Raw genomic sequence first — 57,671 nt, forward strand, 5'->3', positions numbered from 1 at the left:
CAGCAGATATTAAATATAGTGGAAAAGCTGTGGCTTGCGATCGCCAACAAGAACCCCAAGGTCTGCTGGCAATTACTGATGATGCTGTACAAGTCTCCCGCTTTATGCCTGTAGAAAATAATCGTGTAGCGATCGGGCTAGATAGTGGTGTAATTGAACTAAGGAATGTACCCAACGGAGAAACAACAGAACAACTACAAGACCAACAAGACCCCAAAGCCAAAGGCGATCGAGTCTTTGATTTAGCATTTACTAAAAATTCCCTATATTTATTCAGTGGTTACGGCAGTGGTAAATTAAGATTATGGTCAAGAACATCTGTTAACAATCAATTTCAGCTACAACCTCAAGTTATAAACTTACAAACTCTGCTCAATTTATCAGGCTTTCAAATTCGTGCTTTAGCCTTGAGTCCCGATGATCAAACTCTAGTCATAGCAGGTAATTTTAAGCGCTTTTTATTATGGTCGTGGAATCCTAATCAAATTAATAATAAACAGCAGAATTTATTGGTGCAATCCTTAGCAAAAATAGATACTAGAACGGGCATTACAGACTATGTTTGGGGAGTAGATTTTGCACCCAACTCACCCAAAATTTTAGCTACATCTGATTCTGCTGGCTATATTACTATTTGGAATTTAGCTCAATGCCAGAATGTAAAAAATGTTAGTCTTCAGAATACAATTTCTGAAGTTGATTGTCAGCCGATAGATAGTTGGCAAGTAACGTCGAAAACGCCAGTACGAACACTGAAATTTAGTGAAGATGGTCGTTTACTAGTCAGTGGTGGAGATGATGGACGGGTTACTGTTTGGTATTTAACCACAGAATATAAGCTCGATAAAACAAAAGCCGCCGAAGGACAAACAATTTACCAAAGCCCAAAGGGAATAAGAAGCGTTGACTTGAAAGGTAGCATGATTCTCAGTGGCGATGAAAATAGTCAAGTCAAACTAAATCGCGTCAAGTAAGGAATTTGAGGGTATGCAAGCTAGTCCATTACAAATTATTGTCAAGCCGTCTGGGCTGCAATTAGGTAGATCAGGCGAGACTATTGAACTTTATATTGTAATTTTTAATCGAGGCAACCAGAGCGCTGTTATTAATTTAACTTTTCTTTATGGTGACGAATTTAAAAATCTCACAGGCTGGTCTAGTCCTCCTCAAGCAAGTTTAGCCATAGACCCCCAACAAGCTAGTGATGAAATCAAATTTGATTTACCAATTCCTGTAGATGCTTTACCAGGAACCTATGACTATACTTTAGTCGTAGATGCTCCTGTGCATTATCCAGAAGATACTCCTATTAACGTTCCCTTACAACTAAAAGTTCTGCTCCAAGAACAAACAGTAGTTAGGGTAAATGACCCAACTTTCTCAATCAAACCCAGCAGTAATGCTAATAAACCTCTGCTGTTCAATGCGAATGAATCTTCTTTACCTGTACAAGTAATAGTAGAAAATCGTACAAATCGTGTAGACCGTTTTCGCCTTACTTGCCCAGATTTAGACGAAGATTGGTTTACTATCACTTATCCGACAACTGGGGTAGAGGGCTTAGGGTTATCAGAAGTAACTGCACTGGGACTCAATCCTAATTCTCAAGGACAAATTTTACTAACATTTCACCCCCCAGGAGATACTTTAGCGGGGATTTATTCCCCGACTATTCGCTTATATTCAGAAAATTCTCCTGACTTGGTGCTGTTAGATTTGGTTTATATCCAAATTCCTACAATTTATCGTTTAGATGCTAATATACAGACTCTTTTAGCACAAGTAAGTCGTAGCCCCGCTAAGTATGAATTATCATTAGCTAATCAAGGGAATGTAGTCCGTCAATTAACATTTAACTTGGTCAGTCGGGATGAAGAACAACTATTTACTTATCAATTTCAACCTAATGAAATTAGATTATTACCTACTAAAAATTCTATCACGAATTTGTTGGTGAAACCTAAACCTTGGTGGCGCAGACCTTGGTTGGGTGGAGGATTAGTAATTAACTTCCAAGTCAACATCCAAGATGAAGAAAATTTTCCTATATCAAATACACTTCCTCAACTTAGTTTTGTCTGGAAACCCCGTCCTTTGTGGCAACTGTTACTATTAATTTTAATTGGTCTAGGTTTATTGGGCGGTATAGGATTAATTGTTTGGAAATTGTTACATCCAGACCCGGCAAAATTAGAAGATTTCGCTCCTAATAGCTCCCAACTTGTAGAAGGAGAGGAGGTAACTTTAGAGTGGAAGGTGGAAAACTATCCACAGTTAAAAAGATTAGAGTTAAATATTAAAGGTCAGCAACCAATCGAACCTAAGATATATGATTTTAGTAACGGGATTCCAGACGAATTAGGTAAGAGCGATGCGAATACAACACCTCCTTGTGTGGTGCAACAAAGAAAGGAACTGATTTGTAATAATGTGAAAACAGGGATAAAAGCTCAAGGAAAATATAATTTTGAATTAAAAGGATTTTATCGTCAAGGTACGCCGTTATTTTCCCGACTTGCGCAAACGGAAGCCCAGCCATTTCAAGTTGAAATCACTGAGAAACCAATAGCCCAAGTTCTAGATTTTAAGACAGATAAAACGCAATATAGAAAAGGCGACCCGATTAATTTAAGTTGGAAAGTTGGTAACTCTTTACTATTAAGGGAAGTGCGAATAACTGGTAATTCTGAAGACGGCACATTACTAAGTCAACCGTTTATTTATAAGTTTAATCAAGGTGCGATCGCTGATCCTAAACTGCAAAACCAATGCAAAGAAATAGAAAATCAACAGCTACAGTGTAATAATATCTCAATACCTGCTTTAAAAGCAGGCAAATATACTTTTATAATCACAGCTTTGTCTAATAACGGCAGTAACAAAAATAGTGCAAAGAAGACAGAATCAGCAATTGAAATATTACCCAAACCTTTTAGAATTATCTCTTTCACAATTAACGGTAGCGACCAACCCAATCAAGAGTTAAAAGAAGGAACAACAGCCACTTTATCTTGGCGAGTAGAGGGAGAAGATATAGAAGTCAAGCTTGATCCAATTATTGGTAATGTGCAGCCAGTTGGTTCAGAACAACTATTAGTTAATCAGGCTTTCCCATCACAAATTAAATTACAAGTTACTGATAAATCAGGTAAGCAGCCGCCACAAGAAAAAGCATTTGCGATCGCAGTTATCACACCACCACCTCCTACTCCTACTCCTACTATCCCTGTTGTACCTGAAGCAACACCTGCTATACCTAGATTCTAGAATTAATTTTAGTAGGCGTTAGTAAGGCGCGTTACACTGATGCTAACACGCCCTACCTAGATTTCATTAATCAAATATATGTCTTATATCAATTCTTAGTGTGTTTCAGATAATGTACAATCGCCTCTGCTGTTGTCAAATTAGTGGCTACTAACACCTGATTGATATTACACATTCTTAATAAAGTTTCCTCATTAGTTGGACTAGGTGCAGGTGTGAGGAAATCTCTCAAGAAAATAACTGCTGACACATCTCCAGAATTGAGCAGAGAATTAATCTTTTGATAACCTCCAGATGTTGGTGAGGGAATTTCTTCACTTACAGTCAGGCCAGCTTGTTGCTTTAAAACTTCGCTAACAGATGGCCAGCTAATGGTTAGACTGTGAGAGAAAAATTCTTGATTCTGAGCAACCAATTCAGCTATTTCTGACTTTTTACTTTCGTGAGCAATGAGGACTATATTTTTTTGAATTGTCATCTGACTTGGTTCGCTCTCAGTATCTGTTTCTAAATTATCAACAGCAAAGACTTCTTCAGTTTCCACAACTTCTTCAGGTGTTTGCTCAACTAACTCATCTGCATCGCTGATTTCTGGTGTAGAAATAGCGGCTTCTGGCTCTACAGTTTCTACGCTAGAAGGAACATCTGCTGTTGTCGATTCTTCAATCACTCCTGGGGTAGAAATAGTTATTTCTAGTTCTACAGTTTCTAAGTCAGAGGTAAAATCTGTTATTGGTTGTTCATCTATTTCCGTTGTAGATATAGCGTCTGTTGTTGCTAAATCCTCTTCGGTAGAAGTCAGGTCTGCTGTTGCAACTTCCTCTGTTATTTCTGGTTCTACAGTTTCTAAGTCAGAAGTAAAATCTGTTATTGGTTGTTCATCTATTTCCGTTGTAGATATAGCGTCTGTTGTTGCTAAATCCTCTTCGGTAGAAGTCAGGTCTGCTGTTGCAACTTCCTCTGTTATTTCTGGTTCTACAGTTTCTAAGTCAGAAGTAAAATCTGTTATTGGTTGTTCATCTATTTCCGTTGTAGATATAGCGTCTGTTGTTGCTAAATCCTCTTCGGTAGAAGTTAGGTCTGCTGTTGCAACTTCCTCTTTTATTTCTGGTTCTACAGTTTCTATATTAGGAGTGACATCTACGTCAGAAGTAACATTTACTGTTGGTTCTTCGTTTACTTCCGTTGTAGATATAACCTCTGCTGTTTCTAAATCTTCTCCGGTAGAAGTCAAGTCTGGTGTTGTAGCTTCTTCTGTTATTTCTGGTTCTACAGTTTCTATATTATGAGTGACATCTGCTGTCACTGCTTCTTCAGTTATTTCATCTGTAGAAATAGGTTCTTCTGTTAGCTGAATAGCAGAATCTTCTAATTGAGTGGAAGCGTTTTCAACTTCTGATGTTTCTACATTACCATCATTAGACACATCTACATCTTCACTATCAGTTAGTGATACAGGAATACCCACATCACGAGGCTGTACAGTTGTGTATTCCTGTAAAATTGGTGTATCTAAATCAATTTCTTCAGAACTAATAGTTAATGATGGTTGAATAACTATATCGCGTGGTTGTACGGTTGTGTATTCTTGTAAAATTGGTGTAGCTGAATCCACATTTTGACTATCATCGCTTGTAGATAAATCATCGACTGATGACGATGTTTGGACTAGATCACGAGGCTGTACAAAGGTTAAGTCTTCGGCGATCGCAGTGTTGAAATCTAGATTTTCATCACTCTCAACTGTCTCTGGTTGTTCTTCAGTAAAAATATCCTGTGGTTGGACAAAAGTTCTTTCTTCGACAATGGGATTTGCGGGTGCTGTAATTATCTCTTGATTTTCTGAGGAAACAGCATTAACGCTTGCAGGAACTTCAAACACTGCAACTTCTTCTTGAGTTTGACTAATAACTTCTGGTGTAGATTCAGCAATTACCTCTGGTGCTTTATTCGTAACACCAGCAACACCAAAACTTTCCGATATTGGTCTAGAAAACAGTGCAGGATCTATCACCCTAAATACTGTTTCTGGCATTTGCTCCGCCGCAGGTTTAATTTCTTCCATCGTGAGAATGTAATCTCCGATTTGGATAGAATCACCATGTTTTAAAAGATATGGCTGATTTTTTTCAAGCAATTTGTTATTAATTACCGAACCATTTCTACTACCAGTATCACAGTAATAGTAATTTCCTGATTGAACAAAAAACTTACCATGAATCCGGCTAACATCTGGGCTTTCTAAAGGTAAATCGCAATCAGGGGAACGTCCTATTATGCACTCTCCCTTGGGTGTAGTTGCTACTACTAAATCGAGTTCATTTACCTCATTTTGTGTTGGTAAAAAGTTGATTTTGACTTTCATATTAATTTTTCGTTAATTTTATTAATTTCTGTTACCCATCGCTGGCGGTAACTGTGTTCTAAATTTAAAATATCATCTTGTGACCAATGAAAATGATAAGCAATAAAAGCTACCTCCTCATACAAAGTATCTGAGGGGTAGCTTATGGCTTTTCCGCCAGTTCTAGCTCTACAGAAAACTGAGTGTTACAGTGAGGACACTGAGTAGGAATATGTATATTACCTTGCTGATTAATTCGATTGTAAAATTCTCTTAAGTATGCAATGTCATGTAATAGCAATCCTTCGAGGACATCAAGACTAACAGTGTTAAAACTCCCTAAACGTGTAATGACACGAGATAACATGACTAAATCACCATAAGCAGGAGTTTCTTGTACTTTGCGTTCTTTTTGTACCAAAATTTCATCTTTGGCGGTGGCTAAACGCATTTTGCCATGACGATGTACGCGGTTTTGGCTATCAATCAAACCTCGCGGAAGAGTAAAGTCAAATTCTGTATATAGATGATCCTGTTTACGAGACATAGATAGCGTCAGCTACAAAATTCATAAATATGAGCAATGCAAGGTTAGTAATAAGAACTTAATTTCTGACTACTAACTCTTCAGAGGAAGCGCCTTTTTCCTCTGGTAAAGAGGTTTCACCTTCTAAGCCATTGATATGACGATAAAAGTCTTGGAGATAGTTTAAATCTTGGGCGAAAAAGTTTTCTACAATAGCCGGACTTACTTCAGATAAAGCACCCAAGCGAGTAATCACACGCGACAAGATAATGATTGTGGCATAAGCTGGATTAGCTTTCACACGAGGATCACGCAAAGGCGCAATCTCATCTATAGCCGTTGATAAGCGCATAACACCCTGGCGGTGAAGATTACTTTCTGAGTCAAGATAACCTTTGGGAAGTGTAAATTCAAACTCTGTGGGGAACATATTTGGGAAGTGGGGAGTAGGAGGAGATGAGGAAGTGGGGGAAGTGGGGGGAGACAAAGAAGACAAGGAAGCACAGGAGAAACAACTGTCAACTGTCAACTGTCAACTGTCAACTGACTATTTGACTCTCTTAAATTCCTCAAAAGCAACTTCAATTTCTTCGATTTCTATGTCGCCACTGCGAGCATTGACATCGGCAATTTTATAACTAGCCGGCCAAGCACCAGCTAATTCAAATCTTGCTTGTTCTACGCCTGCTTGGTCATATACACTCAAAGAGGCATTTTTGCGTTGTTCAGCCCATTTGCCTTCTTGAACGGCTTCAAACCATTTCCAGATAGTTAAAGAGTTGGTCATACCTCTCTTGAGAGTAAGATTACCACTCTTAATATTTCCGGGAATTTTGGTTCTGACGACTTGACCTTTGTCTGATTTACCCCATTTATTGGCAGTGACTTCAGTAATTTCAATAGCATCTTGAGTTCTTTTAAAGCCTTGACACTCTAAAAAGAAACCATCTACCTTATCTTGTTGACCGTCTAGTGTCAAACCTAAGTAGAACCGATGGGCTGTAAGAATTTCTGGAACTTGACCTGCTGTTTTCGGCACAGTTTTAGCCAGGAGTTAGGATTGGGGGTTGAGAGGAGATGAGGGAGGAGAGGGGGAAGATGAGGGAAAAACCCACCTCTTTCCCCTCCTCTCAGGAGAAAAGGAGAAAAACTATGAACCGTTGACTAATGACTAATGACTAATGACTAAATCATTTGACACGCTTAACGCCTTCGTGAACCAATTCGATGGTTTCATTGGCCATATCTCCACCAGATGCAGTTAAGGTAGGGCCAGTATATTTACATGGGTAACAGTTGATAATATTCCACCGTGCCTGCTCATTCCCTTGTTGGTCATAAGCAACTACTGAACCTGTCTTCCGGTTTTGCGACCACTGTCTGGGGTCGCCCATGTCTTCGTTACATTTTTGATACCAATCATATAAATCTTTATCGACAGTAGCAATCAACTTCAGTGTAATATTAGTAAATTTTACCACTGTAGGCGTTGCTTGACGTTGTATCTTGCCACCTTTTGACGATCCATGAATATCTTGTGCTGGAGTGCTTTCAACTCCAAGACCACCTACTTCTTTAATAAATTTATCAGTGATTCCGTCAGCTTCAAAGTAAAATTTACACGCCGTTAAAAATTCACCTGCCATACTGGTTTAAACTCCTTTGCAATAAATGATATAAAGTACGTTCAAGATTGATTCTGCTATTGTTCATCTTCGATGCCATTCCATTGGCTAACGCGGAAGATAACAAACTCCGCAGGTCTGACGGGACAAACTCCCACCTCAATATATAGACGGCCTAAGATTCTAGTTTCTGGTGGGTTAAGTTCTTCATCACACTTCACATAAAATGCTTGCTGTGGACTAGAGCCAAATAATGCACCTTCCCGCCAAATTCTTTCTAGGAAGTTGCTGACGGTGCGTCGGACACGCGCCCATAAATCTTCGTCGTTGGGTTCAAATACTACCCATTGAGTACCTAACTCAATTGATTTTTCGATATAACTAATCAAACGGCGAACACTGATATAACGCCACTCAGTTTTATCTGGTTCAACAAGAGTTCTAGCGCCCCAAATGCGGATACCACGATTGGGGAAAGTGCGAATACAGTTAATTCCCAAGGGGTTTAAGAGTTCTTGTTCGCGGAAGTTGGTTTCATAACCTAAACCGATTACGCCTCTGGGTACTTCGTTAGCGGGAGCTTTGTAAACACCTCTGGTTTCATCGGTACGCGCCCAAACGCCCATCATGTGACCACAGGGAGGTATGAGAATGGGATTACCGCGATCGCGTGGATTAGCAACTTTAATCCAAGGATAATACAAGGCGGCAAACATGGAACGACGGTTAAATCTATTCAACCATTCCACTACATGCTGAGGTTTGGTAGCTTCTGGAGGCGGATCAATTAACACCATGCGGTTGGGTGGATTGGGAATATCACCACTGGCTGAACCTTCGCACATGCTGATCATCAATTCCATGATGCCGTGGACTTGATCCAAGTTCAAAACATCTGCTTGATATGCCCGCATTAAATCAGGACAAGCCAGCATGGTGATTTCATCAATTTCAAAAATCCCCCTTACCCCTGTGCGATCATCACGTACCCCTTCCAAATCGCTGTACAATCTATCGACTGAAGCTGGGACAATGGGGGGTGCGAGTTCGTATTGACCATTCGTCGGACGGCGGGATAGGGGCTGTCCACTTTGAGAAATGTCTTCTGCAAGGACATACATGGAGTTTCGCAAAGCTGCGACTGCATAGGTGGCAATTTGAGCGGGAGCTTCACGGTTCATGGTTAAGTTCTCGTACTGCTCCAACACCTCGTCACCACGACGAATCTGCACAGTAAAATACTCACCAGTATTCGGAGGAGCTTCGCCTTCTGTCCCTTCTGGTAAAGCACGCGGCCCACCATCGATAATCAATACATTGACTGCGCCGCCTGCTGCTTGTTCAGGACGTAAGGACAAGCGCAGAGCTGGACGATTGCCTCTACCATTAATTCTTAAGGTGGCTGGTTCTGGGGTGGGTGGCTTGGGTGCGCCTGGTAACTGAGTACCAATGCTAGTTACCCAACAACGACCACCACCATTCATAAAGTAGCCATAGACAGCAAAGGGTAAGTAGGCGTTAAAGTCGGTGAACCCATCGGAATTAGGACGAGCAAAATAGTTGAGATATTGCGTCCAATTGGTAACTAACATGGGCTTGAATAACTCAGCCCCATCACGAATATCTTCAGTAAAACCGACAAATCCTGCGATCGCCGTACTCACCCCTTCAATCGGGCGACTCCCACGGTCAATTTCTTCGATATAGACACCGGGAGCAAAGTAATCAAGTCTGGCCATAAAGCAACCTAAATTTATTCAGGAGTTAATAAGATTTCTTTGAACGTATAACTTGGGCTATCAACCAAGACATTGACATTCACAGGTAAATAGCCAGGACAATTGACTGTTAAAACATAATTGCCTATACGCAAATCTTCAAAAAAGAAAAGTCCCTCTTGATTGCTGACTACAGATTTTTCAGTCCTTAAGACAGCAACTTTGGCATCGACTAAAGGCTGATTAGCTACCGCACTTTTCACAATTCCCGCGATCGCTACTCGTTTGGTAGCCACCGAACCATTACCGTTCGTGCCATTAGGATGATATTGGTTTTGTAAATTGAAAATTCTTTCTGAAACTAGAGGAACAGGAACTGGCTGTGGCTCGAAGGGTATTGTTACCGTCAAATACAAGCCAGCACGCAAAGGCACATTCAGAGCGCTCCATAAAGAGCCAATCTCAATTGTAGGATCAAGCGCAACAGTCATAGACAAATTGCCATAACCCCGCAATTCTGGAACCAAAAAATCTTCTTGCAGAGCGCGATGACGCAACAGCACATTCAAAGCTTCACTTAACAAGTGATGCTCACCTAACGCCGTTCTATCCCAAGCTGTTAATAATATAGATACATCAAACCAACTAGGCGACCAATTGACCGTTGTAGCTTGCAGACTATTGCTTAACTTGCGATCCACTTGCCTACCGGAATGTTGTATTTGTTTACTCTCGCGTAAGTCGTAAACATACAAATTGAGAGTCGGGCCTGCACCCTCTTCTCTGCGATGACTCGGATGATTAAAGTCGATTTGCTCGGTACTGCTAAGTGAGGTTCCTCCAGCTAGAATTTCTGCTAATGTTTGAACAACAAAGATAAGCATGAAAGTGTTTGGCTGGTAGCTAATCCAGATGCCTCTAGGATATCTGCATCAGCTATTTAAAGGTAATTAGACTTTTGTCGATAGTTTGGTCATTAGTCATTAGTCATTAGTCCATAGTCAACAGTCCATAGTCCATAGTCCATAGTCATTAGTTATTCCCCCCTGCTCCTCTGCTCCCCCATCTTCCCCCACTCCCTCATCTCCCACCCTGTGGGAAGCAAGCTACATCTCCCCCCTCTACTTCTGGGTTGAGTTCGGTACATTAGGCGCATTTTGAGAATTTTGATTTGTTTGTATATAAAATATGAACATTCCGGCAAAGAAGGCGAGGACAACTGCTAACCCAATCCAGAGATTTCGTCCAAAAATGGGGGAATTTTTTTGTTCGGCTGCCTTGTTTGTCCTTGGTTGAAAGATTGTGTTATCCGATGTGTTCCTGGTATTCTGAGGGTCAGTAGGTCGTGGTTGATACAGAGTATTGTCTGAATCTCCAAATGCTTGATTTTGGTTAGGCTTTGGCTCAGATGAACGGCGTTGTTGAAAAATCGTGCCATCTGGTTGATTTGGTTCAGTTGGCTGTAAAGGACGGGGAACTGTTTCGTTATTTCCAGAACTAGGGGTAGGACGGAGTTGAAAAATCGTGCCATCTGGTTGATTTGGTTCAGTTGGCTGTAAAGGACGGGGAACTGTTTCGTTATTTCCTGCACTAGGTGATGGACGTGGTTGAAAAATTGTCCCGTCGGGTTGATTTGGTTCAGTTGGCTGTAAAGGACGGGGAACTGTTTGGTTATTTCCCTCACTGGGTGATGGACGTAGTTGAAAGATTGTTCCTTCGGGTTGTTCTGGTTCGGTTGGCTGTAAAGGACGGGGAACTGTTTGGTTATTTCCTGCACCGGGTGATGGACGTGGTTGAAAGATTGTCCCGTCGGGTTGTTCTGGTTCGGTTGGCTGCAAAGGTCGAGGAACTGTTTCGTGATTTAACCCTTGATTATAGACAGGTTGATTAGTTTCCTGTTGATACAAGGGTCGGGGAACTGTCTCGTTATTTAACCCCTGATTGTATGCAGGTTGGTTAGTTTCCTGTTGGTGCAAAGGTCGAGGAACTGTCTCGTTATTTAACCCTTGATTATATGCAGCTTGGTTTGGTTGCTGTGTTTGCAAAGGACGAGCAACCGTTTCTGAATCGAAAGCTGGTTGAGGTTTAGCTGGAGTTGGTTCTGGTTGTGTAATGGGGTTAGGTGTTGCGGCGCGGCTGGCTGCTTGCAAAGCCTGATTTAGTTCTGCTACAGATGCAAAGCGATTATTAGGGTTTTTTTGTAGGCATTTCAGGACTACAGCTTCAATTTCAGGGGATAATTGCTCACATCCGGGTTGTGATCGCAATGGTGTCGGTGGTTCATAAGCATGAGCTAAAACCCAGGATGCTTCACTAATATTACTACCCTTAGTGCTGAAACCAAAGGGATCTGCTGCACTGAACATTTCATACAAAATAATCCCTAAACTATAAATATCTGCCCTGGTGTCTAGATTCTGCTTGTTTTGAATTTGCTCAGGTGCAGCATAGCGAAATGTACCAATAAAAGTGCTAGTGATATTTGTCTGTTCACTAGAGTCACTACGGATTTTAGCGACACCAAAATCTAAAATCTTTACCCACTCTCCTAAATCTGTAGGCACAAGAAAAATATTGTCTGGTTTAAGGTCACGATGAACTACTTGAATATGTTCACTGCTGCCATCTTTTTGTAGAATGACTCCTTGATGCGCCAACTGTAAACCCTGACAAACTTGAGAAATAATTTTTACTGTTCTTTCTACAGATAGTCTATGTTCTCGCAGCAGTAATTGTCGCAATGTTTGACCACGCAAATACTCCATCACATAGAAGGGATATCCTTCGGGAGTGACACCACAATCACTAATTCTGACAATGTGGTCACTTTGCAAAGCCGCACAAATCGACACTTCTCGCTCAAAGCGCTTTCTCATCTCTTGGGATGCTACTAACGTATCTTTGAGTAATTTTAAGACTACCTGTTGACCAACACGGGTATCCGTTGCTAATAAGACTTCTCCCATACCACCGACTGCTAAAGGTTTGTCTATGCGGTATCGCTGGTTATCACCTACATAGCGCCCATTCCAATAATTTGAAGAAGGTTGGGAGTTCATCTGATAGCAGCCATCCTCTGTTTAATTTCAGATTTCAATTTTGTAGCAAAAAGAATAATAATTATGACAAATCTTGCATAGTCAATACTTAAGTATGATAGTGATTAATATAATTAAGTTGAACTAGATTTAATTCTCATTTCATATCATTACTCAAGTTAAACCAAATTTCTCGTTTTGATAAGAAGTTTTAATAAACACTTAAAATTTCCCTACAGAAAATTATTTAAAGGTTGACACAGAGCAAACTATCAAATTTCCTTTAATTATATTGTTTTGTCTCCTCATTCATCCTAGTGTGTCTTAGCTAAGGATTTTCTTATGAGGCGGCAAAATATATATCTTTATCTGCTCAGGAGTAATTCCTGGTGAGTCTGAGTATAGATTAATCAAAAAATTACAGATTTTATTACGAGCAAGAATGTTAAATTTTTAGCAAAAAGCTTTCAGGAAATCCGGTGTAACCTATGATTAACCTGTGCAGGTGCGTGGGAGATGATGATGAGTAACGCGCTCTCTATAGTTGCTGTAACGGCAGTGCTAAAAGACTTGCTAGAGAATGGTTTAGTTAGTGACTCTATTACTGCTAGTGTGGGTGATGTGCTGGTTACGGCTTTACCACCAGATTTAATTAAAGTGGGAACTGATGAGCGATCGCAACTTAATTTCTTTCTCTATCATGTAACACAAAACCGCAACGTTGACTGGGTATCGCCAGAATTTCGCTCTAAGCACTCACGAGTCAATAAAAGTCAACGCTCGGCTAATCCACCCTTAGCTTTAGACTTACATTATCTGTTAACAGCTTATGGGGCTAAAGATTTTCAAGCAGAACTGTTGTTAGGTTATGCCATGCAATTACTGCACACAACAACAGTTATTACCTCAGATTTGATTGAAAATGCCTTAAAAAACGCCTCTACCAGCAATACTACCAGTTTGATTTCACAGGCTTTAGCTGGTGTCTCTATATCTAAATTAGCTGAACAAATTGGACAGATTAAGCTTTCACCCGAATTTTTGAGCATGGAAGACAATTCCAAAATATGGTCTGCCTTGCAAACCCACTATCGACCTTCGGCTAGTTACTTAGCTTCGATGATATTAATTGATAGTCAGGAAATAAATTATTCAGAATGTGGTAACACAGGACTCTGGAATGAACCAAGTATTGAGCAAGTTACAGCACTGACACAAACACAGCCATTAATCTTTGCAGGTAATACTATCATGATTCGTGGTAAGCGTTTACGTGGTGAGATTACCCGTATTCGGCTGAATAACACTGAAAAACTATTAGTACCAGAAAATATTAAAGAAACACAAATTAGTTTCAAGTTACCAGATGATTTGTATATTGGTGTACAAACTATACAAGTTGTGCATTTAACTATAGCTAATGCCGGACACATAGAAAATATGACATCGAATGTGGCGGCTGTGATTATACATCCCAAAATTTCTGTACTATTGCGTCAGGTAGTAGATAGTGCCGCAGAATTACACTCAGTTGAACTCACCGTTAAGTTTCATCCTCAACTGAGGAAAACACAACGAGTAGTTTTACTTTTGAATGAAATATCTAGTCCTCATACTTTAGCCCAATCTATCGTTGTCTCATCACCTGATGATGATACCGACGTGATGAATATTGCTGTAAAGAATATCCAACCAGGAACCTATCTTGTCAGAGTGCAGGTAGACGGTGTTGCCAGTCCATTAGAAATGAATCAAACAGGGGAATACCATTCGCCACAGGTAACAATTCCATGAATGCAACAACAGTTAATTACAATTGGCATGAGGCCAATGAGCGCTACTTATTAGCAGCTTTAGGTATGGTACGTGATGCGATTGAAACATACGCACACAAAACCCAGTCATCCACGTCTTCAGCACAACAGCAGAAACAACAAACTATAGAAACGGCAACGGCTGATATGACAGCACCACCCTTATTAGAGCGGGTATGTCAGCTATTTGGTTTATCCGAATTTGAAAGGGATATACTGCTAATGTGTGCCTGTATGGAATTTTATGGTGATTTTGCAGCTTTATGTGGGCTAGCTCAGGGAGACACACAAAAAACTTATCCTACTTTAAGTTTAGCCCTTGCTGCCTTACCTAACCCCCATTGGGATGCGATCGCCCCTGATGCTAAATTACGATATTGGCGATTGATTGAGTTGGGTGAGGGTAGAGCGTTAACACTTAGCCCCCTACGGATTGATGAAAGAATTTTACATTATTTAGTGGGTAGACAATATATAGATGAGAGATTGGCGGGGATTGTTGAACCCATACCAGAAGCCAGAGAATTAGTCCCATCTCAACAGCAATTAGCCCAGCAAATAGCAGCCGTGTGGATGCAGTCATCTCAGACTGAGAAGTTACCAATTTTACAACTATGTGGTATTGAACCCATAAGTAAACGAGCGATCGCCTCTACAGTCTGTAAAATATTAGGTGTGAACCTGCACATTATGCCCGTTCAGGTTGTGCCATCCGCACCCGCAGAGATGGAAACTCTGTTGCGTTTGTGGGAGCGAGAGTCAATTTTAAGTAACAGCGCCCTACTCATAGACTGCGACAAAATTGACATAACAGACTTAACTCGTACCCATACCATTGGACGCTTCCTGGAACGCATTAATGGTTTAGTATTTGTCACAAGTCGAGAAAGAATTGCTATACAGCAACGCCCCATAGTCAGCTTTAATATTCACAAACCCACCATCGAAGAACAAAGCCTACTCTGGCAAAGCAATTTAGCCCAGATCCAGCCGCAATTAAATGGGCAAGTGAGAAAATTAGCCACCCAATTCAACCTTAGTCCCAATACTATCCGCGCCGCCTGTGCAGAAGCTTTAGGACAACTAACTGGGGAAAAAGAACAAGATATCGGGCAAATTCTCTGGGATGCTTGCCGCAAACAAGCCCGTCCTCACCTAGACGAACTCGCCCAACGTATCCCCCCCACCGCCACTTGGGAAGATTTAGTATTACCCCCAGCCCAAGCGGAAATGTTGAGAGAAATTGCCGCCCATGTGCGTCAACGTGCCACTGTGTATCAAAATTGGGGATTTGCTGCTAAAAATACTCGTGGGCTAGGTATTAGTGCCTTATTTGCTGGCAGTAGCGGTACAGGGAAAACCCTAGCGGCGGAAGTCTTAGCCCAGGAATTGCACCTCGACCTCTACAGGATTGATTTATCATCGGTAGTAAGTAAATATATTGGCGAAACTGAGAAAAATCTGCGTCGGGTATTTGATGCTGCCGAAGAAGGCGGAGTTATCCTATTATTCGACGAAGCAGACGCTTTATTTGGTAAACGTAGCGAAGTTAAAGATAGCCATGACCGTTACGCCAATATTGAAGTTAGCTACCTGCTGCAACGGATGGAAAGCTATCCAGGCTTGGCAATTATGACAACCAACCTCAAGAGTTCCATCGATACAGCTTTCCAGCGCCGTATTCGTTTTGCAGTCCAGTTTCCCTTTCCTGATGCAGCACAACGTGCCGAAATTTGGCGGCGAGTTTACCCAACTAACACCCCTACCAATGGCTTGGATGCGAAGAAGTTATCACAATTAAGTGTAGCTGGGGGTAACATTCGCAACATCGCCTTAAATGCCGCCTTCCTCGCCGCCGATGCTGATGAACCTGTGCAGATGAAACATTTATTACGGGCAGCACGGACAGAATACGCCAAGTTAGAGAAATCGCTGACAGAAGCAGAAATTGGCGGTTGGGTTTGAGAGTAAAGGAATGGCAAACAATAGCTAATGACTTTACACTTAAGTCGATAGCGAGTATTGATATATCTATAGTTTCGGGAAGCGCGATTACTTTAACGTTTAAACAAGTTTAAAATTATGTCAGGAGGTAGATTTTCTGAATGATTTCCCAGATAATTTAGCCATTGCAGAAATTCATAAAGCTATTGGTAATATTGTCATTAGATTTCCACTACTTCATTGTGAAGAATGTGCAAATACACTTAAAAAGTGGCTCAAACAACGCGGGATTCAAGGTAAACTTTGGCGACTATCAACTAAGTATGACAATGAAGACTTTATTCTCAGCGAGCGTTTAGAACAACAGGGTTGCGTTGAAACTATCACTGAAAATGGTGTTCATTATGGAGTTGAAGTTTTTGGTAAAATTTTCGATAACCTTTCCGAACAAGGGCTATCACCAGATGACTGGATTAATGATTTTACTTCCTTATCTAATGAGTTTAAGGTAGAAGTAATTGAGGAGTTTTAAACTTTTTTAACGGAGTTAAGGTGAATGAGTGCATTATTTAATTTACTAGAGAAAATTAAAACCAAACCAAGCTTATATTTGGGTACAGCCTCCGTGAGTAATTTACGGATGTTCATTCTCGGCTATCGCTTTTCTCGTGATGAATTAGGTATCGTGAATACTGAAACAGAAAGTGATTTCTATAAAAACTTCCAACCTTGGCTACAGAATCGCTTATCTATTCGCACTGTTAACGCTTGGGATAAAATTATTCTACTCACTTGTATTGATGAAAAATCTGCATTTGATTACTTTTTTCAACTACTAGATGAATTTATCCAACGAGATAAAAGCCAAGATATTGACCCGATTCTATCTGACGCATCCTCTAAAAATTCTCCAAAGGTTGCCTAAAAAATATGATAATTAACCAAGCGATCGCCTATTCTACAAATTAAGCATTTCCCCACAAGTGATCGCATTTAACTGTATTTTATCGAAAAGCGATCGCCAAAAGACTTTTTGTAGCAAACGTCAAAAACTAGACTAAAGTCGAACCAACCTTACCTATAGCTGGGTGAGATAATATTGTCATAATTAACTTGTTAATTTGTGGGGTTAGCGATGAAACAACGGCAGCAAATTCTCAAAAAGGCTGATTCATCCGCTACTGTATCAGAAGAGGCTCAGTTTCAATCGCACCCATCGACGCACAAAACGCAACAGCAGACAAATACGCCGCTTTCGCAAACAGAAGCAGAAAATCAAGAGTTTCAACAGCAGCAAATTGAGGCGACAAAATTAGCAATTCAAGCCAAACACGGCACTATTACCCCAGAAGGACAGACACAACTTACCTTACTACAAGCCAAGATGAATGATGTGCTGCATAGGCGAGTTGAACAAGGTGCTGGGTTTGGTCACAATTTGGAGAATATCGCGCTGCATCATCCTGATAGAATACCATCTGTGCAGGCAAAGTTAGCGATCGCTAAACCAGGAGATAAATTTGAGCAGCAAGCAGATCAAGTGGCTGGTATTGTAGTTAACCAAATTAATCAAAAAACTATCCAAAAACAAGGCACATCACAGGCTACAACTAGCCAGAACAAAGAAAGCAATGTTGAAGAAGCAAATAACAGCGCAGCAAATTCCAAACAAATATTTTTGAGTAATTATGCAGTGGCGAAAGAATTAGTTCATGGCATAGATGAGACTTTACCAAAAGAAAAAATTCTTGAACAACTCCTGCATAATTTCAAGAATATATCATTTAAATATACAATGACTTATAAGCAAGGTGTAACTCTGCTAAAAGGAACCAGAGAAGGAGATTGTCGGACATTAGCAGAAGCTTTTCAAACAGTAGCGCAAGAATATTTTGGCATTCAAAATGTCACAGTTGCACAAATCAAGAAGCCTTTCTTAAGCGAAGCTCCTGACACTTTATACCAAGGCAGAAAACGTAATTGCGATAACGGTAAACGGTGGTTTTTCCAAAATCATTATTGGGCTACTTGGAACAACACAGTATATGATGTTTTATTCCTCAGTAATAAACGTCCAGAAGTAGACATGGCAAGACAAGAAAGTCCACTCAAATCAATGTTTATGCCAGAGGGAGAATATTTTGAAACCGAAAAGGGTAAGGTTGTTTATCCTCGCAATCATGAATATTTAACTATTGAATTAGGTATGTTTGAAAAGTTGAAAAACTTTATCAATAACCTTGGTAGATGGTTAGCCAGAGATATGAGTTCAATTATCAATCAAATCAAGAAATTGTTAAGCAGAGGCGGAAATAATAATAGTGATTTTGAATCTTTAATCAGAGAAGTACAAAATAACAAAACGAATGAAATAAATGCAAATAATCCAAAATAATAATCTCTTAACTTTGTGCCTCTGTGGTAAAAATAATTTATTAAACCACAAAGTCACGGAAAACACAGAGATAAATGCCCACTCTACCAAATATTACCATTGTCCAGAATTATCTTCTTGTTGTAAGCCTAGTAACTGTCGCCGCTTCCAAGCATAGTTGAGTATATTAATTCCTAGTTCTTGCGCTGTACGAATAGTTAACCTGGGTAAATTAAATTCCCTGTCTATTCCCCAAGCAGAGGCTAAATCACCAACTACTAAAATTATTCCTCCACCTAAGAACAATTGAAGTAACTGTTGATTGATAATAGGTAAAGCTGCAAATAGAAAAGGTTTTGTTCTTAAAGGATGACTTCTTTGTAACTCTGTTAATGGTCGTAAAGGAGTTTCTAATTGCTGTGCTAAAGCATGGGTACTTTCAATTAAAGCATTAGCATCTAACGGCGCATCAACCAATAATATTCCACCTGAATCCAAATAATTTTTCAGTGAGTCAAACTCAAAACTATTTAAAGATAGTGACTGTTTACCTGTCAGATAAAGTAAATCGTATTCTTGAATATTTTCTGATAGCGCCACCTCACTGGGTTCATCAGCACCGCGTAAGTGTGAATATAAAGGTTCTACTGATTGTAATAGGTACGCAAGGTTGAAGAAATTACGCGCATATTCACCATCATCGCTACGAGAAACCTGCGCGATTTTCACTAAGGCTTGAGGACGTGCTTGTGCGTGGCGGCGATAACGTAAATCAATATTGTTATAACCAGGATAAAAAGCATCGGCTGGTTTACTAATTGTAGTTTGTCCTGGCTCTAACCAAATGCGGCAAATTTCAATTTCTGATGGTTCTGGCGGAGAAATTTTTTGGTCAATACGATAGGTTTCTTGGACAATATCTCTTTGCTGTCTATTGCGCAGTTCGTCAGGATCTACATAGCTCACTACTAAGTAAATCATGACTGGTTCAGAACTAGCTACTTCTAAATTAATATCAACGTCACGATATGCTTGGGGAGAAACAACTATTAAATTTCCCATGACATCAATAGCAATTCCTGGCTGAATTTGTACCCAACGTCCATCTCTGTATTCTGCGCCTGTTTGACGGGGTGCAGGAATTGGGCGAACGCCTAAACCACAGACGATTCCCGGTTGGTGTAAACTTTGAAAGTATGCGTTTTGCCGTTGACGGTGATATTCATGGGCTTTACTCCAACGTTCAGCATTGATGAGTAACCCATCTGAAGGATTTAGGCGTTCAAAAGGTTGAATTTGTGGCGGTGGAAATGGGTGAGTCATATTAATTGAAAATTCAAAATTCAAAATTCAAAATTAAAGACTAAGTATGATGAGCGAGGTTACTCTACTCTCAGTTATTAAAGTTTTCTATGATTAATTCATAGGTACAAAAAGCGGGTTTTTCTTGGTCAATGATACGGCGGATTAATTGCTCATTGAGGTTGATGTGAGCATGATGAGGACGTAAGCAGACTCTAAAGTTATATGCTTGACCACCTGCTAAAACTGCACTACCTAATTGTGCTGTTCCTAAAACGAAACTGGGGCCAAAAGGCTCGGTGATACTAATATGTTTTTCCGTTTCGTTAGTTATATCCTCATCTAAAGGTAAGCCTGTATAAAGGTGCAAATATAGCCGTAACCCTTTACGAGTTCCTCGCCAACGATAAAGTTCAACTGCACGGCGAATTAAACGCCGTTGTTGATCTAAATTCCAAACTGAATCTATTTGCCACCCCACCCAGTGAGCTAAAAATGGTAATAGTGCCTTTGGTGCTGTCAAGGGGTCAAGGTTTGCCCACATGACATTAAAACTATCAATAGCTGGTTGATAAGCCTGCTCAAATATCTTCATGAAGCGACTAATAAAGTCTACTTCCCGATATAAAACGGGCAGAAATTCCATGTAAGCACTGTGAGGACGGACATATAAATTAAAATATTCACTGTGCTGAATTTGTTCTCTGTCTGTACCTGAATCAATTGCGATCGCCACTAAGCTACGAAAGTCGAGATCCAATTTATCCTTTTGTCCAGGAATAATCGCCTGTTGATCCTCAAAAAAGGTGGCGGGAACGGTGAAATAGAGAACAGCATCCATCTGTCCTCGCGCCGGGATTTCATTTCCTTCTGTACCAATTTGACACCACTCAACAGGAAAGTTACCTTCAACTTTGAGACTCACTCTAATAGGACGTTGTTCTAAATTCTGCACTTGCACAATCATCTCGCTAGGTTCCCCTGGATGCAGAACCAAACTTTGGGCTGTTGCATCCATCCTTTCCGGCTTAGTGAAAGCTAACCCCGCACCTGGTACAGCCTCCGGTATTTGCATCGGGGTTAAGTTAATACGAACCGCAGGGCTAGAACGACTTTGTACCATAGAATTTAGGGAGTGGGGAGCAGGGAAGAAAAACTAATGACTATGGACTAATGACTAATGACTAATGACTAATAACAACTGTTTAACGATTGCTGATTTGAATATCGTGTCCCGATCGCAAACTAGTATCAGCCCAGGAACAGATTAAACCTTGACTACCGGGATCTATGATTTGTTCTGGGGAAGATTGCCGTCTCCATGTATCTCCTTGCTTGCGGATGGCAAATAGTAAAACTGACTCTAAATGCCTGACACCAGGGGTTTGTTGCAGTAAAACCATAATCTCTGAAATGTAAACGGGTCGTCCAAATGGCCAACCTTTACCCTCCATCCCGCCAGTGAGAGGATTGAGATATTTATACAGAGCTTTTCTCAGGTTACGTAAAATTTCTGCTCTGGCTAACGGGTTATTATAAGCAGGTTCTAAAACTACCTCAGCTTGCACAGAAACGCCTACATATTCCGGTTCTTGTAGTTGTACTTGTACTCCTAGCAATCTCCTTTCGTCTAAATATTTCAGGACTTGTTCTTGCAATGCTGGACTGATGGCAAATTGTTGTGGTGGGATACCTTCACCTAGTTCAATACCATCTGTATTGGCGTAAGGGACAACTAGTAAACCAACTGTACCAGCTTGTCTATTAGCACCGGCTGGTAAACAACGGACTCTAGCGATCGCACCTGCGCCTGCTTGTTGGGCTAAAACTTCAAAATCTTCGGCTGTAACAGCGCGATCGCGGGTACGCAACATGCGCGGCGCTCTAATTACTGCTTGTTCTAAAGATTCCCCATCTGCACCGTTAATTGCTGGCGGATAATTAATTACACTGGCTACATAGGGATATGCAGATTTCAAAAACTGGATTGAGCCACTCTGTACATTCCCTTCCCTACCGCCACCAGTACGATAAGCCAACATTCTAATTTCTGCACCCCTTGGAGGTACAGCCCCGTACTGATGTTCTTGGGCGTTTTCTATGTCACTGGCTTGGACAACCGTTTCATCTGTATTGGTCGGTTCTTGGATGCGCGATCGCACTTTTGTTTGGCGTTTGAGTTGTCCAGGTTCCCGAATCAACGGCCCAAACTGCACCGTCCCGGTGATGGAATCGATGGTGTAATGCAGGTCTTGGGCGCTAGAATCGGCAAAATCTCTCACTTCGTGCCATGTCTGCGGTAAACCACCAGGGGGAGTGACAACTATATACTCATTTTCCCGCCGTTCTAACACTGGTGGCATGAGTAACTGATAACTCTGTCCTGGTTTACCATTACTAATTCCCAAGCGTTCATCTTGAATCAGGGTGCTGTGGGTAGCCCTCACAGTTCCACCAATTGACCGCACTGCTAACCCAGTAATTTGTGGTGGACGGTTGTAACCCTCTTCATTTGAGTTTGGTGTAATCAAGCGACAACGTAACCAGCGACCCCTGTAAACGGTAAAGGTAGTTACAGGCCAAGTCTGCGGTAAATGCAGGCGTACATCAGCACCTTGGGCGGGGTTAGTACCTTGTTGTTCAATTTCATAGAAGCTGAAACCTTTGGTATAGTCGTCGGCTTCTTTTAATAAGACTGGTTGCCAATTTTCTCCATCCCAAGCTTCCCAAGTGCGGGGCGGTTGATTGGGGTTAATGCCTGTGGGGGTGGCGGCTGCGCCTTGGAAGGTAATTTCTAAAACATTACCATCAAGAAGGTCATTAGAATTAATAACTAAATAAAAACAATTGCCTACTTGGGGTTGTTCACTAAATATAGATTGTTCATTCCCTGCCCACAAGCCATTAGGTTGACGAGTCCAGACATTGGCTAACCTTTCGCGTAGAGATTGGGGGATGTCTTCGGTGGCTTGGGCAGTTAAAAAGTGCTGAATCTGCGGTTTACCAATAATGAGAGGCGAATCTGTACTAAATGTAATAGCTGGGGTGGTTTCAGTGCGTACTGTTGAGGCTTCCAGACCTGCGGGAATGGTGTAGGCTTCGGGTAGGTCAGAACTTAAATAAAAAGTTAATTCTGTATGTGCTGGGGCTGGTGGTTGGAGACGAATACCGAGTAATTCTAAAAAGGCTACATAATTTTTTCGGGGTACTTGGTTAAACCTAAGTAACATTTGGTCAGTTAACCAAGCAAATAACTCAATCAGCGTGATTCCTGGGTCGCTAAGGTTATGGTCTGTCCATTCGGGACAGTAGCGAGGGATACGCATGATACTTTCTTCTACTAGATCATCGAAGGTGCGATCGTCTAAGTTAGAAGATGGTAATTGTGGCAAAAAGTCGAATTTCACAGTTCCTCTCCAGCTGCCAGCAAATAGAATGGGTACACAAAGTTGTAAATATCGGCAAAATCCTTCAGCCGATAATTGATGATGATGTTGACTCTGCCACGTATAGGGTCTGGTTCGGTCAGAACTTCGTCTACAATAATTCGTGGTTCCCACACCTCCAAAGCTTCCAATACGTAAAGACGTATCCGCAGTAGAGTATCAGTATTCAAAGGTGCAAACGCCAACTCCGACAAGCGCGAACCAAAGTTAGGTCGATAAACGCGCTCACCAACTCCCGTTCGGAGAATAATCCAGATAGACTCTCTAACCTTTTGATCTTCACTACTGGTTTTGATTCCCCCTTGCAAACTCAACTGCAAAGGGAAAGCCCAACCATTTCCTAGATAATCTTTTCGCTGACCATAAACCATATCAATTCAAAATTCAAAATTCAAAATTCAAAATTAAGACAGTCATATGTAACAGGAGTTTGTTGGTGTCTATCTGTCTCACTCTTTTTTAAATTGGTGTTATGTGGCTATGACATCTATTAAAAAGATACCGACACCCCAAGCCTACGCCTATTCGCCAAAAGTCGAACAATAATTCGTAATTTTTCTGTCAACCATCAACCACCAATCAAGACGGTAACATCGCCTTTGACAATTTTATTAGTAGGGCCTAATGCTTCGAGGATGGTGTCGCCCATGCGGGAGGCGGGTAAACCATTGATTAAAACTGTTTTACTACCATCAATTACTACACCAGGGCCGTGGGGAGGAATAGGTAAAGGAGTAGCGCATTGATGAATGTCCGCCATTCCTGGAGGAGAGGAGGCGGCGGCGGCAGATATCATGCTACTCATGGTGGCGGAGGCAGTGGCTTTGGTGGCTTGTTCAGCAGCTAGGGCGGCGGGTGCGCCGGGAGTACCTGCTGCGGCTTTGGTCGCAGCTTCCGCCGTTTGGATAGCGATATCAAATCCTTGTTTAGTAGACTGTAAAGCGGGAAGGGCAGTTGCAGGTATTCCCCGCCAAGCTGGTAAGTTGCCAATGAGTACGTTAGGGCTACCGGGGCCTCCTGTTAAGACTGGTGGTAAGGGATGGGCGACGTTATCGGTAATTCTGGCTGCTGGTTTGGACATGAGGAGGAAAGAAGGAAGTAGAGTGTTTATGGATAATTTTTTAACGCAGAGGGGCGCGGAGGTTAGCGCGGAGGGGCGCGGAGATTAATTGAGTTTAATTAACGCACCTTTGATGGTGATTACACCAGTGGCGTTAATATCGAGATTGCCTGTTGATTTAATAGCGACTGATTGACTTGCATCGTTCATTTTGATGCTATGACCACCAGTGGTTTCAATAGTAATTGATTTACCTCTATCATCCATTTTAATAACATGACCACCAGTGGTTTTAATCTCTATGAACTGATCGCTATCATTAAGATAAATTTTGTGACCTTTGGTAGTTTCCAAACGAATACCTGCTTTACTGCCTCCTTTATCTTCTTCGATATACTGTAGGGTGTGTCCTGTACGAGTTTTGAAGGTACGTAATCTTACACCTTTAACAACTGAATCAGCTACTTTTTCTGGTGGTGCATCTTTACCGTTCCACACTCCACCAAGTACATAAGGACGATGAATATCGCCGTGTTCAAAACCTACTAAAACTTCATCATTTACTTCTGGTAAACAATCAAAACCACGATTAGGGCCTGCACCTATAGCGACTACTCTCGCCCAGTTACTTTCATCTGTTTCGGTTAAGGTGGGAAACTTAACTTTTACTCTTCCCCAACCTTTGGGGTCTTTATTATTGGTGACAATTCCTACTAAAAATGTTTGCCCTGGTTGCAGGTGTGTTTGTGTGGATAGGGTAGAAAATAAATTGCCTGGACGTAAGCCGCGTACACTAAAATCTGTTGTATAAACTCGCTGGCTGTAAAAGTGGCGTGTTTCTGTAACATAATATTTACCACTATAGCGATCGCCCATACCTTGAAGATTGATTATTCGCCCTGGACGAATTTGGGGGTTTCCGTAGGCTTGAGCATCCGCATAGACAAATTCTCCTCCGAGTTCATCACACAAAGCCTGAGCCATCTTTTTGGCTTCGTTCTCTGTCGCCACGGGTTGATCTACAACTATCATTTTCGGGGTGGGGGGCTTACCTTTGAATGCTGTACTGGTTTTACTTCCTTTCCCATTCCCTGTTTCAGTAATTACTTTTTCTGATTTGGCTTGTGAGGTAATCAATTTCTTTTGGGTAAAATCCCAACTCCGCACTTCTACAGAATCTACTTGTTCTGCATTAGTCACGCGCACACTAAATTTACTAATTTCATCTAGCCATTTCAAATTTAATGAATTTTTGCTTTGAGGTTGGCAAAAATTTAATTTTCCATCCTCAATAAATAATTCATATCCAATACGCGCCGCCCGTTCTCTCAAAAACTCCATATTAGTTTGGTTTTCTTGAAAGACGTATTCATGCTTCACGCCACTAGAGTCTATTTTTCCTATCGCTATACCGACTTCTCCAGCTATTTTTCTGACTATATCACTATCCATTTGGTTGAGGAATGAGCGATTATAGCGCCCTCTATGTAGGCGATGAGAAATGTCATAACCCCGGACAATCACAGGTGCTTCTGTTTTCTCATTAAAGTGAGTTTCTATACCTGTAATTTCCCCTTCAATTAAAAAGTTTTCTAATTTATCCTTAAAATTTCTATCTTGAGTAGTGCTAGAAATGAAACCTATTTTTATTTCCTTGCCAATCTTAAATAATTTATCGTGTCGCCACTCTTTATATTCTGAACGGTTAACTGTAGTCAGATAACTATTATGTATTACCAGGGTAAACATTGCTGGTAAATGGAGGCTTTCTTCTACAGTAATTTGCAATAAATCCTTCATCAATTCAGGAGAAGCATTTTGTCCCTCTATCTGAATTTTAGGTTCACTTAAATAAAGGCTACGGTCTGCTGGCATAATGATATATAATTTTTATTAGTAATGTTGTTAATGGTCTAATGCTGAGTTTGCTGTACGATTTGCGCCTTGAGAAGCTGATTGTTTACCTCCAGGCATATTATTTTTATCTACTTCCTGTAAGGATATTTCTACTATTGCCCTTACTGGAGTGCCGTCAGTTAAAAACATATTCAATGTATAAGTTAAACTTGTCATAACACAATAGAAATACTCACTTCCCCAGGTCAATATGTAAACTGGTGGGCGTTGATCAGGGGAGCCATTAATGGTTTCTACTCCTTTTTTTATCTTATCTATATACTTCTTCATTACTGATTCTTTAGTTTCATAAGTATCAAAAAGTAACTGCTTTAAAGTAAATTTGTAAGGCTCAACTCCAGAAAAATTAACTTTAGGTAGTAGAGTAGTTCCTCTATTACCTTCATTACTCGCCCAACTTACGCTACGGGAAAAACTAATGTCTGTGGGATTAAACATTAATTCAATATCTGGCGCTTCACCTTTATAGGCTACAAGTTTTGCTTTTACAAGTGTTTGGTTAGCCATTAAATGATCCTTACTAAAATTGTTGAATAGTACTTATATCAGTCAAAAAATTGATGTAATATTTGATAGATAGCTAAACTAGGTTTTAATTAAAAACTCAAAGCAATGTTACCAAGGTAGGCGACCTACATATATGCCTTGACGTTCTTTTTCTATTTCGATTCTTTGCCTTAATCTATAATAAACAGCCTGAGCTAAAGCTTCAATTTCTCCATCTTCATTATCATCATTTTCTGCTGTTGGTAAAGATGAATCTGGGCTTTTTATAGTCTCAGTAATGGGTGCAATATCTCTTGAGATATCGGGTGCTAAAACTTCTCCGCCATTAGCGTAACCTTGGGGTTGAGAAAATCGCTTAGTAGAAATATGTGTTGGTGTTGAGGATGATGCAAACTGAGAAGATGGGGAATTTTGCCAGTTTCCCTCTACGCAACCAAAGTTAAAATTAGTGAACTCATCATGATTAGCATTTAATAATTCTTCAACACTAGACCATTGAGAAGGGGTTTGGGTGTTGGTAGTTGAATGAGTCTTACGGAAAATTAGGGAAGGTGATGAATATTGGGGAGAAGGTGCTGGGGAAACATGAGTTGTATTTTGCATTGTATCTTGGGGATGGTTGAGAAGCGATCGCCTTTGCTTCGCAACTTCCACACCCAAGGAAGGAGAACTTAGGGGAGTTAGTTCTGTAAGTGTATCAGGTTCCGCACTTTGGCGCTGTATTGGACTCTCAACAAAAGAATCGACTTTAGTCGTAGGTAGTAACGAGTTGGTTTCTGGTGTTTGGGAAGGCGTTACCTCTAAACTAGGGGATATTACCTCCTCTGGTGAACCTCCAATGTTAATATGCTTGAGAATCTGGAGATTTTTTTGCGCATCCTTAGCGTTGATCACAAATTCCCCAGGTGTCAGCATTGCAGGTACAGTATCCGAGGGTGCTACTGGTTGATGGTTTTCTACTGAGGTTGCATTAACTTGTCCACCAGTAGCATAACCTTTAGGCGCTGGTAAATCATTTAACAGAGTAGCAGGTTCAATATCAATATTGGCAGTGTTGTCTGTATTGTTGGAAGGATATGTAGTTAATATATTTTCTGATGTATCGGAATCATTTATCAGGTTTGATAAATCAAGGTTGTTAAATACTAAATCCGACTCGGAGGCAATTATTTGTTCATTGTTGATATTCCTATGGATAATCAGCAAATTTTCAGTGGGATTTGTTAAGACTGTATTAGCAATCTCTGACGTAAATGTATCTGAATCTAGTGTAGATATTTCCTCAGATTTCGATGATATATGTGATGAAACAACAGGTGAAATTTTTGGTAAGATTGTTGTGTTACTATCTTCAATCTCTGGTGTTGTAGATGAAGTCAAATGTGGTTGAACAGATATTATTTCTGGTGTAATAACTTCCCCGGATTCTGGTGATATGTCTGATTTGTAAACAAGTTTATTTTTGATTAATCCTGCTGTGTTAGTAGCTTCAACCTCTGGTGTTATCGATGAAGAGATGTGATTTTGGGCAGATGTTATTTCTGGTGTAATAACTTCCTCAGATTGTAGTGATATATCTGATGTACTAACAGGCATTATTGTTAATTCTGTTGTGTTAATATCTTCAATCTCTGGTGCTATGGATGAAGTTATATGAGGTTGAACAGGTACTAGTTCTGGTGTAGAGATTTCCTCAGCTTGCGATGATATGTGTGATGTAGAAACAGGCGTAGTTGTTGGTAATATTTCTGTGTTAATATCTTCAATCTCTGGTGCTATGGATGAAGTTATATGAGGTTGAACAGGTACTAGTTCTGGTGTAGAGATTTCCTCAGCTTGCAATGATATGTGCGATGTAGAAACAGGCGTAATTGTTGGTAATATTCCTGTGTTAATATCTTCAATTTCTGATGTTGTGGGTGAATGAATATGACCTTGAATAGTTGTTAGTTGTTGTGTAGAGTTTTCCTCAGATTGTGGTAATATATTTGATGTAGCAACAGGCGTAATTATTGGTGATTCTACTGTATTGAGGTTTTCAACCTTTGGTGTTGCAGATGAAACAATACTAGGTTGAATAGGTGTTAATGAGGCAGTATTTTCTTTCGATTTATTGGACGATGTAATCTGTGTCTTAATATTTGCTTCTGGAATTATATGTTCTGAATTTAATGATGTTGTTGATGTAATATCAGATGTATCTATTGATTGAGTTTCAATATTAGGTAATACTGCGTTAAATTCAATAAACTCATTATTTATATATTCTGGATTCTGATTATTTATATTAATTTTTGGTAGGGTGTTAATAGTATTCGGTGTAATAACATCTTCATTGGCTAATGTAACTTCAGTATCAGAATAATTTACATTAGCTACTATAGACTGTTCCTGAGTATTATCCAAGTAAATAGGTAAATTTGATTTATCTTCAGACTTGGGCAATATAGTTTCTGATGCTAAAGGTTCTATCTCTATAGCTTTCTTATTTGTACTATCATTTAACAATTGAAGATTTTGCTTTGTATCTAATCCTGTATTTGAGTCATATTTAATAATATCCTCTAAAATATTAGAACTATGTAATACATTTGCTTCTGTTTTTAAAGTAATTGATTCTGGTGCATTTTCATTTGTTTCTCTGATAGGATTTTGCTGTGTAATAACTGTAGATTCAGCCTGTATTTGTGAATTTTTTAAATGAAAAGAAATATCTTCATTATCAATATTTTCTGGGATTTTATTAGATATATGATATTTTTGATTAGTATTTTCTTTTGTTATACTAATCTCGTCGCTACTATTAGCTAATTCTGGTTTTAATGCTAAGTATTCTAATGAATTACTGATGTCTATATTTAGTTCATGATTTCGATTTAATATTTTCTCATTTTCATAATCATCAGAATTAACAAACATCTCATTAGTTATTGGTAATGAATTTTCATTAGCTTTTCTGTTTAAGGTTTTGTTATTTTCTACTGTATTATTTATAGTGGCTATTTCACTATCGCTTGCTTGTATGATTGAATTATCATATATTTCAGTTTGCAAATTATCTGTAGTGAATACATTTATTTCATTACTTTTAGGAAGAATAGGAGTTTCATCATTAATCTGGGGTTTTCTCTTAGATATAGATGATCTATCTGCTTGTTTTGTTTTGGTTTTCTTAACCGATTTTGATGGGGGTAATTTTTTAGTTGGTAATTTTTGATTTGCTTGTTTTTCTGCTTGAGTCCATGTTTTTATTAGTATTTCGTTGCTGACATCGTTAGTTATTTGTGTTTGTATAAAATTTGATATATTACTAATATCAAATTTTATATCTGTTAATTTATATGAAGTGTTTATTTCTAAAGGGAAATTCAATGTTTCTAGTTTTATTTGTGAGAAGTCTGTATCAACATCTGAAGTATCTAAGTCATACCCATCTGCAAATAATGTATCTATGAATGGTTGACGTTTACGTGCTAAGAAAAGTTTAGATGTAGGAAATAATGGTTTTGCTGTAACTAAAGGTTTAATAAAATTGCTGTTTCGTTGATGTACATAATTTTTATTTGACTGTGAAGATATCTGATGCTGATATCCAAGATATGATTTTTGCCCAAGTGGATTAACTTGAGTACCTAATAATGATTGAATAATTTGCATATTTATATATAAATTAGGTTAAATCTAATGCGATGAGAAAAATCCCGTTTGCATTCGTGATGTAGGATTACCGCCACCTTTATCTTTGCCTACTTCCAAACCTTCATAAGCTAAAGTTAATTCTTCAATAGCAACTGCATTACCATCGGCTTGCAGCCCAGGAGTTTTCCAAGCTATAGGAATAGCACCAATCAAAGTCCAACTCATCATGGTTTCCCCGGCTTGATTGAATACTAAAATATTCACATTACGCCGAGTTGATTTTTTAGTAAAAACTGAACTAATCCATTTCCAAAAACCTTGGTTATCTGTGATTCCACGTTTTAAAGTTACGTCAGCAAATTCTGTTTGACCTAAATAAATTCTCTGCTGGTCGTTGACTCCACCTTCGTAAAATACATTTTTTTTAATTTGGACGCTTAAGCCAGAACACTCGGTAAAAGATGCAGCGATCGCTTTATCTATTTCTACATAAAATCGATTAGTAGTGACGTAGTTTAATTCATGAGTCACGTTACCGTTATTGTTTCCAGCCATAGCTACCACCTTTGATGACCATAGTTAACTCTTTCGCGTTGGATACGCATATCTTCGAGTAAAAGTTGATATACGCGTTCAGTTAGCTGATTTAATACCAACGAATCATTAAGATATTTATCGGCTGTTTTCCCTACTCCTTCTGCATTGGATGCAAACGCCGAACCTGCATATCCAGGTGTACCGCCGATATCACTACTGGGTGTGAAAAAATTTTCCTTTCCAGTTGAGTCCATAAACTAAAACTCAAAATTAGTTCTAAAATCAAGGCTAAACTTACTGCATGAGAATCAGAACTAGCCAAAAGTCGAACTTGATTTTTGCTGTTTTAGACTTTTGGCGAATAGTGTGATGATGATAATTGCTGTATTCTTATCTCTATACTGGTAAAATATTATTCACTGCTGGAGTATTAGGAGCATAATATGAGGGAACGTATAGCTCAACGGAAAAAAACTACTTCCTCTGTCTCCATACCGACTCTCAAACAACCAACACGCGGCTTTGGTTTAGAGTCGTTGAACGCTTCACCGTCAGCAGTGACAGAAGTACAACCCATGAATAAGCCTCTGGGTCACGATATTAGCCGTATTGCACTGCATCGTCCCCAAGCAAAACTGACAATTGGCGAGCCTGGAGATTTTTACGAACAACAAGCTGATAGTGTAGCGCGGCAGGTCATCCAAAGAATAGCGCAGTCTGGAAATCGCCAGTCTATTCAACGTCAAGAAGCACCAGAGGAAGAAGAATTGCAGATGAAACCTCTGGACATTAACACCCTGCAACGCCAGCAAGCACCAGAGGAAGAAGAAGAATTGCAAATGAAATCTTTGGACTCTAGCATACTGCAACGTCAGGAAGTGCCGCAGGAAGAAGAATTGCAAATGAAGCCGATGGTGCAGCGTCAAGGTGGAGGTGAAATGGCGGCTACATCTGACTTGGAAACCTCCATTAATCAAGCTAGGGGTGGTGGACAGCCACTAGGGAACGATATTAGAGAACCGATGGAACAGGCGTTTGGGGCTGATTTTAGTAAAGTGAAAGTTCACACAGATACTCAATCTGACCAGTTGAATAAATCAATTCAGGCGCGTGCTTTTACAACAGGGCAGGATGTGTTCTTTCGCCAGGGAGAATATAATCCAGGGAGTCGGGGCGGTCAGGAGTTGTTGGCGCATGAGTTAACCCATGTTGTGCAGCAGAATGGGGGGGCGGTGCAGCGATCGCCTAGCTCTCTTACGCCATACCCGCAACAACCCGGTATGTTGGTAAATCGATTAACTTCAACATCAGTTGGCAAACTGGCAAATGACTATACCATAAACCAAAAAACAACGGCGGAAAGTGGCAACAAGATAGCTATGAAACCGAGCTTGCCATTGATCAAGGCGAATAATCAGGGGAGTAGGGGAGGAGAGATTGTCATCAATTGTGCTGAACGTCGAGTGACGACTTTCGATAAGCGAGAAAAGAACTGGGTAGCTAGTATGGAGATCATAGACAGTGATGACCCACATAACTATGTTCACTTATCTCGCAGTACAGTTGATAACGAGAAGGTAATAAACGAGAGTGTAGCTAAAGCTCAAGGACTGAAGCCCGTGCCAGGGAAGAACGCAAAGAGTATAAAAACAGAAACCTTGGAGTCTGGGGATGCACCATTTGACCGTACAAATTATACAGAGAATAACAACGTACACATAACACTAGAAGGGAGATATAAAAAGGTATTGAGTAAAGTTGCAAAAGAAGGGTTTGGGATCGAGGATGTAAAGGGAGGAAGCCCAGTTACAGAGTATGATAATCTCAACTACGCGCGTGGAACGGCATTAGATGAACGCACTATCCAGACAAGGATCACTGAAGAGGCTGGCAAAGCGAAGACTAATGCGGATGCCAATATAAAGGAATCATGGAAAGAAATTGTGACAGACGTGAAAAAGCAATACAAAGGCGATAAAGATAAGATAAATAAGGAAATCGACAGGCTGAAGCCTGAACATCAAGGTATGCACAATGACCGACAAAATTCGATAACAGCAATAGAACAAGGAACATTGAATTTGACAAATAATCTGATAGCGAGCGTACCAGCTTTAACAGATATGCAAGCTAAAGGAACGTTGGTGCAATATCATGGAAATTGGACATAATAAACCAACCGACGCGGGGTTTCGGTTTAGATTTGCCTGAAACTTCACCCACAGCAGTTCCCGAAACCGAACTGCTGGAAAACCCCAGTGCGATCGCCTGCTTTTTGTATGATTATAAGAGAGTTAGCCACCCTTAAAAATCGATGCGACTATAGATTTCAGCCAGAGGAATTTCTACATTTAAACTGTGCAGTGCGATCGCTTGCTGGATATCAGAATAAACTTGCCATGACCAGCGATAGCTACTTTGATGATCCTGATTATAATATTGCTCAATGTAAGGTTCAGTTTGACTCACCAGCACATATTCACAAAAGCTGGCAACAGAGCGATATTTTCTGAACTTTTCACCTCGGTCATAGGCTTCAGTAGAGGAGCCTGGATGATTTGTGTGCGATGGCTATAATTTAGACTTTAGGCGAATTGTGTTGTGAGAGCGATCGCAATATCCTAGTTGTTTATAGTGGCAAGGTATTGTCTAACTGCTGCTTGGGTATCAGGAGAATCATTATGAGAGAACAGGTAGGTCAGGGTAAGAAAACCACCACTATCTCAGTACCCACACTCAAACAACCGACGCGCGGTTTCGGTTTAGATTCGCCTGAAACCTCACCCGCAGCAGTTCCTGAAACCGAACTCCTCGAAAAACCTCCAGGCCACGACATTAGTAAAATTTCCCTGCGTCCCCAAGCAAAACTCTCAATTAGCCAGCCAGGAGACTTTTACGAACAGCAAGCCGATAGCATAGCCCAGCAGGTGATGCGAAAAATCGCCCAACCTGCGCGTCAGTATGTGCAACCTCAGCAAATGCCAGAGGAAGAGGAAAAATTGCAAATGAAACCTCTGGCTAATTTTGTCACGCCTTTGGTGCAACGCCAACAAGCGCCAGAGGAAGAGGAATTACAGATGAAGGCTGTAGATAATTCCTCTGCTTCCCTACTACAACGTCAACAAGCGTCGCAGGAAGAAGAGGAATTACAGATGAAGCCGATGGTGCAGCATCGTCTAAGTGGAATGACTGCGACATCAGATTTAGAAACTTCCATTCAACAGTCACGAGGTAGTGGACAGCCGCTTGCAGACGATATCAAACAACCAATGGAGCAAGCATTTGGGGCTGATTTTGATACGGTACATATTCATACTGATGCTCAGTCTGACAAACTAAACAAATCTATACAAGCGCGTGCCTTTACCACAGGGCAAGATATCTTCTTCCGCCAGGGCGAATATTCACCAGGAAGTAATTCAGGCAAGGAATTACTAGCCCATGAATTGACCCATGTGATCCAGCAAAATGGCGGTGCTGTACAGCGTAAATCTCTTCATCTAGCACCAAAAGAAAACAAACTCCAAACAAAATATACTGCGGATTCTGGGCAAGCCATCCAAATGCGGGAGAGTTCGCAAAAACCAACCGAGGAGACAGAAAACAAAACAAATGCAGTAGAAGTTAAAACGGATACAAGAAGCCAAGAACAACAAAATCAGCCCCCGACACAAAAGCAGCAAGCTGTATCCACTCCACCAGCAGATGGAGGGGATACAGCAACAGACCCACCCCCTACAAAAAAACGTGATGCGGTAGTAGGGTCTGCTCAAAATCAATCTGCAACTGGGGAACAAGCTAAGGGTAATCAAGAAAACCAGCCAGAGTCAAAAGATGATAAATCTGCAACTGGGAAACAAGTAAGTCCACAGTCCCAACCAGAGCCGAAAGATACTAAAGCTAATTCTCAAAAAATAAATTCTCAAGCGCAAAGTCAAGGTAAACCTGGATTACCTAAAGTCAAGACAAATCAAGCAGCAGGAAATTTACCTGCGTCAAATGTAGCTGGTAAAGCTGGTGCTATACCTGAGACACCACAAGGTAATGAAGCTGTGGCTGGTGATGGCGAAAAGGCTCCAGCTTCCCCCGAAGAAGACCCAGCCTTTCAAGCGGTAGTTAACACAACTAAAGAAGTTGCACATCAAAAGAAAAAACACGGGCCTGCTGATAAAAAAGCAGGGGAAGCGCAAGCAGCAGCCGAACCTCCTAGTAATGAAGTAGATAGTAAGGCTCAAGCTAATCAAGTTGGTGAGATGGAAAAAACCCAGACTCCAGCATTTGATGCAGCAGCTTTCAAAGCCAAATTGATGCAGCGAATTGCTGACATGGCTCCTAAAACCTTAGAGGAGGCTGACAACTTTAAAAATAACAACCAGCTTGACTCAGTTAAAGGTGAGTTGAGTGGTCAGGTTAAAGAAGGACAGAAAGCTACTCAAGAACCGTTAGCAGAGAAGACCAAAGAAAAACCAGACACTAGCGGTATTGAAGCGAAACAAGTAACGCCACTGTCAAAAACTGACCCAGGCAAACCGCCATCAGGTGTAGGTGCAAATCAAGCCGCACCTAAATCGAAAGGACAAGGTGAAGTAGAAGCACCACTGCAAGCCGATAGTCAGAAAATTGAGCAGCAGATGAGTGAGGCGGATGTTACCGAGGAGCAGTTAGCTAAGTCTAACGAACCAGAGTTTCAAGGAGCGCTGGCAGCTAAGAAAGATGCACAAACCAGCGCTGTAGAAGCACCGCCTAAATATCGCCTACAAGAACAAGCTATTCTGAAAACGGCTCAAGCTACGGCGGAAACTACAGTTAAACAACATCTGGATGCAATGCACAATACCCGTAGTCAAAATTTGGGTCAGGTAGCAGACCATCAGGTGGGAGCCAAAGGTAAGGATGAGCAAGCCAGGGCAAAAGTTGCAGGCGATATTAACAAAATTTATGAGAATACTAAGGTTAAGGTTGAGAAAAGCCTCAGTGAATTAGACGGTCAAGTCATCCAAGCCTTTGATAGTGGTGCGGCCGAGGCGAAGAAAGCCTTTGAGGATTATGTCGGCAAGCGGATGGATGATTATAAGAGCGATCGCTACAGTGGTTTTTGGGGGCCTGGAAAATGGCTGAAAGATAAATTGTTTGGTATGCCATCAGAGGTGAACGCTTTCTATGAAGAAGGTCGCAATCTTTACATCAAACAAATGGATGGGGTGATCAACAACGTTGTCGCCATTATCAGTAAAGGTCTGACCCAAGCCAAAGCGGAAATTGCCTCTGGTAAGCAGGAAATTCAGAACTACATCAACAAATTACCCCAAGACCTGAAAGGAGTTGGTCAAAAAGCAGCCGCAGATATTGAAAGTAAATTTGCCGAGTTAGAGCAGACTGTTGACAGCAAGCAAGATGAGCTAATTGATACCCTAGCCCAGAAGTATAAAGAAAATCTGGATGCTGTGGATGCCCGCATTGAAGAGATGAAAGCGGCAAATCAAGGTTTGGTGCAGAAAGCTTTAGACTTCATTGTCGGCGTGATCAAAACGATCATTGAATTGACAAAAATGCTGCTTCAGGTATTAGCTAGAGTTGCTAGTGTAGTCGGGCAAATCCTCAAAGACCCGATAGGCTTCCTGGGAAATTTAATCCAGGCGGTGAAGCAAGGCTTCCTCAACTTTATGAAGAATATCGGCAAGTACCTCCAAGCAGGATTAATTGGCTGGCTGACTGGGACTATGGCAGCAAGTGGACTTCAAATTCCAGAAAATCTTGACATCAAAGGGATTTTTAGCGTAGCAATGCAGCTTTTGGGCTTTACCTATGAAGTAATTCGCGCCCAAGCTGTGAAACGATTGGGTGAGAAGAAAGTTAGCCGGATGGAGCAAAGTGTTGAGGTATTTAGAGTCTTAGCTAGTCAGGGAATAGCTGGGATGTGGCAGTTTGTGCAAGACAGAATTGGCGACCTCAATACCTTGGTAATTGAACCTATCAAGAACTTCGTCATTGAGAAAGTGATTACAGCAGGTATTGAGTGGATTTTGAGCCTACTAACACCAGCCTCAGCCTTCATTAAAGCAGCGAAGGCGATTTATGAGATTGTCAAATTCTTTATCGAACGCGCCGGGCAGATTGCTGATTTAATTAATGCCATACTGGATGCAATTGGGGCGATCGCTGCTGGTTCACTTGACCAAGCAATCAAAGGTGTGGAAAATGCCCTAGCTAAATCTTTACCTGTAGTCATCAGTTTCCTAGCAAGTCTTTTAGGCTTAGGTGGAATAGCTGGTAAGATTCAAGCCATCTTCCAAAAACTGCGCAAACCCGTGGAGAAAGCAGTTGATTGGATCATCGATAAAGGTACGAAAGCGTTTAAGAAAATTGGTAACAAGTTTAAAAATAGTAAGTTAGGTAAGAAAGCTGGCAAGCTGAAAGATTCAGCTAAGGAAAAATACAAAGCTGGTAAGCAGTGGGTTGAAGATAAGAAGGAAGCTGGTAAGAATTGGGTTAATGATCAGAAAGCAGCCACTTTTGCTGGTGAAGATAAGCGCACACAAGAACAGAAGTCAACCGATTTAAAAGCTGCACTCAAGGAAGCAGAAAAGATTGGTGATAATGACAAATTATCTCTAAAAGAAGTGAATAACCGCATCAAAGTTATCAAGAGCAACTACCGAATGCAATATCTCAAGCTAGTTGTTGATAAACATACAAACGATGGAGATATCATTCACTTTGAAGGAAAAATTAATCCTGAAGGTCAATCAAACCAGGTCGAAAATAAGAACAATGAAGAAGATGAAGGCAGATTTGATAAACTGCTGTATGAATCTCTGAAGCAAGTTTCTAACACCTATTATAAAGGTTATACCAAAGTTGATATTCGCACTGGTAAAGCACGACAATTATCAGGATTAACAGATCCTCGCACTACTTCTACGACAGAAAATCCCACAACTGAGACATCAAAAAGAAATCGGAAATTGCTTGAAAGTTCCAGAGCTAATCAAAGTCAGGAAACTGGAAAATCAGCCGGTGTCATAAATCCTCGTGGTGCTGCTATCGAAAACCCAACTGCTGAGACACCACAGAGAGATCGTGAATTACTAGAACGTTCCAGAGCTGATAGAGAAGAAACAATCAAACAAGAAGGTAATAAAATTCATCAAGAATTAGCTAAAGCACAGATAGCTTATTCTGTAGCCAGTCAAGCAGAATTTTATCCCAGTAATACTTTTAAAGTTGGTGCAGGAGATTTCTTTGTTTGCCAGGTGAATAATTACTATATCGTACCTACATCTAAAGCAAATCCAATATACGACTACTATTTGAAATCTGCTAGCGGTGATACCTACAAACAAACTAGGTCATTATTACAAAAGAGACTCAAAGACTTACAAGGCGAAAAAGCAAAAGCTGAGAAAGCAATCGAAGTCATTCAACAAAATGAGAAAATTGCTGCTGAAGATAAAACAGACAAAATCAAAGATAAAGAAAAGTTAATTGAGCGGATTCAACAAGATTACACTGCCATAGAGAGTGCGAGAAACCCTAGTACCATGCTGAATATCTGTAAAGAACTAATCCAAAATAAGAAGATTACAGGTTTAAACTTGAGTACCAAAGCAAAAGTTGGAGTTCCCCGTGAATTAACAAGTAAATATGATTATGGTAGTAATCCTGTATCTGTTAAACAAGCTAAAGAGTTTTATAAGAATTTTCCCAGTAGCATCACAGGTACATCCAATCAGGAAACAGTATTTGTCGCATCAGTTGTTGCCGAACCATCGCGGCATTCTGTAGCACATATTACCAATATGTTGTCACTTGATGAGAGAAGTAAAGGCTTTAAAGATGAGAATGAAAATGTCTTCCAACATCTTTCCATGTCTCAAGCCGAGAGCGATCCTAATCCTAGAGATGTGAAACCAGAGGAACTTGATTCTCGGCTGAATCATGAAGGTAAAAGAGCAATTGTAACAAGTAGAGATTTATCCGCAGTCAAAGATAAGAATCCCAAACTATACCAAGATTTACGCAAACTCTTTGCAGATCATAAATCTGATAAAGATGAAAGTATTGTGAGCAAATTTAGTGATGCTATTATCAAATATCTTGATTTGCCTAACAACGGTTAATTATGAATCAAATTTATGATATACATTTTATAATGTCTGCTTTACAGGAAGCTGGTTGGCAACCAACACAAACAGATAATTATTGGTTATTAATTCCTATAGAGACAAGTCAAAGAGAATTTTTTATCTCTTTTTACTGTCAAGACGAGCATAAAATGTTGTCTGTTAAGGGGAATATTCCTTTATTGATACCAGAAGAGAAAGAATCTATAATTCTAGAATTTATCAATTATGCAAATTATCGCATTCCCATTGGTAATCTAGAATTAGATATAAATAGTAGACAAGTATATTTTAGAATTGGTCTGTTTTTTGAGAACGTTCAATTAAATACTCAAATAGTACACAATCTTACTCAAGAAGTTTATCAAGGAGTGCAAGATTTCTGGTTATCAATTCCAGCAATTTTAGAAGAGGGTATGTCCATAGAGGGCGCATTTCAACAAGCCAACCTCAACTAAATAATTTAGGAAGATGCAGGGCTTATGGAAGAAGAAATTTTACAAGCTTTAAAAACAGAAGATTGGAATTTAGAAAAGGCTAACAATGGTCTATATCACACTCGCTATCAGGGGCAAAATGCTGAATTAATAGTTCATCTGAATATTATGAATTTAGATAAATATATTATACTAGCGATTGCTTACCTACCTATCAAAGTTACGAAGTCTGAAAACGAGCGAATCGCAAGATGCCTCAATCAGTTAAATCTGACAACCTTTTTTGGCAGTTTTGAGTTGAATTATACTACTGGAGAAATTGCTTTTCGTACTGGTATATTCTACTTTAATACAGAGTTACAAATGCCTATGATTGTTAATTGTCTCGATGCTGCGGCTTACGCTGCTGATATGGATTACCCATCTATCTTAGAAAAAGTTAGGTATAACTGAGCATAACATCACGCTGAAGCTAGGAATAGCGATACAAGTGAATATAAAGTCTGATCACTCGATACTCATTTGACAATGTAATAATTGGTGGAGCGATCGCTATTCTAGCACTGTCATGGTGGTTAAAAATCAAGTATAAATTTATCGCCAATGTTATCACAAAGTGCTAGCCATCAAATAAACAACGAAGTAACCTTTCTCGACTCCGCCCAATCTCCCTTAGTTGTTTGTGCTGTTAATCTCACTTTCACAACAAAAAATAATGAACTCCTTGATTGTCGCCTCACCCTCCAAGTTACACCACAACTCTACAACCGTATCGAAACTGAAGAGTTATTCAACCTCAAACCAGGTATCTACAACTTTGAACAAGTAAATTTCCTGCATGACACTAATATTACTATAGAAACTAAGTAGAACAAGGTGAAAAAACCAAAGTGTGTAAAGATAAGTAAATACATAAATGTGTCTACCAAGGTAACAGGGATATGGGCAGCCGTTTAAGGGTATTTCTGACTCCTAAGCAAGATAAAATTCTGTTCAACCTGAGAACGGCAGATGTACCCCAGAAAGTGAAAGACCGAGCCGAAGTGATCAGATTAAGCGCACATGGTTGGTACGTAGAGAAGATAGCAGATCACTTTGACTGGACTGCCCAAACAGTAAGAGAAGTTTTGCATAGATGGGAAAAACAAGGTCTAGAAGGACTGTGGGAGAAAGCAGGGCGGGGAGGAAAATCAAGGTGGGCAGAAGCTGACATGGCGTTCTTAGAAAAATGCTTGGAGCAAGAACCACGTACATATAATAGTGTTCAATTAGCCCAAAAATTAGAGCAAGAACGCTCCGTGAAATTGAGTCCTGACTGGTTAAGGCAGGTACTCAAAAAAAGGGGGTCATTTGGAAGCGAACACGAAAAAGTCATAAGGGGAAACAAGACCCGGTAGTACAGCAAATCAAACAGGCAGACTTAGAAATGCTGGAATTATCTGCTGCTGTTGGCGAAATCGATTTAAAGTATGTGGATGAATCAGGGTTTTGTGCTTGGAGTGAACCGAGTTACAGTTATTACTTTCGAGGACAGCAAAAACGCTTGGAGCAAAGTAAACGTAGGGGGCGAAGGTTAAGTATTATTGGGTTTCTTCAACCCCTAATTAGTTTTGTGTACGGTCTAGTGATTGGTGGCGTTTCACGCAAATCCTATATTCAAATGATGGAGCTTGAAGCACTTGAAGCCCAAAAAGCAGGTCGTATCAGAGTCATCGTTCAGGACAACGGCCCGATACATCGGTGCAAAGAAGTTCAGCAATTATGGACAAAGTGGGAAGAGATGGGTTTGTACATCTTCTTTTTACCTAAATATTGCTCAGAGATGAATCCAATTGAATTGGAGTGGCAACACCTGAAAAAAAATGAACTAGCTTCTCAAAGTTTTGAGGATGAATTAGACCTTGCCTATGCTGTCATTGATGGAGTTCAAAATAGAGGAGAAAAGGGAAACTACAGTACGCAACGTGTAAAATTTAACTCTTATTCTTCTGCTTAATTCTTTGTTACATACTTATAAATTTTCTCCACGACTTACTTAGTCTTAAACCTGATTTAATACCAGTGTTAGCAGAACAGATTACCAATGTTGAAGAGGCTGCAAATTATATCTTTAAATTAAGCCAAGAACAACCTGACAATATATTACTATCTACCGAAAGTTGGTTAGTATTATCTGTAAAACAGAAACAGCAATTAGGAGAAGTTGGCTACCGCACTCTTTGGTCATATATTAGTCCAGAAAATATTAGTCAAACAGCAACTTCTAGTGAAGAAGTTTCCCAAGGAATTATTAATTTTTTTCAAGATTGGACAGAGGCTAATTTATCAGCAAAAACTCAAGAAGCGGCTGATAAAATGTTAGAAGGAATTGATAAGTTTTTGAAAAACTTTAAAAATATTGAACCAGAGAAAAATCCGCAAACCTCTCCTATAGATAGCAATATTTTTGAGGAAATGATTAATTTCTTCACCACCGATGATTGGCCTTTTGTACAACTTCCAGGACAGTCAGCTTTACAAATCAGTTTTCAAGGTGAAAATGGCAAATGGAATTGTTACGCTAGAGCGAGAGAAGAACAACAACAATTTATCTTCTACTCGATTTGTCCAGTTAATGCACCAGAAGATAAACGACTGGCTGTAGCAGAGTTGATCACAAGAGCGAATTGTGGCATGATGCTCGGCAACTTTGAGCTAGATTTTAACGATGGGGAGATTAGCTATAAAACCAGTATTGATGTAGAAGGTGACAGACTCACAGCCGCACTCATCCAACGGTTGGTTTACGCTAACGTAATGATGATGGATGAATATTTGCCAGGGATAATGTCTGTCATCTACGGTAATGTGTCGGCAGAAGAAGCCATAGCCCAAATTGAGACTTACAAAAATTAGATAGGTAATCTAAGTATTAATTACGAATTACGAATTACAAATTAAAAATTAATTTACCAAGGATTGCCCACCATCGTAAATGCTGCCCAATAATAAGGATGGGTGAGTTGTATAGTATCTTCATCTTCTGCGACACTTTGGGCAGGTAAAACCAAGCCGCGATCGCCGCCTAAACCTTCCACCCGACCATCTTTAATGTAAACTTGTCCTTTTGCCATAGCTACCTGAGCTTCTCTGAGTGCTTCTGCACGGATGGGCGCAGTTTTGAGGGATTCATAAAATTTCGTCATCAAAGCTGCCGTACCTGCATCGTTGACAGCCCACAGACTAGCAATGGAAGTTTTCACCCCAGCAAGTACCGCTAAACCAGCAAACCCAATTTCTACTTGTTCATCCCCTAAAGCAGTTCTACAAGCACTCAGCACCATCATCTCGACTTGGGGTTCATTTAATCTTAATTGTCTGATTTGGTCTAAGCGCAATTTGTCTTCCCAGAATTGAATATAGGAATTGCTTAACGGGCCGGGAATAAAATCAGCATGGGTGGCTAAATGAATAATGCCGAATGGTTGTTGGCGACGAATCATTTTCAGATTGTCTAATGTTGCTTGCTTATCTAAGAGTAATTTACCCGGCCAGAGTTTGGAAACAAGAGTTGATAACTCAACAGGAACAGCTGGTAGTGGTTGTTGTCCCTGAGTGCTTTGAGAAATTCCTAAAGCCAAAACTTGGGATTTTTTGATGTCGGTATAGAGAGTGTTAGTTAAGCTGAGACTGGGCATTAAGCCAATGCTGTATTTCTCTACAATGAATTGTTTACCATCGTGGAGGGCTGCAAACGGTGTTGTCCGTAAGCCAACATCTGGCAAAAAGACTAAATTATTGATGCCTTGTGCTTGTAATTCTGCCTCCAATGGGGCAATTATCCATTTATATAGTTGTTGGGATGGTTGTAAGTAACCTTGAGTGTCGCGGTTTTCTGGATTAACTATTTGCTCACGAAATTCTTTGGCTACTTGCAACACTGTGGCTCTAGTTGTGCCGTCGATGCGCTTGCGGATGGGGTTTCCTTTACCAGTAACTACTATGATTTCTAATTGATCGCGATCGCTCTGACCTACGGTATTTAAAATTTTAGTAGATTTGTTGTTACCAGTCGAGGTATTGCTAGCAATTTCTACAGGTACAAAACTGAGGTAAACTAACGCAGGTTTCACACCTGTAGCTTTTTCTATTTGCTGTAAAATTTCCTGGCCATCATCTATGCTTTTAATTCCTGGTGCAGCTACACCTAACTGTCTAGCAACTGCGTTTGTGAAGTCACGTTCGGGATCGGGATTTAATGTGACAGTGGTATCACCTCCACCATTATTTGGCGGGTTAACTGGTGGTATATTAGTTGATGGTTTACAAGCAGATGGCAAAATTTTACAGTTGTCAACTTGTGGCGGTGGCGGTGGCGGTGGTGTTGGGACTTGTACTCCTACCGCTACGGGTACTGTCGGCGAAGATGAAACTATATCACTGGCTTTGACTCTGAAGGCTTCAATGTTTCCGTTAGTAGTGATATTCCCTGGCGGAGTATAGTGTAATGTTTCACCCACAGTTAAAGTGTCTCCAGCTCCTAATACTGTATTACCTCGCTTCAGTGTTCCTGCCAAGATGGCATCAATTACAACAGTAGTATTATCTTGATTGATATCGTTAACGTTGGCTGTGAACGTAAAGTCAAAACCTACACCCGGTTGCGCATTCAAGGATATGGGAGAGGTTGTGGTAAGTGTTGGCGGGGTGTTAATCGACCTAATAGTAATATTACTGGGTGTGCCACTGGCTATTCCCCCATTAGACAAGACGGGGAAACTCCCAGCAGATGCACTAGGGTTATCACCTGTAGAAATTAACCCTACAGTGCCATTTACAAGCGGTGCTGTGCTGCTTACACTAGGATTATTGACGACAAATGGCACATTGTCTGGTCCACCATCATGTTGAATTTCCACCGTACCATTTGTTAACACTGGAGAAGAATAGCCGTAACCAAATCCTCTAAATTCTGCGTCGGTTTTAATAGTGTATGTTGTCCGTGTTACTAATCCATTTCCTTGTACTAAACCATTGGTGATGATTTGTACATTGCCACTTTGAGCATTCCCACTAGAATTGTAAGTTATAGCACTAGTGTTAATGCTGTTAAAAGTAATCGTACTACCAAATGGATTAGTAGTGGTTAAGGTAACATTACCACCTGTAGCAAGTGAGTCTCTCGCAGTTGTTGTAATATCTTTTACATCAATTTTTCCAGTTGCTGTTATATTAACGTTTCCGCCTGTACTTGGGGTAGACTCCAGAGATGGTTGCACATTGGTGGGAAAACTTGAGTTGTAGCCAAAACCGCTAGTCACAATATTACCAGCAGTCACATTGCCTGTAGCTTGCAAAGTCACGTTACCACCAATACCTTGAAAGTCGCTGCTTCCTTCTCCACTGGTGTTAATGTTACCCACGGTAATATCGCCAACTGTCGCGCTGAGGCTGACGTTACCACCTTGACTACCAAAATTTATATTGCTGGTATCGAGATTTCCCAATGACAAACTTGCCCCAGAAATGTTTATCGCTCCCCCATCAGTTTGAATGGTGTCATTACGATCAACAAATCTGACAGCACCATTGGTGGAAGTTAAGCTGAAACTACCACCAGTACTCAAGTCTAATGAAGCTAAGTTGTTGGAAGTGACACCTGATGTACCTGTGATATCTTCGATAGTAATATCACCTGTTGCTTGCAGATTAATACTAGTGTCACTGCTCAAAGCCCTAAGCCTACCCCAAGAAATGGTATTTGCTCCATTATCAGGATCATTGGCGAGAATCGTGCCTGTTGTGGTATCAAATGTACCCCCGGATGCGGCATCAATAATATTTAAGGTGCTGGGGTCTAGTAATAATGTGCCTACTTGACCATTGGCGGCGCTAGTATCTACTTGTCCGTTGAAGGTTAAGAAATTTTTGCCGGATACTTCTACAAAACCACCATTTCCTGCATTTGCGCCACCACGGGCGGAAATGTTACCAAAAAATTGTGCGGAATTATCAGCCCAAACAATTACACGTCCGCCGTTACCATTTTGATTACTATTAGCGTTGATGGTGGTCTGGGAATCGACGTATGTCTGCGTAGCATTGGGTACAGTACCTCCACCTTTGTAATCTCCGCCAATTAACACAGTACCGCCGTTGTTATTGCCGGAGGCGTTAATATTTGCGCCTACTAAGCCGACTTTTGTACCCAAAACACTGGCAGTTCCGCCTGTGTTCCCAGAGACATTCACATTTCCACTGACAATAGTTGTGCCTGGGGTAGTAGGGATGGTGACGTTGGAGTTAGTCAATTTAACGCTACCATCGGCGTTGGCGGTTAAGCCTGTGTTAGTATTACCGACTGTAAGTAATTCTGGTAAAGAGGCGATCGCCACTGTCCAATTGTTGGGTTGGTTACTATTGGGTGTGAGGGGTTGAATTTCCAAGCTTAAAATATTTCCTGGCTGGCTGAGGCGCACCCAATTCTGCCCAGGTACGGATGTAACTACAATCTGCCCGGCTGGGGCTGTAAGTTGTCCAGTATTAACGACTGTCCCACCTAAAAGACTCAAACTCTGTCCTTCACCTACTCCCAAGTTACCAGCATTGATAATAGCCCCTGGTTGACTCATGGTAAAAGCAAAGCCTGTAGGGTTGCCCACTAAGGCGGCATAGTTATTATTACCAACAGCATTAAACCAACTACCGTCAAACTTGATACCGTTGGCGGTTGTGGCTGTAAACGCGCCAGGAACATTTAAACTAGCATTAGTGCCAAAAACGAAGCCGGCGGGATTCATCAAGAATAAGTTAGGGTTGCCCCCTGTTACTTGAATTAAACCATTGATAATCGAGGCATTACCGCCTGTCACTCGACCAAGGATATTTTGCAAGTTGGGATTGGCTTGGAAGTTGGCAATTTGTTCTGCACTAACTCCAAACTGTTGAAAGCTATGGAAAAGGTTAAGACCGTTACTAGAAGTTGTGCCACCTGTAATGTCAATTCTGTTACCGTTGGGTGTGACAATGGTATTAGTCCCATCGGCGGCGGGGGTAATCTGTTGGGCTTGGGTGGGGGTGTTCATTCCCCATAAGGACAATAAGCAAGCTACACTTGCACAGGCTGTCTTAGTTAAAGTTGTCTGCCTTTGCTTACGCCGCAAGATAAAGCGACCAGAGGGTAATTCCACATCAATACGCCACTTATCCGCCAGTCCCCGCCGTTGCAAAGCTTTAGCGACTGCTTGTTGCGCCCAGAGAATTTGTTTAGTTCTGTTAGCGACTGAGATACTTTGATTGTGAATCCGATATAGATAAAGAGGCTTTTTGAGATTATATACTTGTGTTACTTCTGACAGGCGCAAGCACAAATCATAATCATAAGTATAGTCAGAGGCATATATATGCACACCTCCCACCTGTTCATACACAGAACGCCGCAATAAGCGGAAGTGGAAGGTCATAAAGTCTACCAGTAGCCTTTGGGGCGAGTAAGGAATGCGACAACGATGACCATAGCCTAGTATTTGACCATCAGCATTAATATCTAGGTAATCGGTGTAAACTAAGCCAACTTCTGGATGACGCTGGAGGACGGTGAGTGTTTGGGCTAAGGCCATAGGAGCGAGGATATCATCACTATCTACCCAACCGAGATAAGTGCCTGTGGTTTGAGAAATTGCCTCTTTACGCGCCTTGGCTGTTCCTTGATGCGGTGCTGTTACTACCCGCACTCGTCTATCTTGCTGGGCATATCTCTGAGCGATCGCCACTGACCCATCCGTAGAGCCATCATCCCACACAAGTAGCTCAAAATCCTGCCATGTCTGTTGTAAGACGCTGGCGATCGCTTCCCCAATATAACGCTCTCGATTGTAATTGGTGATGACAATGGAGATCAGTGGTGACATGGAATTACTCTCAGGATTTTTGCTACTACCAGAATATAATGCTGTATTATCACTTGTACGGGAAATTACTGTTAATAATCATTTTTAGTTACAAAACTTTTTAAGAATTTTTGTAAAAAATATGCTATTCAGATACGTGGGCAGTAACGCTATGGGTCAAAATCAACATCAGTCGTTTTCGGTGAGAAACCCATCCCGTCAAGGAAACAGAAAGCTGATATCTACAAATCAGCCAAAACTGTGCAATTTTGCTGCCAATCGTCTTCTCAGGGGAAAGATGGAAAATTTTTATACTAATTGCTCAATACTATTAATTCTCTCAATTGCTTGTTTATTAGTTGATAATGGACAACGTAGTCTAGCTGATGAGGTGACTTCATCTTCTGAATCAGTAATAGTACAGTCAGCAGAGACTACTCCACCTCAGCCAGAATCTAATCAGCAACCAGCAACAGCAGACACAACAACATTTCCTGAAAAGTTATATGTAAAAGAAATTCGGGTTATAGATAGCACAGTTTTTGGACAAAGTGACTTTGCACCTGTAGTCAAACCCTTTGAAGGACGAGAACTGACGGCGGAGGAGGTGCGAAAAGCGGCTGATGCGGTGACGCAACTTTACTTAAATCAGAATTATCTCAATTCCCGTGCCGTTCCCGTGACTCCACAACCAGGGGCGACAGATGGGGTTTTAGTGATTAGGGTAATTGAAGGGCGTTTAGCAGACATTGATATTGAAGGGACACAGCATGTTAACCCAGCTTATATTCGTAGCCGCATTCGACTAGGTGCGAGTGTTCCTCTCAATGCGGTGAAGTTGGAGGAACAGTTGCGATTATTGCGACTCGATCCCCTATTTACCAATGTAGAAGCCAGCCTCCGTCCTACTGGTCAAGTGGGACAAAGTTTGTTAATTGTGCGTGTGCAAGAGGCGAAAAACTTTACTAGCAACTTCTTAATTGATAACTATTCCCCGCCTAGTGTGGGTGGAGAAAGATTTGGGGTAGAACTGGGTTATCGTAACTTAACTGGCTTTGGGGATTTACTTACAGGTGCTTATTATCGTACATTCACGGGTGGTTTTGAGGCTTTTGATTTTGGATATCAAATTCCCGTCAACGCTATGAACGGAACTGTGCAACTGAGGGTTTCTCCAAGTAGCAGCAAAATTACTGAAGCGCCATTTAAGGATTTGGGGATTCAAGGTGAACAGGATATATATGAAATTAATTACCGTCAACCATTGTGGCGATCGCCTAGAGAAGAGTTTGCTTTATCATTAGGATTCACATATCAAGATGGTCAAACTTTCCTCTTTGACCGCCTCCCTACCCCCTTCGGTATCGGCCCTGATCAAAATGGCGTGAGCCGTACCAGTGTGATTAAGTTTGGTCAAGATTATGTCAGTCGCAGTTCTCAAGGTGCTTGGTTTTTGCGATCGCAATTTAACTTTGGTGTCGGCTTATTCAATGCGACGAGTAACCCAGACCCCATTCCTGATAGTCACTTTTTTAGTTGGCAGGGTCAAATACAGCGATCGCAACAATTGAGTAATAATAATCTATTAATCATCCAAGGTGATGTGCAACTCACCCCCAATAGTTTGTTACCCTCCCAACAATTTGTTATTGGCGGAGGACAATCTGTACGCGGTTATCGACAAAACATCCGCTTCGGTGACAATGGTGTCAGGTTGTCAGTAGAAGACAGAATTATCGTGCAAAGGAATGTCGCAGGATTACCAACAATACAACTAGCGCCCTTTTTTGATATGGGTGTCGTCTGGAATCAAGGTGATAATCCCAACAAATTACCAGATCAAACTTTCTTAGCTGGTGCAGGTTTAGGAATGCTGTGGGATAATGCCTTGGGTATTGACCGTCTCGCTCTACGTTTAGACTACGCTGTTCCCTTCGTAGACTTACAAGACAGGGGTAACAATGTTCAAGATGAGGGCTTTTACTTTAGTTTGCGCTACCGGCCGTAGGTAGGAGGCAGAAGGTTAAATACTTTTACTCATGACTCAGAACTTCCTATTCAAAAGAAAAAACGCTGCTCTCTGTTCCTTACTATGAGAGATTTTCACCACAAAGACACCAAGGCACAGAGACAAGATTAAGTATTTTAGCTCAAGTAATTACTAAAGTATAAGTTTATGATACTTTTAATTTGAGTATATATCCTTAATGTTTTCATAAATTTATATGAAGTATATTTGTGTAACTGTAATATTGACGTAATTTACACATCTGATGATGTGATTGGGTATATGGAGTGAAAATAACCAATGTTATTTTATCTGCGTAAATTAATCACTCGCAGTTTTGATTATGTTGGCATCAAAGAGTATTCAATTTATAGATAATTAATTACGTGAGAAATGACTTATATAAAGAGTGCTTTTCAAGAGTTTCTTTTCAGCCTAGAAGGGTTTGACCAGTTACCGGGGGAGGAACTGAATCATCTTATAGACAAGATACAGCCGTTACGCTATCGCATCGGGCAGAAAATTATTGGTAAGGAAAAAACACCAGACCGCATCACGATTATTTATGAAGGACAGGTGCGGCTGTTGGGATTTGACCCGCAAACCCAGGTTCCCAGCACCCTCAAGTTACTTAAATCAGGGGAAATTATTGGTGAAATCGGGTTATTGCGGGGTGTGGCTTGTGAAACAGCGATCGCTTCCAGCGATGAAGTGATAGGTTTAACTATAAATGCTACAGATTACCTCAACCTGTTAGATTCCTATCCAGCTTTTGCGCACGGGCGACAAAGCCACAGCAGCATTATTGAGATTTTTGATGTTTTGGGTAGTCAATTAGCCCAACAAGCTCATGTAGTTGATAATCTTGACCAACTGGCTATCCAAGCTTTGGAAAATGCCAAAGTAGATTACCTTCCTCCAGGCAGAAATTTTTCCCATCAATTAGATAGTGATAGTGTTTGGTTTGTGAGTGGCGGTACAGTCACAAATTACCCAGTGGGTTCTCGCCTCGAACCCAGCGATGGTAATCAAGTGATTGAGGTGAGTGGAGGAATTTCGGCACGGTTAATTGGTTTATCACCGTTTGATTTGTTATTTCTGGATAACAATTATCAACAAATCGGACAATTGGCTATTAGTGATAGCCAACCAGTCATAGCAGAAATTGTAGATATTCCCTACGCCGACGAACAAGATATTCCCTCCTCAGAACCTTCCCCCAGCTACAGTAAACAAAAGCAAAAATTCCCCTTTGTTCGTGGTAGGGGTGAGTTAAATTCCACATTTGCTTGCTTTCAAATGCTAACCAAGCACCTGCAAATTCCTTTTCGTAAGGAAGTAGTGCGCCGCATTTTAAATGAGCAAATCAAACGTCAAGGGACTATTTCCTTCCCCGCCTGCGCCTACCTATCAGAGTTAATCGGACTCAAAGCTAATTTAGTAGATATACCTGCGGCTGCTATTACTCGCGTCCCTACACCAGCATTAGTCCACTATGATGATGGTTACGCTGTTTTATATGCAGCCGATGCCAATAGAGTCGTTTTAGGTGTACCATCCCAAGGCATAGTACGCTGTAAACCCGCGCAAATAGTCGAACATTTAGAAGTTATTCCCGAAAGTTACCCCCCACAAATTCGGGTACTACTGCTGTCTTCCACCAAAGAAACACCCCAAGAACGCTTCGGTTTACGGTGGTTTCTCCCTTACCTAACACGTTATCGTCGGGTTCTCATCGAAGTTTTTATTGCTTCCTTCTTTGTGCAACTCGCAGCTTTAGCCAACCCCCTAGTTATTCAGCTAATTATTGATAAAGTCATTGTTCAAAATAGTATCAGTACGCTGAACGTTTTGGGTGTGTTGCTGTTAGTTGTGGGTGTGTTTGAAGCCGTTCTCACCACCTTAAGAACCTACTTATTTGTCGATACTACCAACCGTATCGATATGGGTTTGGGTTCAGAAATTATTGATCACTTACTGCGGCTACCCCTACGCTACTTTGAAAAACGCCCCGTGGGTGAACTGGCTACCCGCATCAACGAATTAGAAAATATTCGTCAATTCCTCACCGGGACGGCGTTAACAGTAGGGTTAGATGCTGTATTCTCGGTGGTTTACATCATCGTCATGCTATTTTATAGCTGGCAACTTACCTTGGTTGGGTTAGGAACAATTCCCATATTTGTTGTCATTACCCTAATTGCATCGCCAACAGTTAGTAGACAGTTACGTTCCAAAGCCGAACGCAACTCAGAAACTCAATCTTATTTAGTTGAGGTGATGTCTGGTATTCAGACAGTGAAAGCGCAGAATATCGAACTGCGATCGCGCTTTTCTTGGCAAGAGCGGTATGCTCGATATGTCGCATCTGGTTTTAAAACCGTCGTCACTTCTACTCTCGCTAACTCCACAAGCCAATTCCTCAACAAACTCAGCAGTTTATTAGTGTTGTGGGTGGGTGCTTATCTAGTATTGCAAGGCGAATTAACTTTAGGGGAATTAATCGCTTTCCGCATTATCTCAGGTTACGTCACCAGTCCAATTTTACGCTTGGCGCAACTGTGGCAAAGCTTCCAAGAAACAGCATTATCCTTAGAACGTTTGAGCGATATTGTTGATACACCCCAAGAAGCCGAAATCGACCGCTACAATATCCCCCTCCCTGAGATTCAAGGGTCTGTAAAATACGAAAATATTTCCTTTAGATTTGCCCAAAGTGGCCCCTTACAACTAAACAACGTCAATTTAGAAATTCCCGCAGGTAAATTTGTCGGTATTGTCGGACAAAGCGGTTCCGGTAAAAGTACGATGATGAAGTTACTGCTGCGTTTGTATGACGTAGAAGCGGGGAGAATTTTAATTGATGGTTACGATATTTCCAAAGTCGAATTGTACTCATTGCGGCGACAAGTTGGTGTAGTACCCCAAGAAACCCTATTATTTGACGGGACAGTGCAGGAAAATATTGCCCTGACAAACCCCGATGCTAGCACTGAAGAAATTATCGAAGCCGCGCGTGTAGCTGCTGCCCACGAATTTATTATGGGTTTACCCAATGGGTATAATACCCGTGTAGGTGAAAGAGGTGCGGGACTTTCTGGGGGACAAAGACAGAGAATTGCGATCGCTCGTTCCGTCCTCCAAAGACCAAAACTGTTAGTATTAGACGAAGCTACCAGTGCCTTAGACTACCCCACAGAAAGACAAGTCTGTTTGAATTTAGCCCAAGCCTTTCGCGGTAACACAGTTTTCTTTATTACCCACCGCCTCAACACCGTCAGCCATGCAGATATCATCGTTGTCATGGATAGTGGAAAAGTCATAGAACAAGGAAGTCACCAAGAATTGATGGCTGCTAAAGGTCATTATTTTTACCTGTATCAACAACAAGAAGTTAATTTGTAATTGGTCAATAGTCAATAGTCAACAGTCAACAGTCAACAGTTAACCACCAAATCTATGACTCAACTTAATGGTAATCATGTCAATGCTAATGGCAATGGTAAACAAGATAAAGCAGTAAAGCTTGACTCTCAACTTGTACCACAAACTAAGGCAAATCCAGCTTTAGTTAAATTCAATGAACAAGAATTTGAGCAGTCAGTTATCCTACGTCAATCTCCTATTTGGTCACGAACAATCATGCTGACCCTCATCGGTTTAGCTTGTGTAGGTATTGGTTGGGCATATTTTGCCAAAATTGAGCAAGTAGTACCCGCAACAGGCCAATTAAAACCAGAGGGAACTGTTAAAGAAGTACAAGCACCTGTAAGTGGTGTGGTCAGAGAAGTGTTTGTCAAAGATGGGCAAAAAGTTAATAAAGGGGATTTATTATTAACTTTTGAAACTGTGGCTACTGTTGCTCAATTAGAGTCTTTAAATAAGATTCGCTCTGCTTTAATGCAGGAAAATCAAATTTATCGCCGCTTAATGGGAGCGACTTCTGGTATTTCATCTGAACTAAATTTCTTACGCGGTCGTTTGCCAAGAGATGCAGAGTTTCTGCTAAAAAGTCGAGTCGCTTTAGTTGAAGAGAATGAATTATTGCGTAATCAACTCAAAAACTCTACCACAGGTGTAGGCTTAGATGCAGATGAAAAACTACAGCTACAAATATCCAAAAAAGAATTAGAATCTCGTGCGGCATCTGCCCGTTTAGAAGTTGCTAAAAGCCGCAAACAACTATCACAAACAACATTTAAACTCCAAGATACACAAGCGAGTTTAGCAATTCAACAGCAAATTTTAGATAAAATTAAAATATTAGCCGAAGAAGGCGGTATATCTCAGCTACAATACCTTAACCAACAACAACAAGTACAGAATTTAGCCGCAGAAGTCGCCCAACTCGCTGAAGAACAAAAACGGTTACAATATGATATTGAAAAAGGGCAAGAACAATTTACTAATACTATCGCAGCTTCTGATAAAACTATTTTAGAAAAAATAGGTAGTAATAAACAGCACATTGCCGAAATTGATAGCCAATTTATGAAAGTTGTGCGGGAAAATGAACAGAACTTAGCAGATATTAACAGTAAAATTTCCCAAACTCGGTTGAATTTAAGATATCAAGAACTCCGCGCCCCTGTCTCTGGTACAGTTTTTGATTTACAGGCCAAAAATGCTGGTTATGTAGCTAATCCAACTCAAAAACTCTTGCAGATAGTACCTAACGAAAATTACATCGCTGAAGTTTTCATCACTAATAAAGATATTGGCTTTGTCCGCCAGGATATGAAAGCAGATATCAGGATTGATTCATTTCCCTTTAGCGAATTTGGTGATATTAAAGGAAAATTAATCAGCATCGGCTCAGATGCTTTACCACCAGACGAAAACCATAAATTTTATCGTTTTCCTGCCAAAGTTAGCTTAAATAAACAATATTTGGAAATTAAAGGTAAAAAAATTCCTTTGCAGTCTGGGATGTCAATTACCGCCAACATCAAAGTTAGGGAAGAACGGAGTGTGATGAGTCTGTTTACCGAGATGTTTACCAATCAAGTTGACAGCTTGAAAGAAGTACGTTAGATATCATAGTTTTGGCGCTGCCCTCGCCACTCTACTTAATTTTGAACTTATGCACCCACAACGCATCGAACCTCAACCGGGACAAGAATCTGTATGGGACTATCCCCGTCCCCCTCGCTTGGAAGAAACAAACAAACACATTCAAATTATTTTCAATGGGGTAATCATCGCCGATACCCAAAATGCCAAACGGGTATTAGAAACTAGCCATCCTCCCTCTTATTACCTCCCCCCAGAAGATATCAGAATGGAATACCTATTTCTCACACCGCAATCTAGTTTTTGCGAGTGGAAAGGACGCGCTGGTTACTACACAATTCGGGTAGAAGATAAAGAAGTACAAAATGCAGCTTGGTATTACCCCAGCCCTACATCAGAATTTGCCTCAATTAAAGATCATGTAGCATTTTATGCCCATCTTATGGATGTTTGTTATGTGGATGGGGAAAAAGTAGAACCACAACCGGGTAACTTTTACGGTGGGTGGGTAACAAGCGATGTTGTAGGGCCGTTTAAAGGTATTCCCGGTAGTTGGGGCTGGTAATTAAAATTATGTTTTTTGAGCTAGATTGGGCAATTTGTGATTGTTATACCAACCAGACAGTAAAAAATGACCGTAATTGCCCAAAATAGAAAACTTTGGATTGAAGTTTATTACAAGATTTGCTATAAACGAGGCAACTTAAAAGTTTTGAAAGTCATCCACTTGCAAGTCTATCTGCGGTTGAGGCTTGTTTAGGTATATGCCGACATAAAGGCAAAATAGAAAATGCTGTAAAGTTATGTGAATTCAATTGCCATGACTTTATTTAAAGCTGTTGAGTTATTTAAACACTACATGATTTATATAATTAGTTCATAGGATTAATATTTATGGATAGAATTACATCTGGATTATTAAATACTTTTAGAAAACAGCTATCTCTACCTGAAGATTTAAATCAATCAGAGAGTTTTGAACACTTTGTTAATTATTACGTAATTTCTAAAGAATATAATTATCAATTTGAACTTGAAGACGTTCATGTTGGGGGAGGCGGAGATAAAGCGTTAGATGGAATAGCAATAATTGTTAATGGAAGTTTAATTAACTCAAAAGAAGAAATTGAAGAATTAGAGAAAAAGAACAAGTATTTAGATGTAGAATTTATATTAATACAATCCAAAACAAGTAGTAATTTTGATGCAGGCGAAATTGCAAAGTTTTTAATAGGAGCAAAAGACTTTTTTGATGAATATTCTTCATTGCCAACCAATCCTCATGTAAAAGATAAACGTCAACTAATGGAATTTATATATACAAAAAGTAGTTTTTTTAAAAATAGAAAACCTTTATGTAAATTATATTATGTTACAACTGGTAAATGGTTTGATGATCTACATTTAAAAGGAGTGATTGATAATCTGCGGAAAAGCCTTGATGAGATGGCAATTTTTGAAAGGATTATATTTAATCCTGTTGATGCTAATGGTATTCAAGATTTGTATAGATTAGCAAATAATAAAATATCACGAGAAATAAAGTTGGAAAAGCGCGTTACTATTCCTAAAATAGAAGATGTAAATCAAGCCTATATTGGTATTATACCAGCACAAGAATATTTAAAACTAATTACTGATGATGATGACAACATCATCAGAGGGCTATTCTACGATAATGTTCGAGGTTTTCAAGGGGAAAATGATGTAAACCAAGAAATTGAAGCAACGATTAAATCTAAAGAGAGTTTATTTTTTGTACTATATAATAATGGAATAACTCTTGTCGCTGAGGATGTGTATCCTGTAGGTGACTCTATTACTATTAGAGATTATCAAATTGTAAATGGATGCCAAACAAGCTACATTTTATATAATAGTAGAGAGTCTATAAAAGAAAATGATTCATTATACATACCAATTAAAATAATTGCTTTAGATCGTGATAGTAAATTAAAAAATAACATTATTAAAGCTAATAATCGACAAACACCTGTAAAACTTGAAGAATTAGAGGCTTTAACTGATTTTCAGAAAAACTTAGAGGAATACTATAATTCTATGCCAGAGGCAAAAAGGCTATATTACGAAAGAAGACCTCGCCAATTTAATGGAATAGATGATATTGAGAAAATAAGAATAGTAGATATACGATCTCAAATGAGATGTTTTGCTTCCATGTTTTTAAACCAAGCACACAATGCAGGAAGATATCATACAAGAATAGTAGAAGAAACAAAAAATAAAATATTCCTTCCTTCTCATCATGCAATAGGTTATTACGTTAGTGTTTATGCCAAGTTTTGTTTAGATGCTCTTTTCCGAAAAAACCAAATAGATGTTAAGTATAAACCATTTAAATATCATATGCTTGATATTTTAAGGATGCAAGTTTCAGGTAAAACAATGCCAGATATGACATCCAATAGGTGTCTTAAATACTGTGAAACACTAGAGCAGGCATTATGGGATGAAACTAAATGCCGAGAAGTATTATTAAATACTACTGTAGTTATTGATAAGGCTGTAAACGAAAATTATGATCGAGATGAAGCAAAAACTATTGGATTCCTAAACAAAATTAAAAGCTTAATTTAAATAATTTATTATTTAGACGCAAGTAAAAATAAAAGTTCTACTCAAATAATAGTAAAACTCTAATCAAACAAAGTTTTTCCGAACCAATCGCCCCAAATGTATAAATTTTATAAACTAATTAGCTTAACGCTTCCCTCAATAATTCCTTGTGCATGAAAGCGCCATTAACCAAAGATTGGATTTTTTCAGATGATAAAGGTTGACCATTAGTGTAATACTCTAACCAAGTTTGAGCGATCGCATCCGCATCATCTGGAATATTAGCTAAATCCCACCCTGGTATTGCCAAATCTTCCATCAGACGATTTATCTTGGGGTCATAACTCAGGGCAAAACAACGACAACCCTCACTGGCTGCCATAATCAAACTGTGTAACCTCATACCGATCGCTAACTCTACACCAGGAAAAACACCTTTTAAAATCTGCGGATCTTCTAAACACAAAATCTTACTAACGTCCTTTAACTGCGGTTGTATTGCCTCAGCTATGGGTAAATCTTCACTTTTTTGAAATGGCAATAATAAAATAAAGGCTTGGGTAGCTTTTTGCAGAGATACCAGAGCT

General features: G+C 40.3%; 41 protein-coding genes and 1 pseudogene (2 of these 42 running past the window's edge). 20 read left to right on the forward strand and 22 right to left on the reverse strand.

The window, feature by feature from the left end:
- Positions 1-974, forward strand: the 3' end of a protein-coding gene (locus tag NSMS1_RS07810; RefSeq protein WP_224092336.1) for a hypothetical protein. Its footprint begins 1,252 nt before the window's first position; only the last 974 of its 2,226 coding nucleotides appear in the window; its start codon lies off the left edge, out of view; it ends in the stop codon at positions 972-974.
- Positions 975-987: 13 nt separating this feature from the next.
- The gene (locus NSMS1_RS07815) at positions 988-3,267 is read left to right on the forward strand and encodes a hypothetical protein (RefSeq protein WP_224092339.1); all 2,280 of its coding nucleotides are present in this window, start codon (positions 988-990) and stop codon (positions 3,265-3,267) included.
- Positions 3,268-3,355: 88 nt separating this feature from the next.
- Here the strand turns inward: NSMS1_RS07815 and NSMS1_RS07820 are convergent, their stop codons facing one another.
- From NSMS1_RS07820 to NSMS1_RS07855, 9 genes are all read right to left on the reverse strand, one after another.
- A complete protein-coding gene (locus tag NSMS1_RS07820) occupies positions 3,356-5,632 on the reverse strand; it encodes an FHA domain-containing protein (protein ID WP_224092343.1) in 2,277 nt (758 codons plus the stop codon).
- On the reverse strand, positions 5,629-5,757 hold the full coding sequence (locus NSMS1_RS35315) for a DUF6760 family protein (RefSeq protein WP_317986585.1): 129 nt from the start codon (positions 5,755-5,757) through the stop codon (positions 5,629-5,631). Before NSMS1_RS35315 ends, NSMS1_RS07820 begins: the two co-directional genes overlap by 4 nt.
- A 17-nt stretch (positions 5,758-5,774) precedes the next feature.
- Complete coding sequence (locus NSMS1_RS07825) at positions 5,775-6,158, reverse strand: phage tail assembly protein (RefSeq protein WP_224092344.1); 384 nt, start codon at positions 6,156-6,158, stop codon at positions 5,775-5,777.
- A 58-nt stretch (positions 6,159-6,216) separates the two neighbouring features.
- A complete protein-coding gene (locus tag NSMS1_RS07830; RefSeq protein ID WP_224095155.1) occupies positions 6,217-6,567 on the reverse strand; it encodes a hypothetical protein in 351 nt (116 codons plus the stop codon).
- A gap of 117 nt (positions 6,568-6,684) precedes the next feature.
- Positions 6,685-7,176 (reverse strand): phage tail protein, encoded by a 492-nt coding sequence (locus tag NSMS1_RS07835; RefSeq protein WP_224092345.1) that lies wholly within the window; start codon positions 7,174-7,176, stop codon positions 6,685-6,687.
- A 151-nt stretch (positions 7,177-7,327) separates the two neighbouring features.
- Positions 7,328-7,783, reverse strand: coding sequence for a phage tail protein (locus tag NSMS1_RS07840; protein WP_224092347.1), 456 nt, complete (start codon positions 7,781-7,783; stop codon positions 7,328-7,330).
- 56 nt (positions 7,784-7,839) lie between these two features.
- Positions 7,840-9,501, reverse strand: a complete 1,662-nt coding sequence (locus NSMS1_RS07845) for a phage tail sheath family protein (RefSeq protein WP_224092349.1) — start codon at positions 9,499-9,501, stop codon at positions 7,840-7,842.
- A gap of 14 nt (positions 9,502-9,515) precedes the next feature.
- A complete protein-coding gene (locus NSMS1_RS07850) occupies positions 9,516-10,364 on the reverse strand; it encodes a Pvc16 family protein (RefSeq protein ID WP_224092351.1) in 849 nt (282 codons plus the stop codon).
- Between the two features lie 237 nt (positions 10,365-10,601).
- A complete protein-coding gene (locus tag NSMS1_RS07855; RefSeq protein ID WP_224092355.1) occupies positions 10,602-12,539 on the reverse strand; it encodes a serine/threonine-protein kinase in 1,938 nt (645 codons plus the stop codon).
- A 495-nt stretch (positions 12,540-13,034) separates the two neighbouring features.
- Here NSMS1_RS07855 and NSMS1_RS07860 point away from each other — a divergent pair, with 495 nt between their 5' ends.
- The 5 genes from NSMS1_RS07860 to NSMS1_RS07880 all read left to right on the forward strand — a co-directional run bounded on the left by NSMS1_RS07860 (position 13,035) and on the right by NSMS1_RS07880 (position 18,671).
- A complete protein-coding gene (locus tag NSMS1_RS07860; protein ID WP_224092357.1) occupies positions 13,035-14,312 on the forward strand; it encodes a DUF4255 domain-containing protein in 1,278 nt (425 codons plus the stop codon).
- On the forward strand, positions 14,309-16,297 hold the full coding sequence (locus NSMS1_RS07865; protein ID WP_224092359.1) for an ATP-binding protein: 1,989 nt from the start codon (positions 14,309-14,311) through the stop codon (positions 16,295-16,297). Before NSMS1_RS07860 ends, NSMS1_RS07865 begins: the two co-directional genes overlap by 4 nt.
- Positions 16,298-16,469: 172 nt before the next feature.
- Positions 16,470-16,808 carry a papain fold toxin domain-containing protein gene (locus NSMS1_RS07870; RefSeq protein ID WP_263432584.1) on the forward strand — a complete coding sequence of 113 codons (339 nt, stop codon included), beginning with the start codon at positions 16,470-16,472 and terminating at the stop codon, positions 16,806-16,808.
- Between the two features lie 24 nt (positions 16,809-16,832).
- Positions 16,833-17,201 (forward strand): hypothetical protein, encoded by a 369-nt coding sequence (locus NSMS1_RS07875; RefSeq protein WP_224092361.1) that lies wholly within the window; start codon positions 16,833-16,835, stop codon positions 17,199-17,201.
- 210 nt (positions 17,202-17,411) lie between these two features.
- Positions 17,412-18,671 carry a hypothetical protein gene (locus NSMS1_RS07880; RefSeq protein ID WP_224092362.1) on the forward strand — a complete coding sequence of 420 codons (1,260 nt, stop codon included), beginning with the start codon at positions 17,412-17,414 and terminating at the stop codon, positions 18,669-18,671.
- Between the two features lie 93 nt (positions 18,672-18,764).
- On the opposite strand, the gene NSMS1_RS07885 is transcribed toward NSMS1_RS07880, so the two are convergent.
- The 10 genes from NSMS1_RS07885 to NSMS1_RS07930 all read right to left on the reverse strand — a co-directional run bounded on the left by NSMS1_RS07885 (position 18,765) and on the right by NSMS1_RS07930 (position 31,312).
- Positions 18,765-19,973: a DUF4159 domain-containing protein gene (locus tag NSMS1_RS07885; RefSeq protein WP_224092363.1), complete on the reverse strand. Its 1,209-nt coding sequence runs from the start codon at positions 19,971-19,973 to the stop codon at positions 18,765-18,767.
- Between the two features lie 70 nt (positions 19,974-20,043).
- Positions 20,044-21,075, reverse strand: coding sequence for a phage tail protein (locus NSMS1_RS07890; protein ID WP_224092366.1), 1,032 nt, complete (start codon positions 21,073-21,075; stop codon positions 20,044-20,046).
- An 82-nt stretch (positions 21,076-21,157) separates the two neighbouring features.
- Positions 21,158-23,359 (reverse strand): putative baseplate assembly protein, encoded by a 2,202-nt coding sequence (locus tag NSMS1_RS07895; protein WP_224092368.1) that lies wholly within the window; start codon positions 23,357-23,359, stop codon positions 21,158-21,160.
- Entirely contained in the window at positions 23,356-23,769 is a 414-nt protein-coding gene (locus NSMS1_RS07900; protein WP_224092369.1) for a GPW/gp25 family protein, read from the reverse strand. The genes NSMS1_RS07895 and NSMS1_RS07900 overlap by 4 nt, the downstream gene beginning before the upstream one ends.
- A gap of 197 nt (positions 23,770-23,966) precedes the next feature.
- On the reverse strand, positions 23,967-24,479 hold the full coding sequence (locus NSMS1_RS07905) for a PAAR domain-containing protein (protein ID WP_224092370.1): 513 nt from the start codon (positions 24,477-24,479) through the stop codon (positions 23,967-23,969).
- A gap of 84 nt (positions 24,480-24,563) precedes the next feature.
- Complete coding sequence (locus tag NSMS1_RS07910) at positions 24,564-26,333, reverse strand: VgrG-related protein (protein ID WP_224092371.1); 1,770 nt, start codon at positions 26,331-26,333, stop codon at positions 24,564-24,566.
- 30 nt (positions 26,334-26,363) lie between these two features.
- The gene (locus NSMS1_RS07915; protein WP_224092372.1) at positions 26,364-26,882 is read right to left on the reverse strand and encodes a hypothetical protein; all 519 of its coding nucleotides are present in this window, start codon (positions 26,880-26,882) and stop codon (positions 26,364-26,366) included.
- A gap of 108 nt (positions 26,883-26,990) precedes the next feature.
- Complete coding sequence (locus NSMS1_RS07920) at positions 26,991-30,539, reverse strand: hypothetical protein (RefSeq protein ID WP_224092373.1); 3,549 nt, start codon at positions 30,537-30,539, stop codon at positions 26,991-26,993.
- 24 nt (positions 30,540-30,563) lie between these two features.
- Positions 30,564-31,076, reverse strand: a complete 513-nt coding sequence (locus NSMS1_RS07925; RefSeq protein WP_224092374.1) for a phage tail protein — start codon at positions 31,074-31,076, stop codon at positions 30,564-30,566.
- 2 nt (positions 31,077-31,078) lie between these two features.
- Positions 31,079-31,312 carry a hypothetical protein gene (locus NSMS1_RS07930; RefSeq protein ID WP_224092376.1) on the reverse strand — a complete coding sequence of 78 codons (234 nt, stop codon included), beginning with the start codon at positions 31,310-31,312 and terminating at the stop codon, positions 31,079-31,081.
- A 189-nt stretch (positions 31,313-31,501) separates the two neighbouring features.
- Between NSMS1_RS07930 and NSMS1_RS07935 the strand changes: the two genes are divergently transcribed.
- Both NSMS1_RS07935 and NSMS1_RS07940 read left to right on the forward strand, forming a co-directional pair.
- Entirely contained in the window at positions 31,502-33,229 is a 1,728-nt protein-coding gene (locus tag NSMS1_RS07935) for a DUF4157 domain-containing protein (RefSeq protein WP_224092378.1), read from the forward strand.
- Positions 33,220-33,366 carry a hypothetical protein gene (locus tag NSMS1_RS07940; protein WP_224092380.1) on the forward strand — a complete coding sequence of 49 codons (147 nt, stop codon included), beginning with the start codon at positions 33,220-33,222 and terminating at the stop codon, positions 33,364-33,366. The genes NSMS1_RS07935 and NSMS1_RS07940 overlap by 10 nt, the downstream gene beginning before the upstream one ends.
- On the opposite strand, the pseudogene NSMS1_RS07945 reads toward NSMS1_RS07940, so the two are convergent.
- Positions 33,363-33,602, reverse strand: a pseudogene (locus tag NSMS1_RS07945) (Uma2 family endonuclease); the annotation flags it as partial. The gene NSMS1_RS07940 and the pseudogene NSMS1_RS07945 sit on opposite strands and share 4 nt — an antisense overlap.
- A 137-nt stretch (positions 33,603-33,739) precedes the next feature.
- On the opposite strand from NSMS1_RS07945, the gene NSMS1_RS07950 reads away from it, so the two are divergent.
- From NSMS1_RS07950 to NSMS1_RS07975, 6 genes are all read left to right on the forward strand, one after another.
- Positions 33,740-39,178 carry a DUF4157 domain-containing protein gene (locus NSMS1_RS07950; RefSeq protein WP_224092384.1) on the forward strand — a complete coding sequence of 1,813 codons (5,439 nt, stop codon included), beginning with the start codon at positions 33,740-33,742 and terminating at the stop codon, positions 39,176-39,178.
- Between the two features lie 2 nt (positions 39,179-39,180).
- Positions 39,181-39,639 carry a YbjN domain-containing protein gene (locus NSMS1_RS07955; protein ID WP_224092385.1) on the forward strand — a complete coding sequence of 153 codons (459 nt, stop codon included), beginning with the start codon at positions 39,181-39,183 and terminating at the stop codon, positions 39,637-39,639.
- A 24-nt stretch (positions 39,640-39,663) separates the two neighbouring features.
- Positions 39,664-40,071, forward strand: a complete 408-nt coding sequence (locus tag NSMS1_RS07960; protein WP_224092386.1) for a YbjN domain-containing protein — start codon at positions 39,664-39,666, stop codon at positions 40,069-40,071.
- Between the two features lie 150 nt (positions 40,072-40,221).
- Positions 40,222-40,488, forward strand: a complete 267-nt coding sequence (locus NSMS1_RS07965; protein WP_224092387.1) for a hypothetical protein — start codon at positions 40,222-40,224, stop codon at positions 40,486-40,488.
- Between the two features lie 71 nt (positions 40,489-40,559).
- Positions 40,560-41,614 (forward strand): IS630 family transposase gene (locus tag NSMS1_RS07970; protein WP_224092388.1). Its coding sequence is split into 2 segments (ribosomal slippage): positions 40,560-40,952 and positions 40,955-41,614, totalling 1,053 coding nucleotides; the frame shifts between segments, so codons are not numbered across the junction.
- Between the two features lie 65 nt (positions 41,615-41,679).
- Positions 41,680-42,513, forward strand: a complete 834-nt coding sequence (locus NSMS1_RS07975) for a YbjN domain-containing protein (RefSeq protein ID WP_224092389.1) — start codon at positions 41,680-41,682, stop codon at positions 42,511-42,513.
- A gap of 53 nt (positions 42,514-42,566) precedes the next feature.
- Here NSMS1_RS07975 and NSMS1_RS07980 read toward each other — a convergent pair whose 3' ends face one another.
- Complete coding sequence (locus tag NSMS1_RS07980) at positions 42,567-47,507, reverse strand: CHAT domain-containing protein (RefSeq protein ID WP_224092390.1); 4,941 nt, start codon at positions 47,505-47,507, stop codon at positions 42,567-42,569.
- Positions 47,508-47,658: 151 nt separating this feature from the next.
- On the opposite strand from NSMS1_RS07980, the gene NSMS1_RS07985 reads away from it, so the two are divergent.
- The 5 genes from NSMS1_RS07985 (at position 47,659) to NSMS1_RS08005 (ending at position 57,105) form a co-directional block, all read left to right on the forward strand.
- On the forward strand, positions 47,659-49,494 hold the full coding sequence (locus NSMS1_RS07985; RefSeq protein ID WP_224092391.1) for a ShlB/FhaC/HecB family hemolysin secretion/activation protein: 1,836 nt from the start codon (positions 47,659-47,661) through the stop codon (positions 49,492-49,494).
- Between the two features lie 393 nt (positions 49,495-49,887).
- Positions 49,888-52,899 (forward strand): peptidase domain-containing ABC transporter, encoded by a 3,012-nt coding sequence (locus tag NSMS1_RS07990; RefSeq protein WP_224092392.1) that lies wholly within the window; start codon positions 49,888-49,890, stop codon positions 52,897-52,899.
- Between the two features lie 54 nt (positions 52,900-52,953).
- A complete protein-coding gene (locus NSMS1_RS07995) occupies positions 52,954-54,528 on the forward strand; it encodes an HlyD family efflux transporter periplasmic adaptor subunit (protein ID WP_224092394.1) in 1,575 nt (524 codons plus the stop codon).
- Positions 54,529-54,577: 49 nt separating this feature from the next.
- On the forward strand, positions 54,578-55,072 hold the full coding sequence (locus NSMS1_RS08000; RefSeq protein WP_224092396.1) for a DUF427 domain-containing protein: 495 nt from the start codon (positions 54,578-54,580) through the stop codon (positions 55,070-55,072).
- A gap of 329 nt (positions 55,073-55,401) precedes the next feature.
- The gene (locus NSMS1_RS08005; RefSeq protein ID WP_224092397.1) at positions 55,402-57,105 is read left to right on the forward strand and encodes an AIPR family protein; all 1,704 of its coding nucleotides are present in this window, start codon (positions 55,402-55,404) and stop codon (positions 57,103-57,105) included.
- Between the two features lie 118 nt (positions 57,106-57,223).
- Here the strand turns inward: NSMS1_RS08005 and csaB are convergent, their stop codons facing one another.
- Positions 57,224-57,671: the end of a polysaccharide pyruvyl transferase CsaB gene (csaB, locus tag NSMS1_RS08010; RefSeq protein WP_224092398.1), read on the reverse strand. Its footprint extends 590 nt past the window's final position; only the last 448 of its 1,038 coding nucleotides appear in the window; its start codon lies beyond the right edge, outside the window — the gene reads right to left on this strand; its stop codon occupies positions 57,224-57,226.

Origin of the sequence: Nostoc sp. MS1 (assembly GCF_019976755.1) — a bacterium.
GTDB lineage: Bacteria > Cyanobacteriota > Cyanobacteriia > Cyanobacteriales > Nostocaceae > Trichormus.

What these genes read in the sequence shown, in the direction of transcription:
- NSMS1_RS07815 (WP_224092339.1), top strand. Translation starts at nt 988, where the DNA reads ATGCAAGCTAGTCCATTACAAATTATTGTCAAGCCGTCTGGGCTGCAA.
- NSMS1_RS07820 (WP_224092343.1), bottom strand. Translation starts at nt 5,632, where the DNA reads ATGAAAGTCAAAATCAACTTTTTACCAACACAAAATGAGGTAAATGAA.
- NSMS1_RS07825 (WP_224092344.1), bottom strand. Translation starts at nt 6,158, where the DNA reads ATGTCTCGTAAACAGGATCATCTATATACAGAATTTGACTTTACTCTT.
- NSMS1_RS07830 (WP_224095155.1), bottom strand. Translation starts at nt 6,567, where the DNA reads ATGTTCCCCACAGAGTTTGAATTTACACTTCCCAAAGGTTATCTTGAC.
- NSMS1_RS07840 (WP_224092347.1), bottom strand. Translation starts at nt 7,783, where the DNA reads ATGGCAGGTGAATTTTTAACGGCGTGTAAATTTTACTTTGAAGCTGAC.
- NSMS1_RS07845 (WP_224092349.1), bottom strand. Translation starts at nt 9,501, where the DNA reads ATGGCCAGACTTGATTACTTTGCTCCCGGTGTCTATATCGAAGAAATT.
- NSMS1_RS07850 (WP_224092351.1), bottom strand. Translation starts at nt 10,364, where the DNA reads ATGCTTATCTTTGTTGTTCAAACATTAGCAGAAATTCTAGCTGGAGGA.
- NSMS1_RS07855 (WP_224092355.1), bottom strand. Translation starts at nt 12,539, where the DNA reads ATGAACTCCCAACCTTCTTCAAATTATTGGAATGGGCGCTATGTAGGT.
- NSMS1_RS07860 (WP_224092357.1), top strand. Translation starts at nt 13,035, where the DNA reads ATGATGATGAGTAACGCGCTCTCTATAGTTGCTGTAACGGCAGTGCTA.
- NSMS1_RS07865 (WP_224092359.1), top strand. Translation starts at nt 14,309, where the DNA reads ATGAATGCAACAACAGTTAATTACAATTGGCATGAGGCCAATGAGCGC.
- NSMS1_RS07875 (WP_224092361.1), top strand. Translation starts at nt 16,833, where the DNA reads ATGAGTGCATTATTTAATTTACTAGAGAAAATTAAAACCAAACCAAGC.
- NSMS1_RS07880 (WP_224092362.1), top strand. Translation starts at nt 17,412, where the DNA reads ATGAAACAACGGCAGCAAATTCTCAAAAAGGCTGATTCATCCGCTACT.
- NSMS1_RS07885 (WP_224092363.1), bottom strand. Translation starts at nt 19,973, where the DNA reads ATGACTCACCCATTTCCACCGCCACAAATTCAACCTTTTGAACGCCTA.
- NSMS1_RS07890 (WP_224092366.1), bottom strand. Translation starts at nt 21,075, where the DNA reads ATGGTACAAAGTCGTTCTAGCCCTGCGGTTCGTATTAACTTAACCCCG.
- NSMS1_RS07900 (WP_224092369.1), bottom strand. Translation starts at nt 23,769, where the DNA reads ATGGTTTATGGTCAGCGAAAAGATTATCTAGGAAATGGTTGGGCTTTC.
- NSMS1_RS07905 (WP_224092370.1), bottom strand. Translation starts at nt 24,479, where the DNA reads ATGTCCAAACCAGCAGCCAGAATTACCGATAACGTCGCCCATCCCTTA.
- NSMS1_RS07910 (WP_224092371.1), bottom strand. Translation starts at nt 26,333, where the DNA reads ATGCCAGCAGACCGTAGCCTTTATTTAAGTGAACCTAAAATTCAGATA.
- NSMS1_RS07915 (WP_224092372.1), bottom strand. Translation starts at nt 26,882, where the DNA reads ATGGCTAACCAAACACTTGTAAAAGCAAAACTTGTAGCCTATAAAGGT.
- NSMS1_RS07920 (WP_224092373.1), bottom strand. Translation starts at nt 30,539, where the DNA reads ATGCAAATTATTCAATCATTATTAGGTACTCAAGTTAATCCACTTGGG.
- NSMS1_RS07925 (WP_224092374.1), bottom strand. Translation starts at nt 31,076, where the DNA reads ATGGCTGGAAACAATAACGGTAACGTGACTCATGAATTAAACTACGTC.
- NSMS1_RS07930 (WP_224092376.1), bottom strand. Translation starts at nt 31,312, where the DNA reads ATGGACTCAACTGGAAAGGAAAATTTTTTCACACCCAGTAGTGATATC.
- NSMS1_RS07935 (WP_224092378.1), top strand. Translation starts at nt 31,502, where the DNA reads ATGAGGGAACGTATAGCTCAACGGAAAAAAACTACTTCCTCTGTCTCC.
- NSMS1_RS07950 (WP_224092384.1), top strand. Translation starts at nt 33,740, where the DNA reads ATGAGAGAACAGGTAGGTCAGGGTAAGAAAACCACCACTATCTCAGTA.
- NSMS1_RS07955 (WP_224092385.1), top strand. Translation starts at nt 39,181, where the DNA reads ATGAATCAAATTTATGATATACATTTTATAATGTCTGCTTTACAGGAA.
- NSMS1_RS07960 (WP_224092386.1), top strand. Translation starts at nt 39,664, where the DNA reads ATGGAAGAAGAAATTTTACAAGCTTTAAAAACAGAAGATTGGAATTTA.
- NSMS1_RS07965 (WP_224092387.1), top strand. Translation starts at nt 40,222, where the DNA reads ATGTTATCACAAAGTGCTAGCCATCAAATAAACAACGAAGTAACCTTT.
- NSMS1_RS07980 (WP_224092390.1), bottom strand. Translation starts at nt 47,507, where the DNA reads ATGTCACCACTGATCTCCATTGTCATCACCAATTACAATCGAGAGCGT.
- NSMS1_RS07985 (WP_224092391.1), top strand. Translation starts at nt 47,659, where the DNA reads ATGGGTCAAAATCAACATCAGTCGTTTTCGGTGAGAAACCCATCCCGT.
- NSMS1_RS07990 (WP_224092392.1), top strand. Translation starts at nt 49,888, where the DNA reads ATGACTTATATAAAGAGTGCTTTTCAAGAGTTTCTTTTCAGCCTAGAA.
- NSMS1_RS07995 (WP_224092394.1), top strand. Translation starts at nt 52,954, where the DNA reads ATGACTCAACTTAATGGTAATCATGTCAATGCTAATGGCAATGGTAAA.
- NSMS1_RS08000 (WP_224092396.1), top strand. Translation starts at nt 54,578, where the DNA reads ATGCACCCACAACGCATCGAACCTCAACCGGGACAAGAATCTGTATGG.
- NSMS1_RS08005 (WP_224092397.1), top strand. Translation starts at nt 55,402, where the DNA reads ATGGATAGAATTACATCTGGATTATTAAATACTTTTAGAAAACAGCTA.